Annotated in this window: 50 protein-coding genes and 1 pseudogene (1 of these 51 running past the window's edge); 17 read left to right on the top strand and 34 right to left on the bottom strand. The window is 36.3% G+C overall.

The window, feature by feature from the left end; genetic code table 11:
* From ACIQ7T_RS22080 to ACIQ7T_RS22065, 4 genes are all read left to right on the top strand, one after another.
* Positions 1-51 carry the 3' portion of an energy-coupling factor ABC transporter substrate-binding protein gene (locus tag ACIQ7T_RS22080; RefSeq protein ID WP_370081271.1) on the top strand. 222 nt of this gene lie to the left of the window's left edge, so the window shows 51 of its 273 coding nt (coding positions 223-273); its start codon lies beyond the left edge, outside the window; it ends in the stop codon at positions 49-51.
* A 5-nt stretch (positions 52-56) separates the two neighbouring features.
* A complete protein-coding gene (gene cbiQ, locus ACIQ7T_RS22075; RefSeq protein ID WP_370081273.1) occupies positions 57-827 on the top strand; it encodes a cobalt ECF transporter T component CbiQ in 771 nt (256 codons plus the stop codon).
* Positions 827-1,663, top strand: coding sequence for an energy-coupling factor ABC transporter ATP-binding protein (locus ACIQ7T_RS22070; protein ID WP_370081275.1), 837 nt, complete (start codon positions 827-829; stop codon positions 1,661-1,663). Before cbiQ ends, ACIQ7T_RS22070 begins: the two co-directional genes overlap by 1 nt.
* 260 nt (positions 1,664-1,923) lie before the next feature.
* Entirely contained in the window at positions 1,924-5,421 is a 3,498-nt protein-coding gene (locus ACIQ7T_RS22065) for a S8 family peptidase (RefSeq protein ID WP_370081277.1), read from the top strand.
* 320 nt (positions 5,422-5,741) lie between these two features.
* On the opposite strand, the gene ACIQ7T_RS22060 is transcribed toward ACIQ7T_RS22065, so the two are convergent.
* The gene (locus ACIQ7T_RS22060; protein ID WP_402873535.1) at positions 5,742-6,845 is read right to left on the bottom strand and encodes a glycosyltransferase; all 1,104 of its coding nucleotides are present in this window, start codon (positions 6,843-6,845) and stop codon (positions 5,742-5,744) included.
* A 289-nt stretch (positions 6,846-7,134) separates the two neighbouring features.
* Between ACIQ7T_RS22060 and ACIQ7T_RS22055 the strand changes: the two genes are divergently transcribed.
* Genes ACIQ7T_RS22055 through ACIQ7T_RS22040 form a run of 4 tightly spaced genes read left to right on the top strand, consistent with a single transcriptional unit; the run spans position 7,135 to position 10,148 of the window.
* A complete protein-coding gene (locus ACIQ7T_RS22055) occupies positions 7,135-7,734 on the top strand; it encodes a glycosyltransferase family 2 protein (RefSeq protein ID WP_370081281.1) in 600 nt (199 codons plus the stop codon).
* Positions 7,735-7,773: 39 nt separating this feature from the next.
* Entirely contained in the window at positions 7,774-8,802 is a 1,029-nt protein-coding gene (locus tag ACIQ7T_RS22050) for a polysaccharide biosynthesis protein (RefSeq protein WP_402873532.1), read from the top strand.
* Positions 8,799-9,653 (top strand): SDR family oxidoreductase, encoded by an 855-nt coding sequence (locus tag ACIQ7T_RS22045; protein WP_370081285.1) that lies wholly within the window; start codon positions 8,799-8,801, stop codon positions 9,651-9,653. Before ACIQ7T_RS22050 ends, ACIQ7T_RS22045 begins: the two co-directional genes overlap by 4 nt.
* A gap of 15 nt (positions 9,654-9,668) precedes the next feature.
* Positions 9,669-10,148, top strand: a complete 480-nt coding sequence (locus ACIQ7T_RS22040) for a ribonuclease FAU-1 family protein (protein WP_402873529.1) — start codon at positions 9,669-9,671, stop codon at positions 10,146-10,148.
* A gap of 404 nt (positions 10,149-10,552) precedes the next feature.
* On the opposite strand, the gene ACIQ7T_RS22035 is transcribed toward ACIQ7T_RS22040, so the two are convergent.
* The 4 genes from ACIQ7T_RS22035 to ACIQ7T_RS22020 form a co-directional block, all read right to left on the bottom strand.
* Positions 10,553-11,929 (bottom strand): MFS transporter, encoded by a 1,377-nt coding sequence (locus ACIQ7T_RS22035; RefSeq protein WP_402873526.1) that lies wholly within the window; start codon positions 11,927-11,929, stop codon positions 10,553-10,555.
* A gap of 64 nt (positions 11,930-11,993) precedes the next feature.
* Entirely contained in the window at positions 11,994-13,277 is a 1,284-nt protein-coding gene (locus ACIQ7T_RS22030) for a (Fe-S)-binding protein (protein WP_370081291.1), read from the bottom strand.
* Positions 13,270-14,682: an FAD-binding oxidoreductase gene (locus tag ACIQ7T_RS22025; RefSeq protein ID WP_370081293.1), complete on the bottom strand. Its 1,413-nt coding sequence runs from the start codon at positions 14,680-14,682 to the stop codon at positions 13,270-13,272. Before ACIQ7T_RS22025 ends, ACIQ7T_RS22030 begins: the two co-directional genes overlap by 8 nt.
* 381 nt (positions 14,683-15,063) lie before the next feature.
* Positions 15,064-15,759, bottom strand: coding sequence for a FadR/GntR family transcriptional regulator (locus ACIQ7T_RS22020; protein WP_370081295.1), 696 nt, complete (start codon positions 15,757-15,759; stop codon positions 15,064-15,066).
* 435 nt (positions 15,760-16,194) lie between these two features.
* On the opposite strand from ACIQ7T_RS22020, the gene ACIQ7T_RS22015 reads away from it, so the two are divergent.
* Positions 16,195-17,328: a DUF4261 domain-containing protein gene (locus ACIQ7T_RS22015; protein WP_402873522.1), complete on the top strand. Its 1,134-nt coding sequence runs from the start codon at positions 16,195-16,197 to the stop codon at positions 17,326-17,328.
* Positions 17,329-17,456: 128 nt separating this feature from the next.
* Here the strand turns inward: ACIQ7T_RS22015 and ACIQ7T_RS22010 are convergent, their stop codons facing one another.
* The 5 genes from ACIQ7T_RS22010 to ACIQ7T_RS21990 all read right to left on the bottom strand — a co-directional run bounded on the left by ACIQ7T_RS22010 (position 17,457) and on the right by ACIQ7T_RS21990 (position 22,980).
* Positions 17,457-17,906, bottom strand: coding sequence for a YfmQ family protein (locus ACIQ7T_RS22010; RefSeq protein WP_402873519.1), 450 nt, complete (start codon positions 17,904-17,906; stop codon positions 17,457-17,459).
* Positions 17,907-18,061: 155 nt separating this feature from the next.
* Positions 18,062-19,501 (bottom strand): MocR-like pyridoxine biosynthesis transcription factor PdxR, encoded by a 1,440-nt coding sequence (pdxR, locus tag ACIQ7T_RS22005; protein WP_370081301.1) that lies wholly within the window; start codon positions 19,499-19,501, stop codon positions 18,062-18,064.
* A 599-nt stretch (positions 19,502-20,100) separates the two neighbouring features.
* Entirely contained in the window at positions 20,101-20,892 is a 792-nt protein-coding gene (locus tag ACIQ7T_RS22000) for a putative hydro-lyase (RefSeq protein WP_402873516.1), read from the bottom strand.
* 65 nt (positions 20,893-20,957) lie between these two features.
* Positions 20,958-22,175: an NRAMP family divalent metal transporter gene (locus tag ACIQ7T_RS21995; RefSeq protein WP_370081351.1), complete on the bottom strand. Its 1,218-nt coding sequence runs from the start codon at positions 22,173-22,175 to the stop codon at positions 20,958-20,960.
* Positions 22,176-22,215: 40 nt separating this feature from the next.
* Entirely contained in the window at positions 22,216-22,980 is a 765-nt protein-coding gene (locus tag ACIQ7T_RS21990) for a LamB/YcsF family protein (RefSeq protein WP_402873513.1), read from the bottom strand.
* Positions 22,981-23,258: 278 nt separating this feature from the next.
* On the opposite strand from ACIQ7T_RS21990, the gene pxpB reads away from it, so the two are divergent.
* Positions 23,259-23,999, top strand: a complete 741-nt coding sequence (gene pxpB, locus ACIQ7T_RS21985; RefSeq protein WP_370081305.1) for a 5-oxoprolinase subunit PxpB — start codon at positions 23,259-23,261, stop codon at positions 23,997-23,999.
* Positions 23,990-25,021, top strand: a complete 1,032-nt coding sequence (locus tag ACIQ7T_RS21980; protein WP_402873510.1) for a 5-oxoprolinase subunit C family protein — start codon at positions 23,990-23,992, stop codon at positions 25,019-25,021. The genes pxpB and ACIQ7T_RS21980 overlap by 10 nt, the downstream gene beginning before the upstream one ends.
* A gap of 79 nt (positions 25,022-25,100) precedes the next feature.
* On the opposite strand, the gene ACIQ7T_RS21975 is transcribed toward ACIQ7T_RS21980, so the two are convergent.
* A complete protein-coding gene (locus ACIQ7T_RS21975; RefSeq protein WP_370081309.1) occupies positions 25,101-25,856 on the bottom strand; it encodes an IclR family transcriptional regulator in 756 nt (251 codons plus the stop codon).
* Between the two features lie 232 nt (positions 25,857-26,088).
* On the opposite strand from ACIQ7T_RS21975, the gene ACIQ7T_RS21970 reads away from it, so the two are divergent.
* The gene (locus ACIQ7T_RS21970; RefSeq protein WP_370081311.1) at positions 26,089-26,286 is read left to right on the top strand and encodes a hypothetical protein; all 198 of its coding nucleotides are present in this window, start codon (positions 26,089-26,091) and stop codon (positions 26,284-26,286) included.
* 124 nt (positions 26,287-26,410) lie between these two features.
* On the opposite strand, the gene ACIQ7T_RS21965 is transcribed toward ACIQ7T_RS21970, so the two are convergent.
* From ACIQ7T_RS21965 to ACIQ7T_RS21935, 7 genes and pseudogenes are all read right to left on the bottom strand, one after another.
* Positions 26,411-27,691 carry an MFS transporter gene (locus ACIQ7T_RS21965; protein WP_370081313.1) on the bottom strand — a complete coding sequence of 427 codons (1,281 nt, stop codon included), beginning with the start codon at positions 27,689-27,691 and terminating at the stop codon, positions 26,411-26,413.
* 295 nt (positions 27,692-27,986) lie between these two features.
* A complete protein-coding gene (locus tag ACIQ7T_RS21960) occupies positions 27,987-28,403 on the bottom strand; it encodes a His/Gly/Thr/Pro-type tRNA ligase C-terminal domain-containing protein (RefSeq protein ID WP_370081315.1) in 417 nt (138 codons plus the stop codon).
* A 61-nt stretch (positions 28,404-28,464) separates the two neighbouring features.
* Positions 28,465-28,713 (bottom strand): annotated as a pseudogene (locus ACIQ7T_RS21955) (IS66 family transposase); the annotation flags it as partial.
* Positions 28,714-28,799: 86 nt separating this feature from the next.
* Positions 28,800-29,519, bottom strand: a complete 720-nt coding sequence (locus ACIQ7T_RS21950; protein ID WP_370081317.1) for a Fic/DOC family protein — start codon at positions 29,517-29,519, stop codon at positions 28,800-28,802.
* Between the two features lie 3 nt (positions 29,520-29,522).
* Complete coding sequence (locus ACIQ7T_RS21945) at positions 29,523-29,708, bottom strand: antitoxin VbhA family protein (RefSeq protein WP_053483775.1); 186 nt, start codon at positions 29,706-29,708, stop codon at positions 29,523-29,525.
* A 261-nt stretch (positions 29,709-29,969) separates the two neighbouring features.
* Positions 29,970-30,086 carry a helix-turn-helix domain-containing protein gene (locus tag ACIQ7T_RS21940; RefSeq protein WP_402873504.1) on the bottom strand — a complete coding sequence of 39 codons (117 nt, stop codon included), beginning with the start codon at positions 30,084-30,086 and terminating at the stop codon, positions 29,970-29,972.
* Between the two features lie 23 nt (positions 30,087-30,109).
* Positions 30,110-30,556 (bottom strand): recombinase family protein, encoded by a 447-nt coding sequence (locus ACIQ7T_RS21935; protein ID WP_370081319.1) that lies wholly within the window; start codon positions 30,554-30,556, stop codon positions 30,110-30,112.
* A gap of 266 nt (positions 30,557-30,822) precedes the next feature.
* Here ACIQ7T_RS21935 and ACIQ7T_RS21930 point away from each other — a divergent pair, with 266 nt between their 5' ends.
* On the top strand, positions 30,823-31,047 hold the full coding sequence (locus ACIQ7T_RS21930; RefSeq protein WP_370081321.1) for a DUF2188 domain-containing protein: 225 nt from the start codon (positions 30,823-30,825) through the stop codon (positions 31,045-31,047).
* A 131-nt stretch (positions 31,048-31,178) separates the two neighbouring features.
* Here the strand turns inward: ACIQ7T_RS21930 and ald are convergent, their stop codons facing one another.
* The 10 genes from ald to ACIQ7T_RS21880 all read right to left on the bottom strand — a co-directional run bounded on the left by ald (position 31,179) and on the right by ACIQ7T_RS21880 (position 45,460).
* A complete protein-coding gene (ald, locus tag ACIQ7T_RS21925) occupies positions 31,179-32,324 on the bottom strand; it encodes an alanine dehydrogenase (protein ID WP_370081323.1) in 1,146 nt (381 codons plus the stop codon).
* A 25-nt stretch (positions 32,325-32,349) separates the two neighbouring features.
* Complete coding sequence (locus ACIQ7T_RS21920; protein ID WP_402873500.1) at positions 32,350-33,771, bottom strand: aldehyde dehydrogenase family protein; 1,422 nt, start codon at positions 33,769-33,771, stop codon at positions 32,350-32,352.
* Between the two features lie 22 nt (positions 33,772-33,793).
* A complete protein-coding gene (locus ACIQ7T_RS21915) occupies positions 33,794-35,104 on the bottom strand; it encodes an aminotransferase family protein (protein ID WP_402873497.1) in 1,311 nt (436 codons plus the stop codon).
* Positions 35,105-35,631: 527 nt separating this feature from the next.
* Positions 35,632-36,885, bottom strand: coding sequence for an ArgE/DapE family deacylase (locus ACIQ7T_RS21910; protein WP_370081329.1), 1,254 nt, complete (start codon positions 36,883-36,885; stop codon positions 35,632-35,634).
* Positions 36,886-36,962: 77 nt separating this feature from the next.
* Positions 36,963-38,351, bottom strand: a complete 1,389-nt coding sequence (locus ACIQ7T_RS21905) for an APC family permease (protein ID WP_402873494.1) — start codon at positions 38,349-38,351, stop codon at positions 36,963-36,965.
* A gap of 54 nt (positions 38,352-38,405) precedes the next feature.
* Positions 38,406-39,677 carry an APC family permease gene (locus tag ACIQ7T_RS21900; RefSeq protein WP_402873491.1) on the bottom strand — a complete coding sequence of 424 codons (1,272 nt, stop codon included), beginning with the start codon at positions 39,675-39,677 and terminating at the stop codon, positions 38,406-38,408.
* A 308-nt stretch (positions 39,678-39,985) separates the two neighbouring features.
* On the bottom strand, positions 39,986-41,620 hold the full coding sequence (locus tag ACIQ7T_RS21895; protein ID WP_402873488.1) for an amidohydrolase: 1,635 nt from the start codon (positions 41,618-41,620) through the stop codon (positions 39,986-39,988).
* Between the two features lie 155 nt (positions 41,621-41,775).
* The gene (locus tag ACIQ7T_RS21890) at positions 41,776-42,432 is read right to left on the bottom strand and encodes a GNAT family N-acetyltransferase (protein ID WP_285395967.1); all 657 of its coding nucleotides are present in this window, start codon (positions 42,430-42,432) and stop codon (positions 41,776-41,778) included.
* Between the two features lie 167 nt (positions 42,433-42,599).
* Positions 42,600-44,021, bottom strand: coding sequence for an NAD-dependent succinate-semialdehyde dehydrogenase (locus ACIQ7T_RS21885; RefSeq protein WP_402873485.1), 1,422 nt, complete (start codon positions 44,019-44,021; stop codon positions 42,600-42,602).
* A gap of 62 nt (positions 44,022-44,083) precedes the next feature.
* Entirely contained in the window at positions 44,084-45,460 is a 1,377-nt protein-coding gene (locus ACIQ7T_RS21880) for an aminotransferase family protein (RefSeq protein ID WP_370048016.1), read from the bottom strand.
* Positions 45,461-45,664: 204 nt separating this feature from the next.
* Between ACIQ7T_RS21880 and ACIQ7T_RS21875 the strand changes: the two genes are divergently transcribed.
* Positions 45,665-46,576 carry a LysR family transcriptional regulator gene (locus ACIQ7T_RS21875; protein ID WP_370081339.1) on the top strand — a complete coding sequence of 304 codons (912 nt, stop codon included), beginning with the start codon at positions 45,665-45,667 and terminating at the stop codon, positions 46,574-46,576.
* A 297-nt stretch (positions 46,577-46,873) separates the two neighbouring features.
* Here ACIQ7T_RS21875 and ACIQ7T_RS21870 read toward each other — a convergent pair whose 3' ends face one another.
* The 3 genes from ACIQ7T_RS21870 to ACIQ7T_RS21860 all read right to left on the bottom strand — a co-directional run bounded on the left by ACIQ7T_RS21870 (position 46,874) and on the right by ACIQ7T_RS21860 (position 48,590).
* Positions 46,874-47,086, bottom strand: coding sequence for a hypothetical protein (locus ACIQ7T_RS21870; protein ID WP_402873609.1), 213 nt, complete (start codon positions 47,084-47,086; stop codon positions 46,874-46,876).
* Between the two features lie 273 nt (positions 47,087-47,359).
* Positions 47,360-47,737, bottom strand: coding sequence for a VOC family protein (locus ACIQ7T_RS21865; protein WP_370081341.1), 378 nt, complete (start codon positions 47,735-47,737; stop codon positions 47,360-47,362).
* A gap of 205 nt (positions 47,738-47,942) precedes the next feature.
* A complete protein-coding gene (locus ACIQ7T_RS21860) occupies positions 47,943-48,590 on the bottom strand; it encodes an alpha/beta fold hydrolase (protein WP_402873480.1) in 648 nt (215 codons plus the stop codon).
* A 220-nt stretch (positions 48,591-48,810) separates the two neighbouring features.
* On the opposite strand from ACIQ7T_RS21860, the gene ACIQ7T_RS21855 reads away from it, so the two are divergent.
* Positions 48,811-50,910 carry a hypothetical protein gene (locus tag ACIQ7T_RS21855; RefSeq protein WP_402873477.1) on the top strand — a complete coding sequence of 700 codons (2,100 nt, stop codon included), beginning with the start codon at positions 48,811-48,813 and terminating at the stop codon, positions 50,908-50,910.
* Positions 50,911-51,255: 345 nt separating this feature from the next.
* Complete coding sequence (locus ACIQ7T_RS21850; RefSeq protein ID WP_402873474.1) at positions 51,256-51,993, top strand: hypothetical protein; 738 nt, start codon at positions 51,256-51,258, stop codon at positions 51,991-51,993.
* A gap of 158 nt (positions 51,994-52,151) precedes the next feature.
* Here the strand turns inward: ACIQ7T_RS21850 and ACIQ7T_RS21845 are convergent, their stop codons facing one another.
* The 3 genes from ACIQ7T_RS21845 to ACIQ7T_RS21835 all read right to left on the bottom strand — a co-directional run bounded on the left by ACIQ7T_RS21845 (position 52,152) and on the right by ACIQ7T_RS21835 (position 56,265).
* The gene (locus ACIQ7T_RS21845; protein WP_402873471.1) at positions 52,152-53,387 is read right to left on the bottom strand and encodes a DNA polymerase IV; all 1,236 of its coding nucleotides are present in this window, start codon (positions 53,385-53,387) and stop codon (positions 52,152-52,154) included.
* Positions 53,388-53,731: 344 nt separating this feature from the next.
* Positions 53,732-54,544, bottom strand: a complete 813-nt coding sequence (locus tag ACIQ7T_RS21840) for a COG4705 family protein (RefSeq protein ID WP_370081742.1) — start codon at positions 54,542-54,544, stop codon at positions 53,732-53,734.
* Between the two features lie 323 nt (positions 54,545-54,867).
* Positions 54,868-56,265: an aminotransferase-like domain-containing protein gene (locus ACIQ7T_RS21835; protein ID WP_402873468.1), complete on the bottom strand. Its 1,398-nt coding sequence runs from the start codon at positions 56,263-56,265 to the stop codon at positions 54,868-54,870.
* A 133-nt stretch (positions 56,266-56,398) separates the two neighbouring features.
* Between ACIQ7T_RS21835 and ACIQ7T_RS21830 the strand changes: the two genes are divergently transcribed.
* Entirely contained in the window at positions 56,399-57,562 is a 1,164-nt protein-coding gene (locus tag ACIQ7T_RS21830) for an aminotransferase-like domain-containing protein (RefSeq protein ID WP_370081738.1), read from the top strand.
* Positions 57,563-57,671: the final 109 nt, after the last annotated feature.

The following is a 57,671-nucleotide window of genomic DNA, read 5'->3' as shown; positions in this document are numbered from 1 at the left end:
TTCATCGGGTATTTCATCGGCTTAATGCGCGGCAAACATAAAGAAGGTTAAACGCTATGTTACTCATTGATAAGTATGCTTATTTGAATAAACTAGCGTCTGTTCATCCGCTAGAAAAAATGACGTTATCCCTTGGACTGCTTTTATTGTCGCTTATCATGAGAGATGAACGAATTTCACTCATTACATTTATTGTGATGAGTGCTTTTATCATTTTAGGCGCAAAAATCCCTGCTAAATATTACGCAAAGTTATTGTTGCTACCTGGATTTTTTTTACTATCAAGTTTAGTATCCATTTTAATTTCTATCGCGCCAGCGACAAACAGGCTTCCTTCAAACATTTGGTCATTTTCTCTTCATAATTGGACAATTTTTGTCAGCAGTGCAAGCCTAGTAACAGCGCAGCAGCTTTTTTTCATCGTCCTTGGCAGCATTAGCTGTTTGTATTTTTTAATTCTCACAACATCAGTCCAATCTATTTGTTACGTCTTACGACAATGGCGACTCCCAACTCTATTTGTAGAGTTAGTAGAGCTAACGTATCGTTTTATTTTTATCTTTTTAGACAGTATGCAAAAAATTCATCTTGCCCAACAGGCTCGTCTGGGATACAGCTCCCCTATGCAGTGGCTTCGATCGGTATCAATGCTAATTGCAGCTTTATTTGTCGAGATGTTCCAACGCAGTCGTGAGCTAAACAATGCAATGGAAGCACGTGGTGGCGAAATGGTCTATTGGCAGGATGATGTTCCCTGTAACACGAAAAATTGGATAGGTATTGCTGCTATTTTTATACTCCTCATCATTTATGGAGGTTTTTTCTGATGACAGATTTATACTTTGATTTAACACATTTATCCTACGCTTATGCAGATGGAACTCATGCCTTAACAGATATTACACTTCAAATTCCAAAGGGAAAAAAAATCGCTTTACTTGGTCATAATGGAGCCGGGAAATCAACGTTATTTCAGCATTTAAATGGTATTTTGAAGCCTACCGCTGGAAGTATCTCCTTTTGTGGCAATGAACTGAACTATAGTAGAAAAGCATTAAAAGAATTACGCCAACAGGTTGGTATTGTTTTTCAGGATGCAGACAACCAGCTTTTTTCCGGCACAGTTAAGCAAGATATTGCATTTGGTCCTTTGAATCTTGGCTGGACAACTGAAAAAATCGAGGAAAAAATTGCGTGGGCTGTCGCTCAAACCGAAGTCGAAGCATTGCTAGATAAACCGATCCATTTTTTAAGTGTTGGTCAGAAAAAACGTGTCGCAATGGCAGGCGTACTTGCAATGGAACCTTCCGTTTTATTATTAGATGAACCGACAGCTGGACTAGATAATTATTATAGTGCACAAGTTTTACAGTATTTAGCTATGTTAGAAAACGGGGAACGAACAATATTATTGGCAACGCATGATATCCCCTTAGCCTATGAATGGGCAGATCAAATCATCGTGATGGAAGCTGGGAGAATTATTTACAATGGAGATCCAGTAGCAATGTTCTTCCAAGAGGATTTGCTTGAAAGAGCCCATCTTGAACGCCCATGGGTCTTTGAAATGGCCGTTGCCTTACAAAAGAAAAAGTTATTTGAGAAAAACATAAAAATGCCTCGTTCGAAGAAAGATTTACACAGACTTATTGAGCGGCTTTAAGATAATTTGTCCATATTTGGTACTTTTCAATTGTAGTAGAATCCACGCTACTACTCCAAACGCACAAATCGAGTAGGATGTACCCTATGGTCCTTTGAGGATTTTTGACTTCCCTTCTACATATTTTTATAACGAGGAACGTGGTAAAATATAGAATGGTACTTTTGGAAAAATATATACTTATTACGAAACTTTTCTATCGTTCATTCGTAATAGTATAGATGTCACAAATATTTGGAACACCCAAGGAGGGAATACAGTTGAAAAACTGGAAGAAAAAATCAGTAGCTTTAGTTGCATCCGCAGCACTAATGGTTCCTGCTACTTCTGCCTTTGCTGAAGCACCACAAAAAACAGCAAAGAACCAAGAGTTAGTGAAAATAGCTAGCAATAAGGAACAATCATCTAAGAATCAAAAAGAATGGATTAGTCAGGATACTATTATCGTCAAACATTCCGGTCTTGATAAGAATGCACACAAAAAAATTGGCGCAAAAGTGATCCGCTCTATTCCTTCATTAGGATACGATGTTATCCAACTTAACAAAGGAACAAATTTAGAAAAAGCAGTTTCATATTATACTAAGCAAAAAGGGGTTAAACGTGTATCCCCAAGCTACGTGTATCATTCCTTTGGCACTGAAGTAGATCCAAAGAAACAGGATATGTATCATTTGAATCTTCTTCAAATTGATAAAGCACTAGAATTAGCAGGTAACAACGAGGTAAAAGTAGCAGTTATCGATGGTGGCGTGGATTTTAAACATCCTGATTTAAAATCTCAAGTGCTACCACCATATAATGCTGCAGCACCTGCCAATACTTCTTATCCTAGTGAGCATGGAACACATGTAGCAGGCATTGTTGGAGCGGCAAAAGATAATGGGATTGGAGGCCATGGGATTAATCCAAATGCCAAGCTTCTTCCAATTGATGTATTCAACGGAAAAGATGGTGCTAGTGATTTCGCCATTGCACAAGGAATCCTTTACGCTATTGAGCAAGGCGCCGATGTTATCAATATGAGTCTTGGCGGCTATGGTGAATCTCCATTAATGGAGGAAGCCGTTCAGAAAGCGATTGATAAAGGAATTACCGTTGTAGCTGCTGCTGGAAATGAATCGACAGATAATTACTCCTTCCCTGCTTCATTCGAAGGCGTTATAAGTGTAGGTTCTACGAATGATAGAAACAAACTATCAAGCTATTCAAACTACGGCCCATCGGTTGATCTAGTAGCTCCAGGCGAAGATATATATAGTTCAGTTTATGATGAGAAAAAAGGATCCTCCTTTGTAAAATTTAGCGGAACATCGATGGCCTCTCCTGTTGTTGCAGGTGTGGCATCCCTACTAAAATCAAAATATCCAGATTTAAAGCCTTATGAAATAGAAGCTATTCTCGAAATGACTGCAAAGGATTTAGGTGACAAGGGCTATGATCTTACATATGGACATGGCCTAGTAGATCCTGTGAAAGCATTACAGTTTAATATTAACAATCTACCAAAACAGTATTCTGAAACAAAAGAAGAGCGCTTGAAAAACGCAAAAGTTCTTAAAAAAGATACCTTAAATACCGAAAAAGGAGAATTCAAGTTACCGGACGAAAAGAAATGGTACAAGGTTGATCTAGACGCAAATGAGTATGCTCAACTGACATTAAAAGGTGCAAACAAATACGATTATGCATTTGATTTATACTTCTACCCTGAAGGTCAAAAAGAAGAAGTAGAACCAATTAACGTCAATGATGTTCGCGTAGGCAAGCAAGAAGGATACCTATATAATGCAGATCAAAAAGGAACCCTTCTTATTGGAGTTAAAGATCAAAATGGTAGCTATAGCTCAAAGGGTGATTCTAACTACGTCTTCACGGCTCAAACGACTAAAAAATTACCAATTGATGCATTAGATATGGAACATATGGAGAAGATTGAAAAATTCCCATTCAGTACAGCCGGGAAAAACTATACCCTACTTTCTGAAGATCATCTAGGTGACAAAGATTATTTTACATTTTCAGTGAATGAACCAACGACACTGAAATTTGATTTAACTGGGATTCCAGGTGTTACTGCATCCATGGAGCTTTTTCTAAAAGAAGACTTAGTTAATGTTCCGACAGAGGAAGACGATGTTGAAGGATTAAATGAGGCCTATCCAATTCGAGCAACTTACGGCGCGGATAAAGGCGATGGAGTAAACTTAGTTGTCGATGCTATACCTGAGGAAGAGTATGTAATAAGCGTATCTAATGAAACCGGTAGTAATTTTTCACTTGATATGTTCTTTAGCGGCGGTATTGATACTGAGCAAACTGTTAGTGAATCAATCATCCCTTACACATTAAAAGGTGAAGTCGTTACTTATCCTATAGATGAAGATGGCCTTCAATTAAATGCGATGATGCTAGAAGACAACGTACAAGAGAGTCTTTTACCTTTAACTGAATATAAAACAAAAAAACGTAAGCAACAAAATGATTTCATGAATATATTCATGAATCCATATGCTATGGATAAACCAGAAAACGTTGACCAAATCATGGACCAAGCAATTCGCTTTGATATCAGCAAAGATCAAAAAGCATACTTCCAAACAGAAGATGATGAAGATTACTTCGCATTTACTGCTAAAGAAGATGCCGTATATGGTTTCCAAATTCAAAAAGGTATGAACCAATCACCAGCTGGGACTATATTTGAATACGATGAGAAGACAAATGAATTAAATCCAGTTACTTCATTAACGAATGATATGGGACTACTAGGGCTACTTCTAGGACAAACAAGTGATCCAAACGATGCTAAGGCAATTGCATTGGAAAAGGACAAAACATATGTTGTAAAAGTTATGAATCTTGGTGACCGTTCTGCTGAACCATATACACTTAAAACTAGTAAAATGGCAGCAATTCCAGAAGACGATAATAGAAATAATAATTCACCAGGAGCTGCTAACACGATTCAACCTGGTATCACTTACAAAGATCATCTCATTTATCAAGATGATACTGATTTCTACTACTACAAACAAAAAGGTAACGATGAAGTCATGAGTCTTCTTATTTCTTCTGTACCATTTACAAAAGAACAACTAAATCAATTACCTAAAGAACTTCAAAATGACTTAAAGTTTTCAGGCGTCATTATTGAAGATACAAATGGTAACATGGAAATCGATCCAGAAGAAATGGCAACACAAATTCCATTTGGACAAGGTGAAGACCTCCTTCAAATGTTACTCGGTCTTGGAGGAACAACAGATGTAAATACTTCCTTTAAAGCAAAAAAAGATCACGGTTATTTTATTGTTCTTAACGGAAGCAATGTTGGACAAGTATCAATCCAGCCATATACTTTAACTTTGTTTGATCATAAAAAACCAGATGAAGATGCAGATTCTAAGTTAGTTAACGGTATACCGACAAAACCAACTGTACTTTCGAAAAAAGATGATAAATGGGTAGCCACTCAATATCTAAATGCTGGTGTTCCATTTGGTGATAAGGACTATTTTGAGTTTAATAACGACAGCAAACGCAATGTGTCATTCTCTCTTCAAACAGAAAAAGCACTAGATGGCGTCATCCGAATTATTGATGCAAAAGGAAAAACAGTAGAAACTTTAGATCTTTACGGAGCTGGAGATGCTGAAGTAGGTACAGTCGAACTAGATAAAGGCACTTACTATATTGAAGTAAGTGAATATTACGGCAAAGCTAGTACTCAACCGTATACACTTGAAATAAAATAAGATATAGCCTTGGGCTGAAAAACGAACTTTGTAGAAGAATAGACTTTTCAGTTGAAGGTAGTGTAATAGCTGCACGATTTAAGTTTTCAAAAAAATGAAAGATTATCCCCTAGACAATGGAAAATCTAGGGGATTTTTTTATACATTTATGTTTTATTCACCATAACGAAGATTTTATTTCCGTTCATCAAGAAGGCTTAGGATGCTTTTAACCTTGTTCCCCTACTGGCTCTAAAATCTCCAAGGAGGTGCCCTGTCTTCACGCCAATCACCTTATAATAATGACATGTTAGAGATATCTACCCTTCCTCTTATTCTACCTAATTTAAACTTGGCTTTTCCCCTAAATATTCAGCCACTTTTTGCACAATATTTCTCCAATTTAACTCCGCTCTTGCGAATGCTTGGAGGTGTTCGCATGTATCAGCCAATAAAACTTCTTGATTCGTAACTTGCTGCAATGTCCGTCCAACACTTTGCCAATCATGTGTCGGATGAATTGACCCGTAGCGTTGATTATGAGTAATATCCGCAGCCCCATCTACATCAGTCGTAACGATATAACAACCATTCTTTGCGGCCTCAGCAAAGACATGAGCATAGCATTCTACTAAAGAGGTAAGGCAAAAAATTTTAGCCTTCCTATACTCCTCCTCCAATTGCACCTTATCATAAATCGGTCCCAAAATAGTGACCTGTGCCGCAAATGGGTTTCCATCAAGCACGTTCAACAGCTCCTGTCTAAACGCCTCTGACATTGGACCTACTAACCGAAATTCCCAATCTGAAAGTTGTGCTGCTAAAAATGCTTTGACTGCTAAAAGAATTTGTTTTTCAGGAGCATCTAAACGACCAACCGCTAATATTCTATTTTCTTTCTCGTTAAATGAAACAGGCTCCGTGTGAAACAGCTCATAAAAGCCATTAGGAATACGTTTAATATCTATATTCGAAAATTCATGAATAGCGTTTTGAATGGATTCACATTCAGAGGACAGCACATCACAAAGCTGGAGTAACTCCGTAAAATAAGGATAGGTTTTCAATCGATTTAACCAAAACCGATTAACATCTAGTTTCATATAAATTTTTCCGTTCGGATTATATTTTTTATAGGTTTTTAATATCGAAAAATACGATGGATACGGCCCTATTGCAAATGCAATATCGATGTCCCTCGCATGCTCTATTAAATAGGTATTCATATTCGCAACATAGTCATCCCCAAACGGAATATGTTGAAAAGTAACAGTAGGAAAATTTTGCTTCAATAATGCCTCATTCATTTCCGTCGTCAAAATACTAACATCATAGCCTAAATATTCACCTAACAAAATCGGAACAAGGCACAAATCTTTGAAAATATGTGCGTCGGAAAGCTTATACGATTCCACGCTACATATGAAGGCTATCTTTTTTGACATAACATCCCCCTTATTAAAATGAAATGCTTTCATTAAATTATGATTTCTCGTTTAATAACGTGAAAAGAATAGTATAAGCACCGTGAATACACTAGTAAAATCACCTTATTTTCAATATGCTTTCTCTCTTTTAAATAACAACGAATATAAACAATTGCCTATAGAACAGCTCTTGCAACGCATATTGTAATAAAGAATCCTTTATGTCAATCAAAGTAAACAGCATTAGACTTTATAAAACTCCTACTTACACCTATTTCAACTAACTATAAAAGAATCGAGGTTTTTCATGAATATTAGCTTTTTATCACCTGCCTATAATAGTGAAGAGTGGATATTGACCATGTTGGAAAGTATCCCGAAAGAATATGCCTATGAAATTATCGTCTGCGATGACGGCTCAACTGACAATACTGTAGCCCTATTAAAGGACTATCAAAAAAACTGTCCTGCCTTAAAAATAATTAACCATCCAACTAATTTAGGTGCTAGTGTAGCCTATAATCGATGTATCGCAGAAGCTACAGGTGATTATATAGCTATCATTGATAGTGATGATCACTATTTACCCGCTATACGAAACGTCTTAGCCCAAGTAGATGGTCAGTTTGATATTTACTACTACAACATGCTAACAAAGGCTGGCTATGCATTTATAAAAGATGAATCTAATCGATACACTTTACCTGGACAATTTAAAATTATTCGAAGAAGTTTTTTAGGTGATGCAACCTTTACCATAAGAAAAGATATTGCTGGGGATTGGGATTTTAACTGTGCCTTAATGGATAAAAACCCGACGAGCAAATATACAAATGAATTGGCATATTGGTATAACTTCCCGAGGGAGAATTCTGAATATGATTTACATCGAAGAGGATTAAAATAAATTGGTACTCCATGCATGTAAGAGGTGTGAAACAATACAATGTTTAAAGATAAAGTTCTTCTCATAACAGGGGGCACAGGCTCTTTTGGTAATGCTGTATTAAGGAGATTTTTGAATACAGACATTAAAGAAATACGCATCTTTTCAAGAGATGAAAAAAAGCAAGATGATATGCGTAAACTCTATCAACATCCGAAAATCAAATTTTTTATCGGTGATGTACGTGACATCCAAAGCATTTACAATGCGATGTATGATGTCGATTTTGTTTTTCATGCTGCCGCTCTTAAGCAAGTCCCCTCTTGCGAATTTTTCCCACTAGAAGCAGTTAAGACGAACATCCTCGGTACCGATAATGTTTTAACTGCTGCTATTCAAACAGGTGTTAAAAAAATTATTTGCCTATCTACTGATAAGGCTGCTTATCCAGTAAATGCAATGGGAATATCAAAGGCCATGATGGAAAAAACGTTTATTGCTAAGTCAAGAATGGTTCATCCAGATCAAACATTGATTTGCGGTACACGATACGGCAATGTGATGGCCTCTCGAGGCTCTGTTATCCCTTTATTTATCGAACAAATTAAAGCTGGCAAGCCTTTAACTATTACAGATCCAAAAATGACACGCTTTATGATGAGTCTTGACGAGGCAGTAGAACTAGTTTTATACGCCTTCTCACACGCTGGTAACGGGGACATTATGGTTCAAAAATCACCAGCTGCTTATATTGAGGATTTAGCAAAAGCTTTACTAGAAATATTTCAGGCTCAAAATAAGATACAAATTATCGGAACACGGCATGGTGAAAAGATTTATGAAGTGTTATTAACAAAGGAAGAAGCTGCAAAGGCCATCGATATGGGGAATTTTTATAGAATCCCTGCAGATAATCGGGATTTAAATTATGGGAAATATCTTGATGAGGGCTCTCCTAAAATTACGTTAACCGATGAATATAACTCTACTAATACGAAAATACTGTCCGTCGCTGAAATCAAAGAAAAATTATTAAAGCTCCCTCTTGTTCAAGAAGAATTACATAATTGGATGGGAGGAAAACCTTGAAATTTTTAGTTCTTGGCGCTACTGGAATGGCTGGCCACACGATTTCACTCTATTTGTGCTCTCAAGGGCATGATGTAACTACCTATTCACGAACAGCCTTTTCATACGGAAATAATATTACGGGAGATATTTCAGATACAAATTTTTTAAGGTCACTATTACTAGACCACGACTACGATGTTGTAGTCAATTGTATCGGAGTTTTAAATGATGCCTGTGAAACCGACCGTGAGAAAAGCATATATCTCAATAGTTATTTGCCTCATGCCATCGTATCTTTATTAAAAAACAAGAAAACAAAGCTTATTCATTTGAGTACGGATTGTGTATTCTCTGGAAAAGTAGCCCCCTATCATGAAAAAAGCCTTCTCGACGGAGAAACCTTTTATGATCGTACGAAGGGCTTAGGGGAAATTGAAAGCACTCCACACCTAACGTTTCGTAACTCTATCATCGGCCCTGATATGAAAGTAGATGGCATAGGCCTCTTTCATTGGTTTATGAAGCAGCAAGATACTATTAACGGCTATACTGGAGCAATATGGACGGGAGTTACTACCCTAACATTAGCAAAAGCCATTGAACGTGCAGCAATTGAAGGGACAACAGGCCTCTACCACCTCGTCAACAATAGCAGTATTTCAAAATTTGAGCTGCTGCAATTATTCAATAAGCACTTCAAGGAAAATAAAATTACCATCCGCCCATACCAATTGGTAAACATTGATAAAACACTAGTCAACACACGAAAAGATTTTTCATTTACTGTACCTAGCTATGAGGAAATGATCCTTGAGATGAAAAAATGGATATGGCAGCATAAAGAATTGTATCCTCATTATTTTCAATGAGTTTGGAGGTTCAGTATGCTAAAAAGAAAGTACGGAGACCGTGCAGAATGGCAACGAGTTATAGAAAGAAAGTACAGTCAGTCATATCTTGATACGAGAGAATTTAAGGGTTTTATAACATTATTAAAAGCAACCCGAGTTACTGAACCTTTATTCGTGAATTATAGAGAGAAAAAGCTATGTATTGTTGATAACGGCTATTTATGGTTACAACAATTTCCTCTTAAAAAAAACCATTCTGTAACAACAATGTTTGATGCTAACGGAGAAATAATTCAATGGTATATCGATATTTGCCATAAAAATTCAATAGAAGAAAATGTACCTTATATGGATGATCTATTTTTAGATCTTATCTTGTTACCATCGGGAGAAGTGATTGAAAAAGATGCTGATGAATTAGAAGAAGCTTATTTGAATGGCATCATTGATAAATCTCTTTATGATTTGGCTTGGAACGAGCTAAACAGCATAAAGAGATATATGCAAAGGTGAATTTAAGTTGGTTAACCTTTCTAAAGATCATAAAGATTTTTTAATAAATGAATCAATTTCATAAATCATATTTTTCAAGAGCTTAGACTAGTTCTTTTGTAAAGACATATGTGGTTTCTTTTCTTAAGAAAAGCACCTCCTTTAATTGATACGTCTATCGTACATGGAGATGCTGATCATTTATATGAGTTATTTGATTATGGTCTTACAAAGATTTATGGTGGCATTAGACCCCAAATCATTCGACACATTTCAGTCAGTATAAGTTATAGATGATTGTAACCTTATAGAGAGCATATTATAGAACATAATTCACTGTAAGCTAAACGTAAATTAAATAAAGGCTTGTCGAAAAAGATTATTCGCGACAAGCTTTTTATTGCTAATTTGTGATAAACAGTTATTTATATGAAAATATTAGCACTATCTTCTTTTACATTTTCTTTATTTGCTTTTTCTGTTTCTTTTACTTTTTTAATATCCTCTTTTTTCTCAACGTCTTTTAAGAAGAATATCATTATAGAACTAATTAATAATAATGTACTTAAGAAATATAATCCGACAGTAGATGTATTAAATGTATCTTTTAAATACCCCATCATATATGGCCCAACAAAACCACCTAAGTTACCAAATGAGTTAATCATTGCAATACTTACCGCAAGTAATGACGGCGCCAACAACAACTGTGGATAAGTCCAGAATGGTCCTTTGAAACTATACATTCCTGTTAAAGCAAATGTAATCAATATCATAGATAAAACAGGATGTGCATTAAATGCCCCTGCACCAGCTAACGTAATAGCAGCTACAAATAAAGGGAATGCCGAGTGGAACTTTCTTTCTTTCGTGCGATCTGAGTTACGTGACCATAAAATCATCACAATTGTCGCTACGATATAAGGCACCATAGCAATAAATCCAACTTGTGTATTTGATAAGTCATCTGAAAATCCTTTAATAATTTGTGGCATCCAATAACCTACACCTAAACTTCCTGTCAAATAAACAAAGTAAATAATTGATAAATACCATACACGCCCATTTTTAAATGCTGCAAAATGACCATCTTGTTTTACAGCTTTACTCTGCTTTACAGTTTTTTCATTTTCAATTGTCTTCGTTAACCAAAGCTTTTCATCATCATTTAACCATTTTGCATCCACTGGCTTATCTGTTAATAATTTAAATGCAATAAATCCACAAAGAATAGCTGGAAATGCCTCTAAAATAAACATCCAACGCCATCCTTCAAAACCTAAGAAATTGAAATTATCCATAATAAGAGTTGATAACGGTGCTCCTATAATATATGAAACTGGAATGGCCATTGAGAAAATAGCAATTGCAGATGCTTGTTCCTTACCTCTGAACCAATATGTTAAATACAAAATAATACCTGGGAAAAATCCTGCTTCTGCAACCCCTAGTAGGAATCGAATAATATATAGTTGCACTTCATTGTGAGCAAAAGCCGTACAACCTGAAATGATACCCCATGTAATCAAAATACGTGCAATCCAAATACGTGCACCAAACTTCTCCATTAAAATATTACTTGGAATTTCAAACACAAAATATCCAATGAAGAAAATCCCTGTTGCTAAACCGAAAACCTGGCTTGTTAAACCTAAATCTGCATTCATTTCTAATGCAGCATAGCCTATATTTGCACGATCTAAGTACGCTAATATGTAACATAAAATCAAGAATGGCAAAATACGTATAGATACTTTTCTCATTAATTTACGCTCGTCAACTTGCGGTAAATTATTTTTCATAAACTATATCCCCCATTTAACTATTTTCTATATTTAAGCCCCTTTGTGAGAAGCAAAATACCAATTATATATGGATATCACATGCATCAGCTAAAACTTCTACTAGATGATATACTTCAACACTTTCATCCATTTTTTCACGATCAATACCAAGTTTCATTTGCAAATGACACCCCGGATTTGATGTAATAATCCATGCTTTTTCTTGATGTAGTGTATTTTTTACATGAAGCATCTTTTCATCTAAAATTTTCATTGAAGCTTCATAATTTATAAAATTATAAATTCCAGCTGAGCCACAGCACATATCTTTTTCTAGTAATGGTACATATGAAATACCCGGAATTTTCTGAATTAAATTAACAGGCGGTGCTACACATTTTTGAACATTTGTCATATGACAAGAAGGCTGATATGTGACGAGCTGTGAAATGGATTTTTTAAATGGCAAATCTACTTGATTTAAAAGGACACTTATATCAACAACTTTTTCAGCAAAGGCTTTTGCACGTTCGGCCCACTTACTATCATTTTTTAATAAAACATCATATTCAATGAGCATTGCTCCACAACCACCAATACTATTAACAATATAATCAAATTGATGTTTTTCAAAAATTTCAATATTATGCTTCGCTAACTTTATTGTTAAATCATGTTCTCCGCTATGATTATGTAATGCTCCACAACAGCCTTGTTTTGGAACTACACTTACATTACAGTGAGCCACTTGCAATAATTTAATACTTAACGTATTAATTTTTTTGAACATCGTATCCATTACACAACCTGTAAAAAATCCTACATTAAACTTTTTTATTTGCTTTGATGCATAAAATGATTGCCTTTTGTGACGGTCTACTTCTGGTAATATGTTTTCAAACGCTTTCATTTTTTCTGGGAATACATTTAATATATTTGATTTACGGACTACTTTTTGCACCCCTGTTTTTTGATAAAGACTTAACCCTACTTCACCAATATTTAGTACTTTTTTATTTGGAATTGTATGTTCAAACAACATATACTTAATAAGTTTGTGACGTTTTTTCATTCTTTCTTTATTATAAGTCGCTAAACTCGCAACAGCCGATTCTAAAATGGTGCCATAAGGAACGTTTGAAGGACAGGCAGTTTCACAAGCTCTACATCCAAGACAAAGCTCAATACCTTGCTCCATATCTTCATAAGAAATTTTTCCTTCAGCAGCCATTTTCACTAAATTAATACGGCCACGTGGTGAGTGTTTCTCCTTTTTAAAAGTAATATAGGTTGGGCAAGCAGGTAGACAATAGCCGCATTGTACACAGCTAAGCGTTTCTTTATAAGCAAGTTCTTGTTTAATCATTTGTTAACGAAAATTTCTGCCCTTTTTCAGCAAAAATCTTTCCTGGATTTAAAATATTATTTGGATCCCATGCTTGTTTAATTCGTTTCATCATATCTACCCCTACCTCACCTAGTTCCATTTCTAAAAATGGTGCCTTTAATGTGCCTATTCCATGCTCACCTGAAAGTGTTCCACCAAGTTCGATTGCTGCTTCAAAAATTTCTGTTACAGCTTTTTCCACTCGTTTCATTTCCTCCAAATCATTTGCATCTGCAATAATATTTGGATGTAAATTTCCATCACCTGCATGACCGAAAATAACTAGCTCAACATCGTATTTTTGACGAATTTCTTTTAATCGTGAAAACATCTCTGGAATTTTACTTCTCGGAACAGTTGCATCTTCTGAAATTTTTGTCGGTTTATTACGAACAATTGCTGGTGACACTAGCTTACGTGCTTTCCATAAAGCTAGAGCTTTCTCTTCTGTTTTAGCAATTTCTACTTTTCGAGCGTTATACTTTGTACATACATTTCTAACAACTTCAATTTCTTGTTCAATTGCTACCGGATGCCCATCTAGTTCAATTAAAATCATTGCCTCTACATCTATCGGTAGACCTGTCGGTTGATATTCTTCAACAGCTTGAATAGACGCTTGATCCATAATTTCTAATTTAGCAGGTATAATACCTGCACTTAAAATATTAGAAATACTGTGGCCGGAATCTATCAAATTATCAAATAAAGCCATTAATGTAACTGTAGCCTGTGGTTTCGGATAAAGTCGTAGCGTTGCTTCTGTTATGACAGCAAGTGTACCTTCTGAACCAACAATCAAATTCGTCACATCGTAACCGGTTACATTTTTAATAGTTTTTCCACCTGTACGCATTATATCTCCCTCAGGCGTCACGACTTCTAGACCTACTACATAGTCTTTCGTCACTCCATATTTCAACCCTTTAGGTCCCCCTGAATTTTCTGCTAGATTACCACCAATCGTAGCAATATTCATACTACTTGGATCTGGTGGATAAATTAAGCCATGTTTGAGTGCGGCATCATTAATTTGCTTCGCTGTAACACCTGGTGAAACTACCACAAGCATATCCTCTGGAAAAACTTCTAATTTCGATGTCCATTGAGAACAATCTAAAACAATACCGCCTTGTACAGGTAAAGGTCCGCCACTCAAACTCGTTGACTGCCCTCTCGGATACACTGGCACTTTATAGTGATTCGCTATTTTCATAATATTTACTACTTCTTCAGTTGTTATAGCTTGTACAGCAATATCAGGCATATACGAACCAAAAGAGGCATCATACGAATAACTCACTAAATCTGCTGGATCTCTCATAACTCGTTCTGTGTCTGAAATAATTTTTCTAATTTCACTTTCTACTTTTTGTAGCTCCATACAATCCCTCTTTCTTTAATTAATAATAAGAGCTCTTTTCAATTAAGCCTGAAAACTGCGAATTCTTTATATTTCTAATAGAAAATAGTCACCGATTTGCTTACTCGCTCTTATTTTAATGGTTCACCTAATTGAAATTGTTTTTTCAGAAATCAAAAAAGAGAATCATTTTTTTAAAATTTTTTAGTTTCCACTAAGAAACATCTTTCCTAGTTATTAATACAACAAAAGAGTGACTTGATTGCGAATTTTCTTCAGAAGATCACAGCATCCGGTTGACTCCTTGTAAATAAAGAAATTGATTACATCGTGAAAGCCGTGAAAGACTTCAAAAATAACCTTTGCATGTTATAGGGTTTCTAACTACCATTCAATACTGTGTTATTTCAAGGATTCCAATTTATTTCGTGCATTTGTTAAATGTAAAATCATCGCACTACTTGCCGCACGTGCATCTTTTCTCTCAATCGCTTCTACAATTTTTCTATGCTCTTCTAGTACTTCATTACGCTTCTTTTCTAACCCCAAATTTTTTGATAAAGAAAATTGTAACGCTTTTATATAAAGTTCCGAGAGATTATTTTGTGTATCTATAAAAAATTGATTGTGCGATGCTTGCATAATTAATTTATGAAAAGCAAAATCAATTTGTTGCCCTGTATCATAATCACATTTATAGACCTCTTCAAATTGTTGAACTGCTTCTTTTAAAGCTTCCAATTCTTCTTCTGTACGGCGTTCAGCTGCCAAACTTGCTGCACTCGACTCAATATGGATACGAAACTCTAATAAATCAAGAATTTCCTCTAAAGAAATGACTTCAAAGCGAATTGGCGCTAACATATCTGATAAATTGATCGAATTAATACGACTTCTTCCACCCTGTTTACTGGAAATAATACCCGACACTTCGAGAACTTTTAAAGCTTCTCGAATAGGTGCCCTACTAACACCAAAATGCGTAACTAAATCATGTTCACTTGGCATTAAAGACCCAACTGATAATTCATCATTTTTTATCATTTCTAATATTTCTTCTAAAACCTGATTTGAAATACTTTTACGTTCAATCATCATTTATAAAACCCACTTTCTAATATATCTTTACCCTCAAGTTGTCGACTTATAATACAAGTATACAAGTTAATTTCTTAATTTTCTATATTTTTCATAAATTTTCTTTGCATAATAACTTTAATCGTTTGTCAAAAGTATCGAATTCCTTTTTTTACATCTATCTTAATTTTATAAACAATACACTTTTCAGTTTTTGAAAAAAGGTCAGAGCGGCTTTTAAACGGTAGCCCCCATTCACATTTTGTCGAAATTAATGGGATGGGTTTGGAAATGGTGAATTGCTTGATGAGGATAAAGATTTGAAGGAAAATATAATGTTTTGTTTTCGCCTAGAAGTGATCTGCCATCAGAGGTAAAATTCTTGATTTACTATTCAATTCCCCAAAAGTTGGTAGTATAATGGTAGAATCATACATTTGTAAAGGAGAGAAATTAATGTCAGCTCAACAACAAGCAGCGATGCAATCTATGATTGATTGGCTAGCAGATGAACGAGAACTCGGGAAACAACCTAGTAAAATAGAAATTGCGGGAGAGTTTGATTTACATGATATGCACTACTATATATTCAAGTATAAAAAAACAATGCTTGGAAAATGGCTCCTTGGTGTATGCGGAGGCTATGAGGACCCTTCTTACACTGAGCATTGTGGCCATATATTCAGCGAGATGCAACCCTATAACCCTGCGACTGCAGAGCAAGAAGCTGTAAAGATGGTAGAATTAATCCGAGAATACTGGATGCAGCAGGCTGCAGCATATGAAGCTACCCAATCCATGGAGGACGAGACGGAAACACAAGACAGTGGATCTGGTATTTTTAACGGATTCGTTCTGCTTAACTCTGCAGAATGTGATATTGATCAGATAAAAGCCAACCTTTTGAATGATTGGAACCTCTCCTGCTCGTCAGTAGAGGTAGAGGATGAGGATAACGCCGAAGAAACAAACGAAGGAACCCTGGTCTTTGAAGTGGACGACTGCATGTTAGCGGTAAGTTTTGTCGATGCTCCCGTACCAGATGGTGAGGCTGAGTATTATGCACAGGGAAACTACATGTGGAAAGAAGCCGTGGAGGTTACTCAAACGCATGTTGCTCAAATCATCCTGGCTGTATTTACTCGTTCCGGCTCCCCGCTGGACAGCGGCAGACTATACACTAAGCTGGCGGCCAGTTGTCTAAAGCTTCCTAACGCAATCGGGATCTATACATCTGGCACAGTATTCCAGCCTGAACTTTTTCAGGATATGGCAGAAGTCATGAAGAATGACGATATGTATCCTTTACTGAATCTGGTTTATTTCGGACTGGTAGGAACGGAAACCGGGGTAGATGGATATACTTATGGGCTAAAGTCCTTTGGCAAGGATGAAATTGAAATCCTGGACAGTCAGGCATCGCCTGCCGAGCTGCGTGATTTTTTGATTACTATTTCCGGATATATTGTAGAAGAGGATGTTACTTTAAGGGATGGAGAAACGATCGGCTTCTCAGCAGAGCAAAAGCTGCCGATTTCCCGTTCCGAGGGAGTTTATGTCGATGGGGATACTCTCAAAATCAAATACTAGGACATCGTAGAGTTGTAGTAAACTCTAGTTAGACTTTAACCAGAATGGATTTCTCCATTCTGGTTTATGTTTTATGCAACCAATCTTTTACGATAGGCTGAACTCCTAATTTTTTCGAAAACCTTTTTTCAATGGTTTGCATTTGTAGTTAAAATAGAGAAATTTTGTAGATATTCAGAACTAATACTATATGAAACAACCTTCTCCTTGCACTTCTTGACTACATCAACGTGATTGTCGTAACTAAAAACAAAGAAATTAACGTCTTCTTTTTTGCCTCTTTTTACGTTGATGACAAATGGAGTAACATTAGTCTCTGGCTGTAGAAATAATTTTTCATTGCCTGGAAATATATAATATTTTTTTAAAAAGGAAGCTTTATTAAAATAGTCTGTAAATCTATTTTTTTCTTCCTCTTCTAAATTCGTTCCGTTAAATGTTACCGTTACATCTTTAGAATCAAGTTTTTTATGAAGTTCAAATTTACTTACTCCCCATGCCACAGCTATACTGGGAGGGCTCATTAACAATTTAATAATAGATCCAATTACTAGTGTAATAATCAAACCCGATGTCATATCATATCAACTCTTTCAGTAGGCTATATCGATGATTTATCATCCACCTCTCAATGATAAGGGATTTATATTTTTTATAACCATCCAATTTGATACTTTTTTGACCATCCATTTATCTTAGGGATAAATATATAAGCTAACACATTTTTAGTCATTCAATTGGCTATTAAACTATTAAGAGCTTCTGCAAACCTTTTGATTCCTTCATCTATTGAATCTTCATCTTCCCTGGCGAAAGTAAATCGAACAAAACCATCTTTGGATCCCAGTGTAGAACCAGGAACATAAATGACACCTCTTTTAATAGATTCTTCAAGCAATTGAGTTTCATTATAATTTTTAAGTATTTTACACCATATATGAATACCACCTTGAGGAATAGAATATTCCACCAGATCTTTTAAATAAGTATCAAGGCTTTTTATTATTTTATCTCTCCTTTTTTCTAATTCCTTAATTAAACTTTTTATATGAATATGAAAATTTTCTGATTCTAAAAAATCATTCGCTATCCATTGAGTATAGCTAGAATGACCGAAGTCGATTTGTTGTTTCGCATCGGATAATCTTTCAATCACAGATGTTGGGCCTATAATCCACCCTATTCTTAATCCTGATGCAACAATTTTGGACAAAGAACTAATGTATAATACGTTTCCATTCCTATCCATTGATTTAAGGGTAGAGATTTTTTCTCCTGAAAAAGCTGTTAAACTATAAGGATCATCTTCTACTACTGGAATCCCAAGCTTTGAGGATATGTCTAAAATCGCTTCTTTTTTCTTATTATTCAATAAGGAGCCCGTTGGATTTTGAAAATATGGATTTAAAAAAATCATTTTAATTCGGTGTTTTTTATATAATAACTGCAAATCTTCTGGGTTCATTCCATCCTTATCGACAGGTAGATAATGTACTTGTATACCTACCGATTTAAAAATTGGAAGATTATAATTGTAAGAAGGATCTTCTATTGCTATTGCATCTCCAGGCTTTAACAAACATTGTACAACTAAATGTAATGCTTGTTGCGCTCCTGATGTTATAAGTATTGAAGAAGGATTAGTTTCGATTCCCCGACTTTTTTTTACGTGTTTAGTAATGGTATTTCTAAGGGTTTCATTCCCCTGTGGATGATCGTATCCTAGGCTTCCAATAAAAGAACGTGTTGAAGTTATCTCGCTTAAAAAGCTTTTCGGGAAAAGTTCTTCAGATAATTCACCGGAAGCTAAATTTATTAGTTTATGTTCAACAGCTTCTTTTCTTATTTTTTGCGTTACAGGTTGACTAGGTAAAAAAGAACCCGCCTCAATATACCTATTCCAGCTAGGAATCCGTTTTTTTGTCATACCCCATATATCTTTACTTATTGTAGTACCACTGCCTCTATTTCTTTCAATTAGCCCCATCGATTCTAATTCGTCATATGCATTAACGACAGTACTTCTATTTAAATGTAAAGCACTAGCTAAATATCTCTCTGATGGCAATGGTTTATCAGGTGGAAATGTACCATCTGCAATTCCCTTTTCCATATATTCTGCGAGTTGTTTATAGATCGCTTTTTTCGCTTGTCTATCAGGTTTCCAATCCAAATATACTCACCTCATTAGTTCCTTAAAACTTACTTAAAATCTTGCTTTCTTCTTTCATCAGTGTTATTCCTGGTAAAAGATTATATATTAATATTATTTCAATTGTAATGAACCATCCACTTCTTTTTATTTTAGCCATCCACTTAAATAATCAATCCTCATTTTTTCAACTGCTAAATCATCTCGTTTTTCTTCATGTTTTCTAACTTGCAATAACGGTTGTACTATTTGAATTTCAAATATCCCCTTCTTTTAGGGCAAAGAAAAAAGCACCTCCACGCACAATCCATTAATACAGAAACTCGATTGACCGAGTACTGTAAAATTGAATCATAAGCGAAAATGCTTATTTTTTCTCTAAGTATAACGTTATAAACTGTACGTCCCCAGGGTAATGCGGCAATCTAGTCACGTTTTGTCACGACAGGATTTCTTTACCCTTAAGGTCCATGAATCGAACGACACCGTGGTACTTTTTCGTTTGTTTTTGTAGTGTCCCAAGTAAGTCCTTCCAGCTTTTAGATTTCAGAAATAGGTTTTGTCCCAATCTCTTGACTCTTACTTATGCAGAAAAATAAATAGATGTCCTCGAACATACCTTAAAGTATGCTCAAGCTTGTTTCCTTTATATCAGTGATTAGCATATGACCCGGAGCATGGGTAATTATAATAGAAGGTTTACTTTCCATTGCTACTGCCTGAGGGGTTACGCCACAAGCCCAAAATACTGGTATTTCCCCTGGCTTAATGGACACGGCATCACCGAAATCTGGTTTTGAAATATCCGTAATACCTATTTGTTCTGGACTACCAATATGAATTGGTGCACCGTGTACATTTGGAAAACGCGAAGTAATTTGGATTGCACGAATCGCATCCTCTGGTGTCATAGGGCGCATACTGACAACAGTTGGTCCTTCAAACACACCTGCTTTTTCACAAGCGATATTTGTTTTATACATTGGCACATTACAGTTTTCTTGAATATGTCTTATTGGAATACCTGCTTCAAGAAGAGGTGTTTCAAATGTAAAGCTACATCCTATTAAAAAACCTACCATATCCTCTTCCCAATACTCTGTAATATCTAATACTTCTTCAGTTAAAATACCATCCCGATAAATACGATATTTCGGAATGTCCTTGCGAATATCTGCATTTTTAGCAATTTTTGAAGGGATAAATGATCCAGGTTCTGTCACGTCTAATAACGGGCATGGCTTTGGATTTCGCTGACAAAATAGTAGAAAGTCAAAGGCATGCTCCTTCTTCAAAATCACTAAATTTGCTTGTGTAAACCCAATCGACATGCCAGAAGTTGGTTCAGAAATTTCTTGATTGCGAATAAGTTTACGGATTTCATTCGGCTCTAAAGCACTATATGTTGTCATCATCAATTCACTCCTTATAAATTAACCATCCATGAAAAGATGCTCATGGATGGATGGTTGTTAGTTTAACTAAAAATTTTTGGAATTTCTTCAATAAATGTATTGATGCTGAGATATCCCATAAGAACAACTACAATTGCTCCAGTTACAGTTAACCAACGTGGATGCTTATATGTACCAACGATTTCTTTTTTGTGTGCAGCAACTAATATAATGCCAAGTGATAATGGTAAAATCAGTGCATTTAATGCACCTACCAAAATTAACACATTAACAGGCTTTCCAACTAAGGCAAAAGTTGTTGTTGAAATGACGATAAATGCTATAATCACCCAATTATGATATTTCTCTATGTTAGGGTGGAATGAACGAATAAATGAAACGGATGTATAAGCTGCACCTACAACAGAAGTAATCGCTGCAGCCCACATAATCATACCAAACATACGATAACCAATATTACCCGCAGCTAGTTGGAAAACAGATGCAGGTGGATTGGCAGGGTCAATGACTAAACCTTTTGAAACAACACCAAGAACCGCTAAAAATAAAGCAATACGCATTACGCCAGTAATCAAAATACCTGTCACAGAGCTTTTTGTTACTTCTGGTAAGGATTCTTGTCCTTTGATGCCAGCGTCCAAAAGGCGGTGACCACCAGCAAAAGTAATATAACCTCCAACTGATCCACCAACCAATGTTACAATCGCAAACCAGCTAATTTCTTTAGGCCAAACGGTGCTCACAATCGCTTCTCCTACAGGTGGTGAAGTCTTAAAAGCAACAAATAGCATGAGTAGAATCATAACACCGCCAGCAATTTGCGCAACCCTGTCCATTGCCTTCCCAGCTTCTTTATAGATAAATATAAAAATAGCAAAAAGTGCACTTACAATGGCACCCATAATTGGATCTACGCCAAGCATTGCATTTAGCCCTAATCCAGCTCCAGCAACGTTACCAATATTGAATGCTAAACCGCCTATAACAATCATTATTGCAAGGAGAACACCTAATCCAGGTAACACCTTATTGGCAATTTCTTGCCCTCGCAAGCCAGAAACAGCAATGATTCGCCAAACGTTTACCTGTGCGACAATATCTAGAATTAATGAAATTAAAATGACAAATCCAAAACTAGCCGCTAATTGCTGTGTAAATACTGTCGTTTGTGTTAAAAAACCTGGTCCGATAGATGAGGTAGCCATTAAAAAGGCTGCTCCTATTAACACACTTTTACTTGCTGTTTTCTTAACAAATTTACCTTTTTTCTCTTGCTCGATCCCAGCTTCACTAACTTCCGCTTTTTTTGTTACCATTGGTCTACCCCTCCTTGATTGCACGTACTGATATTTGATGTTCTGCTAATCTTGAATGAATATATTTTGCAAACTCTACAGCATGTTCCCCGTCCCCATGAATACAAATAGTATTTGCCTGTAATGGAATTTCGATTTGCTGTTGTGACAGCACAAGTCCCTCTTTCACCATTCTCACAACCTGATTCACAGCTTGTTCCTTATCGGTAATCAATGCATCAGGTTGTTGACGAGATGTTAAAGAACCATCCTTCTGATAGGTACGATCTGCAAACACTTCATGGGCTGTTTGAAGCCCTACTTTTTCTCCGGCTTTTGTTAATTCACTACCTGAGAGACCGAATAACACAAGTGAAGGTGAAATATCATAAATAGCTTGTGCGATTGCCTCAGCAATCGCTGGATTTTTAGCAGCCATATTATAAAGTGCTCCATGTGGCTTAACATGCTGCATCGTTTCATTGTAAGTCGTTAGAAAACCTTGCAATGCACCAACTTGATAAATAACCATATCATAGGCTTCCTGTGGTGTGATGTTCATCTCACGTCGTCCAAAACCATTTAAATCCGGTAATCCTGGATGTGCTCCGATTTTCACACCATTAGCAATGGCTAGCTTAACTGTCTCTCGCATGACTGTTGGATCTCCAGCATGGAATCCACAAGCAATATTAGCAGAGGTTACATATTTTAAGATTTCTTCTTGCTCTCCAAGTCGATAACGACCAAAACTTTCCCCTAAATCACAGTTTAAATCAACTCGAAACATCTTCTTCTCCCCGTTTTCTTCCCACTTAAGTAGTTATAATGAATACGTTTACAAATATTTTGTACCGATATTCGGAACTTAAGTTTTGAAATTTAAAAAAATCTTAACATATTTTATAATTTCTGAAAAGTATAAATTTAAAATTTTGAGAAAGAATATTTTTTTTAAAATTTTCATTTAAATTAAACTTGTTTTTGTTTATTCTTTAAATATACTATTTAATAATCCGTTATTTAAAACTGATATACCGAATTACGAAACTTCAGGAGTTGGTTTTTATGCTGAATTTAAAAGAGAATGTACAAATAAGACCTTTGAGCGATTCTGCACTAGTTATACATGTAGGTGAAGGAATCAGTGAGGCAATTCACTACAAAGTTAAAAATATATTGAATTTATTAGAGAGAAATCCATTTGAAGGATTCATCGAGGTTGTACCTGCCTATAATAATGTGACAGTTTATTACAATCCGATTGAAGTATACTTTTCAACTATAGAAAAAGGAGCTCAAATGCCTTACGAAAAGGTGAAAGCAACAATTCTTTCTTTAATGAACCAATCTCATATAGTTGAAACAACGAAGGAACGTGTCGTAAAAATCCCTGTAGTATATGGTGGTGAAATGGGACCAGATCTAGAATTTGTAGCCACTTATCATGGTTTAACACCTAATGAAGTCATTAAAATTCATTCTTCTGTAGAATATCTTGTTTACATGATAGGCTTTGCTCCAGGTTTTCCTTTTATGGGAGGAATGGACAGACAAATTGCAACACCTCGTAAAGAAACTCCACGGTTATCGATTACTCCGGGATCTGTTGGAATTGCGGGAAATCAAACAGGGATTTACCCATTAGAAACACCAGGTGGATGGCAAATCATCGGACGAACACCTTCTCGTTTGTTTCTACCTGAACAATCTCCTCCAACCTTATTACAACCGGGTGATCGAATTCAGTTTGTACCAATTTCGTTGGATGAATATAAGAGCGATTGGGAGATGAGAACATGGGCATAAAGGTATTACAGCCAGGTATGCTGGCAACCATTCAAGACCTAGGAAGATATGGACTACAAAAGTTTGGTGTTATCGTCGGAGGAGCAATGGATTCAATTTCCTTACGAATTGCGAATTTACTCGTTGGAAATTCGGAAGGAGAAGGCGTTCTTGAGGTAACACTTTATGGAACAACCCTTTTATTTGAAACTGATGAACTGATCGCAATTACAGGTGGCAATTTACAACCTACAATAGACGGAATAGAAGCACCAATGTGGCGGCCACTTTTTATTCAAAAAGGCTCTGTTTTAAAATTTAATACTGCGATTAGTGGTTGCCGAGCCTATGTATCGTTTAGTGGAGGAATTCAAGTACCCAAAGTGATGAGCAGTAAAAGTACCTACATACGTGCTGGAATTGGAGGATTTCAAGGAAGAAAATTGCTGAAGAATGATGTTTTTGAATTAGATAGACGATCAGATTTAGGAGAGGATCTTTTTAAACAATTAAAAAAAGAACCAACGTATCTTTCTTGGTCAGCTGATTACACACCCTTTGTTACATTTAAAAAAACGCAAACAATCCGTTTCATAAGAGGCTCTGAATATCAGCATTTCGATGAGGGGAGTTTAAAAAAATTCCTTTCAACGCCTTACACCATCACAACACAGTCAGACCGAATGGGCTATCGATTAGAAGGAGAGGCTATTCAATTAAAAGAGCCATTTGAATTATTATCCGAAGGGGTTACATTTGGAACGATTCAAGTGCCCTCCAATGGGCAACCTATTATTTTAATGGCAGATCGTCAAACAACTGGTGGATATCCGAAAATAGCTCAAGTGATTTCTGCCGATTTACCATCATTAGCACAAATGCAAGCAAATGGTCGAGTCTATTTTAAAGAGGTCACTCTTGAAGAAGCTCAATTGGCGTTAATACAGCAAGAAAGAAAACGAAATGAATTAGCATTTGGGCTTCGTTTAAAAGGTTATAGAAGCGATAGAGGCTATTCAATCGTCCAAAATTCGATTATTTAGATAGTAATATTTTCCGAAAAAACTAGCGATTTCAGCGCAAAATGGGTAATCTCAAATGACTTTTGAGACTACCCATTTTTTAAAGCTGTTCATACCCTAATTGTTTAGAAATCGCTGCGGTAGCCTTCTTAAGTTTATCGACGAAGATTTCAACGTTTTCCCCTCGATAATTGGTTTCTAGTCCCGCAATACTCATTGCTGCAACGACTTCTCCTTTATGATCGTAAATCGGTGCTGCAACAGCAGAAGTATAATTTTCTAATTCTGAATGGCTGATTGTATAACCAAGTTCTCTAGCCTGCACAATCGTTTCAAAAAGCTTTTCCTTTTCTGTAATTGTCCCCATTGCAAATGATGTAAGTTCTACCGATTCAAGATATTCCTTAATGTCTGCATCCGGTAAAAAGGATAATACAGCACGAGGGCATGCCCCTGCATAAAGAGGACTTTTTCTACCAATTGCTGTGTAGAGTCGAACTTTTTGCTGCGTATCAATTTTCTCGATATAAACAGCATCGTCACCATCACGAACGATTAAATTAATCGCTTCTTTTACATCATTATGTAGCTCATTCATAATTGGATCTGCAATTTTCCGCACATCTAGGCGCATTGATACTAAATGTCCAAATTTAAGGAAGAGAATGCCTAACCTATATTTTGCATCAGCCCCCTTTTCTAAAAACTCCATTTCCTCGAAAGATTTCAACATGCGGAAAGCAGAGGTTTTAGGGATTCCTGATAACTCAATTACTTCTTGGAATGACAGTTCAGTATGATCGATAAATAGATTTAAAATATCCATTGAACGGACAACCGTTTTATTATTTGTCAATTTAAGTTTTCTTCCCCTTCTATACTAGATTTAATCTAATCATAATTTTTCTTAATTAATAATTATACCTAACATCTTACTGTTTTTATATACCCTGGATCTTCACCAAAACGTGTGATTGATTTCCGTTCCGACTGGGCGCTTTGTTGTTGCTGTCGCTACGCTTACGCACAGATAAAACAATTGCTGACGCTTCGCTTTCGCACAGAGCAAAGCTTCCTGGGGGCGTCCGATGAGCCGCTTCACTCGCGATGCTCGTTCCAGGGTCTCGGGCCAACACGATGTTGGTCACGAAGGCGTTATCACAGGACGTGATGGTTTTAGCCTTCGTTCCTCTATTGCTGATCCCCAAGGAGTCGCCCAGCCTCCACTCCAATCAACTTATATACAAGGTATACGTTTAACAAATGTCATCCACAACTTTTGGTGATGAGCCTATACCCTGTAAATCAGGTTGATAAAGGAATAAAAAACAGGAGTAGAGAATGGTTGCTCTCCTTCCATGCTCTTTACCCCTGCTTGTTATTCTTATTTTGATTCCCTCGATTACGATGCTAGTTAAAAATGCGGCTATTCTTTTTTTGTCCTACGCTCTGACGTTTTTCCTTAAATAAAATCACTCCAATCAAACCAACGATGGAGAAGATAACTGGCGTGATGAAACCATAGTAATATCCATCAAATAGATTTCCTGAAGTTGATTGAAAATGATCTAATATATATCCAAAAATGATGGGTAGCAATACAGCACTTAGAAAGCCGCCCGTATTCGCAATCCCTGAAACAATTCCTGATTCTTCAAGTTTAAAAGATTGACGTACAGCTGCAAAGGTTAATGCACTCGCCCCATATCCAAAGCCAATGATAAAGAAAATAATAATCAGAAAGAAAAAGGAAGGATGCCCATTACATAAAAGGAAAGAAAACCACCCTAATAAAACAATGATATGAACGACAATATACGGTTTTTTAATTGTTTCTAACCGACTTGAAATCCAACTAGCTAAAGGTGCTCCAATAAGGGCCCCGATAAGACCGATCATAATCAGCTGGCTGGCATCTGAGCGAGTCATTTCATACATATTCATCCCATATGGTACTGCCCATGAACTGATAAAGCCTACATAACCGCCGACTACCCCAAAATGGCAAAAGAATAGAGCCCATGCTTGCGGATTTGAAAATATTCTTCGTAGTAAAACTGATGTTTTTTCACGTTGCACTTCTGCTGTATCAATTACTTGCTCATCCCCCAAAATTTGTTTTGTTTTTTTTACAAGTACAAAATAAAGGAGAATGCCACAGAAACATAATAGTAGTCCTACTGAGAAAAATGTTACCCTCCAACCAAATAAAAGTATCCACGTGGAGTAAGGTACTGTCGCCAATAAAAAACCAAGACTTCCTGTCATGCCAGCCATGCCAATTAATCGAACAAATTCCTTTGGTTGAAACCATTGGGCTAAAATTAGCACCATGTTAACCCATATGGTCGCATCCCCTACCCCAGTTAGTATTCTGGCAAAAAACAGGACGAATTCATGTGTACTCAGACTATAAATAATTGTTCCTAAACCTGTAAGAGTAGCACCAATAATTAGAAAAAAATTTGGCCCAAATCGATCAGCCAAAATCCCCATCGGAATTTGCAAACTCGTGTAGACAAAAAATTGTATACTTGTCAATAACCCAATCGTTGATGCTGTTACATTAAAATCTCGCATCAATTGGTCTGTAATCAGTCCAGGGGCGGTTCGTTGACTCGCCATTAACAAATAAGTAAATAGTACAGAAACAAATACTACCCATCTATATCTACTATTTTGTTTGTCCATTGATTTCTACTCCTATTAGCTTTTACTCTATATATATGAATTATAGGTAACGTTAAAACCTGTTTTTCAAAGTAGTTTTATGGTTTGAATTTGGTTGAAAATGCTTTTAGTTCTCTAGTTATTACGACGAGTTCGGAGGAATATTTCGAGCTTGAAATCTTTTAACTGTCTTGTATATGCTAACCCATCTATCTCATTAATTGTTGTTTGTACAATTGCTTTAAATCTTGAACACATATTATTGCTGGGTAGTCTTAACGCTGGCCCTCTATTAAATAGAAAGCCTGGCATTTCATTATTTATCAAACACAAAATTAAATAGCTGTTCTTCTCCACTATTCATATCTTTCATTTTATAACGATTCGCAGTTACTTCATTCTCGCCAAGTACAATTGTCTTTTGGATATCCTCTCGATTGGCTTTATCCATTGCTTTTCGGACTTTTTTGCCACTTAGCTCAACCTCTACTCGATTGCCCTCGTTACGTAGTGCTGTAGCCAAAACAAGTGCCTCTTTTTCTGCTCTAATTGGAATGATGTAAATATCGATATCTGATTCTCGCTTCTCTGCTTTCCCTGTTAGCTCAAATGCTGTATAAATCACATCTAACCCAAATGAAATCCCCACCGTTGCAAATGAATCATTTGTACCAAGTAGTCCCCCAATCGCATTATCATAGCGACCACCGCTGCCGATGCTTGATTTAATCATGCCATCCGCTAAAAAAATTTCGTAAATCGTGCCTGTGTAAATTTCGAGCCCACGTGCTAAAAACGGATTTTTGAAAAAGAACGATGATCGGTCCTTGACTTGGCACGCTTCGGAACACCCAATTATAGGCGTTCGATTGACCGGATTTTCCGTCTGAACGTTTGATTATTTGCGCATAGGTTTCATCCACATGTAGAACAGATTTTGCTGTTAATGTCTGCTTCATCTGTTCATAAACCGGTAGAAGCCAATCTTCAGCTGAACGGATCACCCAGTTTGATAAGTCCTTATCATTCGTAAGCAGGCCATATCACGAAAAGGATGATGATTCAATTACAAATCACCATCCTTTTTAGTGTATTAAATAACCAGAACCTACTTAATCGGTAAATAAAATTATTCCTTATCAAAATCCGTTTCAAAGGGTTTTTCTTCATACTTGGAAACATCATATTGCCCAATTACTTGATAATTACTAGACGCTTCATCGTCAGGCTTGAATTTATTGAAATCAACTACATCTAGTGCATCTGTCATCATATTCAATAAATATTGTGGTTCCGGAGCTTCTTCTACTGCGGCAAGAACTAGTGCATTTCGTAAATATCCTGCATGTTGTGAGAGCAATTGAGCATTGAAGTCTAGCCTATTTGCTTCAGCAAAAAGCTTCATGAAAATCGAAACCGCTCGTGTATTTCCTTCTCGGTAAGGATGAACACGCCAAAGTTTTGTCATAAATGTAGAAAAGTCCTCTACAAGACGAGGATTAGAATATTTCCATTGCTTAGATTTAGACCAACTGAAAACAGTTTTCAAATCAGATACAATGTGATCTTTATCGCTATAAGCAACAGATAATCCATTTAAAACATGTTCACTTTTAAAAATATTGACTGTGCGGAATTCCCCTGCCCATGAATATAGCTCATGAAAAAGAAAGTGATGAATCATTTGAAGACTTTCATATTTTTGAAAGTCAATCTCATGGGTGATAGAAGAAATATCTACAATCCCCGCGATTAACAGCTGTGCTTCAACGTCAATTAATTGTTGTTTATCTCGAATATTTAATTTGTTGATTAAGGTATTTGTATTAGGATAAATATATGGGTCCATAAATTACTGTGAAGCCCTTGTATATTTTTCAACAATCGCTTGTTTCAATTGGCTGGATGATACTTGACCATTTTCATATTGGTTTAAGAGGTTTTGTGTAAATGCACTCGGTTTTCCACCGTCAATGGCAGCCATACCAACTGCGAATTGCACTTGCTTTTTACGTTCTAGGCGTGAATTTTCTTTCATAAATAATATAACACCCCTCACTTTATTGGTATATTTCTATTATATCAGTTTTTACGCATCAGATGATAGTTAGATCACTACACGATTCCCACAGGTTTTGTTCAACCTTTGTCATTAGCGTTTACAGTTTGAGTGAAAAAATTCATTAGGTGCCAGTGGAAAAATTTAGAGCTAGGCAATCATATCCACTTGAATTGTGGTTAGATTTCGAACAAAAAAATTGTTTCGCACAAAGCGTACCGCAATTATAGAAAAGGTCCTTCACTTTAGGATTGCATCCTTTTTGTTCTCATTCAAGATTTTATAAATCGTGCTACGTCCAATTCCATACTCTTTTGCAATATCCATGGCACTTTCTCCACTTTCAAACAACTTCACAATCCGACGCTTCGTATAGGTATCTATGGCAGGGCGTCCCCGATTCTGCCACGTTTACGGGCAGCCTCAAGCCCAGCTTTTGTACGCTGCTGGATAATATCGCGTTCAATTTCGGCGAATACGGCAAGCATCCCAAACATGACGCGTCCAGTCGGTCTAGTAGTGTCGAAGCTATCACGAATACTAACGAAATCAACCTGTCGCTTTACCATTTCGTCTGTTAATTGATAAAGCTCCTTTGTGCTGCGAGCAAGTCGGTCTAGTTTATATACAACGAAACGATCACAAGGAGCAGCTGCTTTAAGGGCATGAATTAATTCAGTGCGCTCAGATTTTCTCGTTGAAATTTTCTCGACATATAAGAGGAGATCCATTCCTTGCTCCTTGGCATATTTTTCAATGGCGATTTTCTGTAGAGCCAAATTTTGATCCTCGTTACTGACACGCGCATAACCAATGATTCTACTCATAAAATCCCTCACTTTGTCTATTACCATACGTTTTATATAATAAATATTATAGATGAGTAAATAGACAAATGCTGATTTGAGTAGGCTGTTTAGAATGTCTATAAAACGATAGTTTTACAGACAAAATGTAATTTGATTACTATTAATCTATGGATACCAATATTTTGAAATTCACTTAAATAGTAAATAATAATACAAAATGGAGTGAATAAACAGAGGATAATATGTTCCCCTTCCACAATAACCGAAACAAAGGAGATAATGTAATGGGGAAAAATCAACATATTACACCGCATCCAAATGGCGGTTATCAGGTTAAAGGAGCAGGCAATCCGAAAGCTACCAAAATATTCAACACACAATATGAAGCTATTCAATATGGTCGAGATATCGCCATAAACCAAAAATCTGAATTGCTTGTACACAATAAACAAGGTCGAATCCGTGAAAAAAATAGTTATGGAAACGACCCTTATCCACCAAGAGGCTAATATTAATATCTATTCACCACTATATTAATAGGTCGAAATTTAAAAATAGTAAAGAAGGTGAAAGCTTGGTAGATTACGTTCCCTACCAATTTTCACCTTCTTTCATTTCAAATAACATTATTTCTCTTATTCTATTTAACTGCTAACGCCGAAGTTGAATCTGCTGCTAATTCTACTTGTAGATCCGTATATGGTAATCCATGTGCATCAGCTACCGCTTTATATACTATTTTTCCATTTACTACGTTTATCCCCTTCGCTAAAACAGGATTATCTAAAGCAGCTTGGAGATAGCCTTTATTAGCTATTTGCAAACCGTATGGAACAGTTACATTTGACAAGCCCATTGTTGAGGTACGCGCGCAAGCACCTGGCATATTCGCAACTGCGTAATGCACAACTCCGTATACTTCATAAGTAGGATTACTATGAGTAGTAATTCGATCAATTGTTTCAATAGAACCCCCTTGATCTACCGCTACATCCACTACAACAGACCCCTTTTGCATCGTTTGAATCATTTCTTTTGAAACTAATTGTGGTGCACGTGAACCTGGAATTAGCACAGCACCAATTAACAAATCTGCTGTTTTCACTGCTTCAGCGATATTGTAGGTATTTGATGCAAGTGTACGAACACGTCCTTGGAACATATCATCTATTTGACTTAAGCGTGTAATATTAACGTCTAAAATTGTTACGTTTGCACCTAATCCTACTGCCATTTTCGCAGCATTCGTCCCGACAACTCCAGCACCTACAATCACTACATTTCCAGGTGCAACACCAGGAATACCACCTAAGAGAACTCCTTTTCCTCCTTTGGAATTTTCTAAAAACTGTGCACCAATTTGTACAGACATTCGGCCTGCAACTTCACTCATTGGCGTTAACAACGGTAATGCACCTGAATCTAATTGAATTGTTTCATAAGCAATTCCAGTAACTTTACTTTCAAGCAAAGCTTTCGTTAATTCTGGCTCTGGAGCTAAATGTAGGTATGTGTAGAGAATTAAATTCTCTTTAAAATATTTGTACTCCTCCTGAATCGGCTCCTTCACTTTAATCACCATATCAACATCCCAAGCTTCCTTAGTCGATTTAGTAATTTGAGCGCCTACATCTAAATAATCTTGGTCTGTAAATCCACTACCTAGCCCTGCACTCGATTCAATTATTACTTCATGACCACCTTTTTTGTAAGCCACAACACCTGCTGGAGTAATTCCTACTCGATTTTCATTATTTTTTATTTCTTTAGGTACACCAATTATCATTATATTTCCTCCTACCCATTTTTTATTAGTTTTGGTTTATAACTACAAGTTTCATTTCTGTCATTTCCTCAATTGCATACTTCAGCCCTTCTCTTCCCATACCACTTTCCTTTACGCCACCATATGGTAGATGATCTAAACGGAATGTAGGAATATCATTTATAATGACACCACCTACATGGAGTTTTTGCGTTGCCTGTAAAGCAACATGGATATTATCTGTATAAATACCAGCTTGCAAACCATATTTGGAGTCATTTACTTGATCAAATGCCTCTTGAATAGATGTAAACTTCATAATAGATACGATTGGTGCGAATACCTCCTGACAGGAAACCTTCTGCTCCGGTTTTACATTTAATAGTACGGTAGGTTGTAAGATATTCCCTTCAGATTCTCCACCAGTTGCAATAATTGCCCCTTGCTCCTTTGCTTCTTCAATCCAACTTAATGTTCGTTTTACATCTTGTGGACTAATTAAGGCTGAAACATCTGTTGTAGGATCTAGGGGATCACCAAGTTTCAACTCTTTTGTAGCTGCTACAAATTTATCTACAAACAAATCATACATTTTTTCGTGAACATAGATTCGTTGAACTGAAATACATACCTGCCCTTGGAATGCAAATGCACCGGAAACGACACGTGGAATTAATTTATCAATATTAACATTTTCATCGATAATAACAGCCGCATTAGAACCCAGTTCAAGCGTTACTTTCTTAAGACCTGCTTGATTGCGTATGCCAATACCTACAGCGGGGCTACCTGTAAAAGAAATCTTTTTCACGCGATTATCCGTGACTAATTTGTTACCAATTAAAGAACCTGCACCAGTAACGATATTTAACGCACCCTTCGGTAATCCTGCCTCTACTAATAATTCACCAATAAAATAGGAAGTTAATGGTGTTTGACTTGCAGGTTTTAATACAACCGTGTTACCTGATGCTATTGCTGGCCCTACTTTATGAGCAACTAGATTCATTGGGAAATTAAAAGGTGTAATAGCTGCCACGATACCTAATGGTTCACGAACCGTATAGGCAATGCGCCCGTCTCCACCAGGGGCAGCATCCACAGGAATTGTTTCTCCGTGTATTCGCTTTGCTTCTTCAGCAGCAAATTTATACGTTTGAATTGTACGCTGAACTTCCGCTTTGGCGGTTGAAATAGGCTTGGCTGCTTCTAGTGCTATTAGCTCTGCTGCTTCTTCAGCACGTGCTTCTAATAAAGAAGCTAATTTTTCAAGAATAATCGCACGCTTATACAAAGGCATATTCGCCATCGTTTTACGTGCAGCATCGGCAGCTACTAAAGCTGCTTCTACTTCCTCGACATTTGCCTTCGGTATTTCTGCAATGACCTCGCTACTATATGGAGAGCATAATTCTGTATACTCTGCTGCTTCCACCCAATCCCCATTGATAAATAAATTTTTCCTCATTATAATTACCTCACCTTTCATATTACAACTTATTTGCCAATACCTGATTCTCTACTTCTTGAATCGCTTTTTCTAGAATATCTAATAAATCTCTTAACTCCTTTTGGCTTATTGATAATGGTGGTGAAAATACAACAATATCTTGAGCATCTAGTACAACAGAGCGACATATTAATCCCAACTTTGCTGCCTCTGTCACTATTTGCGGAGCGAGGAGTCTTCTTTCATAAGAGATTTCTATACCTGCCATTAAACCTAAACCTCTTGCATCTACAATAAATGGATACTTCGCTTGTAATACTTTTAACCCTGCTAATAGCTCTTGACCACGAATTTCTGCATTTGCTACTAAATTATCCTTCTCTATAATTTCAATGTTTTTCAACCCAACTGCACAGGCCATTGGATGACCACTATAAGTGTATCCATGCAATATAGTTCCTTCTGATAACTCAGAAAATTCTTGGTGTATTTTCTCTGAGATCATTACACCACCTAATTGTGCATATCCACTAGTAACACCTTTTGCAAAGCACATCATATCCGGTACCACATTAAAATGTTCCATCGCAAAGAACTTACCCGTCCTACCAAATCCTGTGATAACTTCATCAGTTATCATCAAAATACCGTACTCATTGCAAATTTCACGAATTTCTTTGAAATAATTATCCGGTGCAACATGCACCCCTCCTGCACCTTGTACTGGCTCGGTGATGAAAGCAGCTATTGTTTCTGGACCTTCAGTTTCAATCAAATCACGTAAAGCCTGTATGGAGAAATGATCTACGAATAGAAAATCCGGTGCATTAGAATTTGTAAAATCACGAAATCCTTTTAAACCCGTCGCACTTGTAGCACCGATTGCCACCCCGTGATAAGATCTCGATCTTGAGATAATTTTTTTTCGAGAAGTTTCCCCTTTTAATATCCAATAATGACGAGCCAATTTATAGGCGCTATCATTGGATTCGGAACCACCGGACGTAAAAAATGTAGTATTTAAATCACCAGGTGCTAATTCTGCTAACTTTTTTGCTAATAGAATAGCAGGCTCATTACTAAATGTTGCAAAACAAGAACTGAAGGCTAATTTATCCATTTGTTCCTTCGCTACTTCACCAAGTTCTGTTCTACCATGTCCGATATTCACATTCCAAAGTGAAGACATACCATCAATAACTTTTTTACCTGTAATATCATACAGATAAACACCTTTTCCTTCTGTAAAAATAAATGCCGGTCCATTTTCCGTCTTTACTGGCGAAGTAGGGTGTAGAAAATGCTTTTGGTCTAACACTTTAAGTTCTTCAACAGAATAATTTCTTTTCATAAAAATACATCCTCTCTATTAAATGTTTTTAAACAATACACTCACAATTAATAAACAATAAGCTTGCCAACTACTAAAATGTGATTTACTTACATTTCGGAAATAAATTAATTTAATTTTCCATTAATTTTGAATACAGGAATTGTTTCGTCGATTAAATTGTTAAGAGAGATTTGTTTTATCAAATAATTTTCCACACTAATAATTTCCCGATTAAAAGTTTTTTTAGTGTACAAATAATCCTCACTTATTAAGTGCCATCTTCTCATTAGTTATTAAATGGTTTTTGATCGCCTTGTCCGATAAATAGTCATGCGATTCAAAAGACGACATTTATAGAAGTTGCAAAGATTGTTGCATTTCTTGTGTCATTTTTAATGCTAGATTTTGTTTTAAATCTAATACCAATTGTATTAAGCCTACCCCCTTTTTCCATAACATTCCTAATCATTCAGCTACCCAAGCTAGCAGCATTATGAGAGACACTATATTAGTTTGAAATGGATATTCCCAAAAGTTAACGATGATTAACTCTCGCTCCACTTAATAATATAATTTGCCAAAACATTAGTTACTTCTACTACGCTATCTAAATGAACACATTCATCTGGTCCATGCATATTTTCTCCAATTGGCCCAAAGCACAATCCTTGTTTTCCGTAATACTGAGTAAATCGTGCATCATTTCCTCCAGCTCTTCCAACCATTACTACTTTATGTCCCATAACACCTTCTGCATTTTCGATGAATAATTTTACAAAAGGGTTCTCAGGATCTTGGTACCATGGCTCCGTTGACCATCCAAACCACTCTATAACAGGTGGATTTTTATCCATCCACTCATCGCCTAAGACAGATTTCATAATCGTGTCTTGTACTAGTTGCTTAATTTCTTCGCGAGTTTCCCCTGGGATAAAACCAATTCTTCCTTCGAGGATCGCTTCCCCTGGAACTGTCGATACCCAGTCCCCAGCTTTTAGTACACCTAAGTTTAAGTGAACGGACTGTCCAGACCCCTTTTCAAATAAATCAAACTTAACATTTTTAGCACGCCATTCACTTAATTCATCCAGCGCACTTAGGATTTTCATCATTTTTGAAATAGCATTTATGCCTTCATGCGCTAAACCAGCATGCGCTGTTCTTCCCTTTACGTACACTCGGAAATACATAATCCCCCCATGACTTATTGTCATATTCAAATTATGTGGCTCTGTCGAAATGTACCCATCTGTTACGAAGCCTTCCTCCAAACATGCTAAAGCTCCGCCTCCACCACCAGCTTCTTCTTCTATTACTGAATGTAGCTGAACATCTCCAGCAATTGGATAACCTAAATCAATTAATGTTTTCAATGCGAACCAATTTGAAATAAGTCCTGCTTTCATATCGGCAGAGCCTCGACCGTATAACTTGTTTCCAATAATATCTCCACTCCATGGGTCCATCGTCCAGTTTGAAAATGGTTCTGGAGAAACAACATCTACATGTCCATGAATCGTTAATGACTTACCATCGGAGACTCCTTTATGTATTCCGATAATATTTTTTCGGTCTTCAAACGGAATACCTGAATCAATAAACGCTTCATGAGCTGAAACCTTCTCATATTTTGGTTCAATCTCATGCAAAATCAAGTTAAGTTCTTCATATTTTTTTTTCATGTATAATTGCATTTCTTGTTCATTACCAACAACGCTTTTTATACGTACGACATCTTGAATTGTTTTAAATAATTCTTCTTTATTTTCTTCTATATACAGTCGAATTTTTTCTTTCAAAGCAATCACTCCTTTATTTACTTCTTGTGTCATTAAAAAGAGGAAGATTATCTAAGAGATTCTCATCCTCTAAATAGTTAATTCAAGACTTTAATCTTTTCTTCATCAAAAATCTCTTTATCTAATGACTCCAAGTCATCAATAGAGTCCATGCTTCCAAGTTCTTTTTTAAAGAATCTTGTTATAAACAGCATGTAAATGATTCCGATTATAAGCCAAACGATTCCACCTATAAATGCATCAGCGTGTAAATGATACCAAAGAACTCCAGTAGCTAATGCTCCGAAAGAAGGCATAATTAAGTACTTAAAGGTTTCACTGCCTGATCTCCTTTTCTGACGTATATAGAAATGAACAATAACAGATAGGTTAACGAATGTGAATGCAATTAATGCCCCAAAGTTAATGACTGAAGCAATTAATTCTAAATTTGGTCCTATTGCAAATAATGATACGATTCCCGTCAAAACAATCGTAAAAACAGGCGTTCTAAATTTAGGGTGTAAGTATCCGAAAGTTTTTTTAGGAAGTACACCATTTCTGCCCATAACAAACAGCAAACGAGATGCACTTGCATGAGATGCAAGTCCTGAAGCTACAGTAGCAGCGAAAGCTCCTGCAATGAAAATCAGCTGGAATAACTTCCCTCCTACATATAAACCTATTTCCGGCAATGTATCATCTACATTTTCGAACACAGAAACATCCGGGAATAATGCTTGTGTAAAATAAGAAGCAATAAAGAAAATACCCCCACCGATTAAAACAGTTAGAAGGATTGCTCTAGGAACTGTTGATGTATCCTTTGCTTCTTCCGTATACATTGTTATTGCGTCGAAACCGATAAACGAGAAAGCTACTACTGTTGCCCCAGTTAAAACGGCTATTAATTTCACATTTTCATGTGATAGTGGATGAATCGTGAATAAAGTACCATTTCCCATACCGTGATAAAGTTGTACAGAAGCAAGTATTATGAAGATACCTATTAAACAAATCGTGAAAACAACGAGTATAAAGTTTAAGCTGGATGTTGATTCCATACTATAAGCATTAATTGCAGTAACTACAATGACATAAGCAAAAACCCAAATCCAAACAGGTACATTCGGAAACAGAGATTCCATATATATTCGAATAATTAATGCATTAACTAAAGGTAATAATAAATAATCTAATAACGATGCCCACCCTACGAGGAATCCTAGGTGAGACCCCATTGTTTCCCGGGTGTATGTATATGCTGAACCAGCTGCCGGGAATACCTGTACCATCTTTCCATAACTAATCGCTGTCAATACCATTACTAACAAGGCGACAAAATACGCCATTGGTACTACACCATTTGTTAATTTTGATACAATTCCAAACGTATCAAAGACCACTGTAGGCGTCATATATCCTAATCCCAGTGCAACAATTGACCAAACACCTAATGACCTTTTGAGCGTAGTTTTATCTGTCATTCATCCATCCCCTTTACATATTTTTAGCTGCTTCATTAATGTTTTAAACTGCGACTAATCAATCTGATCTGTATTGAGCACTGGTGGTTTATGCTTAAGACCTTTTGTCATAAATAATAAATAAATAACACCAATTCCTAACCAAACACTACCAAGAGCAATCGAATAAACATCTAGGTTGAAAAGCAAACAAGTTGTAAGTACTGCTCCGATTAATGGAAAAATCAAATAGAAGATAATCCCCTTTAAGGAGCGTTCTATTCGCTTACCGTAATATAAAAAAACAACGGATAGATTCACAGCAGTAAATGCAAGTAGGGCGCCAAAGTTAATGAAAGACGCGACAAAGTTTAGACTTAAAAATAATGCAGATAATGATAAAAGACCAATTAATAAAATGTTGTTAACCGGGGTTCTCGTTCTTTTATTTAGTTTTCCAAAAAAATTTTTAGGTAATTGTCCATCTCTTCCCATTGCGTATAATACACGTGCAGCACTTGCTTGAGATGCGGACGCGGAACCAAATACAACCACTGCAGTTTTTGCTAGGAATGCTGCTTGTAAGGCATTCCCGCCTACTAGGAAAATAATTTCATAGGAAGCAGAATCAGCATCTTTAAAACTCGTATAATCTGGCCAAACATTATGTGCCAAATAAGATACGACTACAAAACATAATCCACCAATTATTGTTACTAAAGATATTGCACGCGGTATGTTTTTCTCCGGATTTTTTACTTCTTCTGAAAAAGTAGAAACTGCATCAAAACCGAGGAAAGAGAAACATAATAGTGCAGCACCAGCAACTATATACTTAAATGACTCCTCGGTATTAATAAAGGGATCAAGGTTAAATAAAATACCAGTCCCGGTTCCAGTTACTATTGATTTAACTGATAAGATGCAAAAGACAACTATAAATAATACCGATAAGCCTGTTACAATCATGTTGATATTTGCGCTTAACTTTACACCTCTAACATTTACAAACGTCACAAGAACGACTAATGTAAATATCCAAACATACTGTGGAACTTCAGGTATAGCAGCTGAGAAGAAAATACCAAAGAGTAAAAAGTTAACCATTGGGATCAAGAGATAATCCATTAAAATTGCCCATCCCACTAAGAAACCAACATGAGAATTAATAGCTTTTTGCGCATAGGTATAGGCAGATCCCGCAATGGGGTACGCTTTTGCCATTTGACCATAACTATGAGCCGTAAACATCATCACAATTAATGCAAGTACATACGATCCAGCGACCATACCATGAGATATTTTAGAGGCTATGCCGTATGTGCTAAACACTGTAGTTAAAGCCATAAAGGCCGTCCCAGTAACAACAACAGACGTTAAAGAAAGCGATCTAGACAAATTAACTGGATGTTTTATTTTTCTCACTCCTCGAATAGTAATAAAAAAATCTTCCCGGTAAAATGATCAATTAACTAAAATAGTAGGATAGTAGACTGATTCACTATCAATTACGCCTTGGCGTAATTGCGTCCGGATTTTGAATTGTGCCCGCACAATTCATTCCTTTGAAAATCCGTGACATCCGCCGGAGGCTTTTATCTTTATTCAGTAGGTGTTTGGACACCCACTGAAAAGGTACCAAAATCGCATTCATCTCAGCACCTATAGAGGTGGGAGTCTTCTGCTGAATAAAGATAAACAACTTCACCATCCATAATTGTTAACAAAACTTTCGTTTGAAGAATTTCTTTATTTTCTACTTCAAAGAGGTTTTTATCTAGTACAATAATATCTGCTAATTTTCCAACTTCTAATGTACCCAAATCTTTTTCTCTGAATGTGCTGTATGCTGAACCTTTTGTATACGCTTTCAACGCTTCTGCGAGTGTTATCTGCTCTTGACTATTCCACTCATAATCACCAGTAAAGTCTAGTCTCGTAATCGCATGAAAAATTTCTTTAAAAGGATCTAATGTTGCTATTGGATAGTCTGTACCAAGAGCAATATACTCAACTGCGTCGTATAACGTTTTACATAAATACGTATAAGGGTCTTTCTCTTTACCGACACGCAAAGTATGACTTTCTTTTGGCATCAATGCTAGATGAGAAGGCTGTACAGATGGAACAACCCCCAATTCTTTAAATCTCTTAATATCTGTCGGATGAATCACTTCAATATGCTCTAGCGCATGTCGTGAATCTCTCACACCATTATCCATCCTTGCTGCTTCAAATATATCTAGAGCAAGCCTAACTGCGCCATCACCAATTGTATGAAAGCGAATTTGAAATCCTTCTTTGTCCGCTTTTGTCACCCAGTTTTTGATCGTTTCTACAGGAAAAGCAGTACTCCCTCGTGTTATAGGTTTGTCTAAGTAAGGATCTAACATGTATGCGGTATGTCCAGTTACAACACCATCAATAAACTGCTTAAGTCCTGCAAGCTGTAATTTTTCGGAATTGTACTTTTCACGCAAGTTTATCGCTCTATCTATATCATCATTTAACTCAGGGTAAAGATGAATTCGAGTCGTAAGTTTTCCAGCTTCATCATATGCCTTATACATATCGAAACTATTTAACTTATCAAAACTACTTGCAAACAAATCATTTACTGATGTAATGCCTAATTGAGCTGATTTTTTTAAGAACTCTTCAAACAATTCTTCTTTCCGTTTATCCGGAAATGCGAGAGCAATATCCACAACTAAATTCATTGCTGTTTCAAGAAGAATTCCTGTGATTTCATTATTTTCATCTTTTTGAATCGTACCATTAGGAGGGTCTTCAGTTTCATTTGTAACCCTAGCATTTTCAAGTGCTAAACTATTAACCCACGAATAATGACCTTCTGCGTGGAAAAGAATAATCGGGCGATTAGGAACTACTTTGTCTAAAGAAAAACGTGTCGGCAAGCATTTCTCTGCCCAATTTGTATGATCCCATCCATAGCCTATAATCCACTCATCAGCATGCACGTTTTCCGAAAATTGCTTTACTAAACTAGCAACTTCTTCTTCCGAATGAGCATCCGATAAATTGATACTTGCATGCGAGAAAAGACTACCAAACATGAGATGAAGGTGCGCATCATGAAATCCTGGCATAATGAGTTGGTTGCCATAATGATATTCCTTCGTGTCTAAACCTATAAATGGTTTTATTTCCTCCATCGAACCTACTGCAATGATTTTGTTACCTTTAATCGCAATAGCAGCTGGCTTTGCTTCATTTTCTAAACCTGTAAATACTGCTTCACTCGAAATAACTTTATCAGCTATAACCATTTATAACTCCTCTCTTTACCTAAGATTTACTTCTAATGGAACTCATAACAATATATTGAAAGCGCTTACATAACTAAAGAAGTTACATAATCGCAATAAACAATGGGCATCCACTGTTCGCCTATTAAAATAGGCGAACATAACGGACAAAAGACTCATACTAATTTAAGCTTGTAAACTGGATTTTTCCATTCCAAAAGTGTTGCATATTCTAATGACTCAACATCCCCAGGTAAATAACCTGGCATTACTTTATTTAATACGTATCCGTTTTTCATTTGGAATGTTAATACAGGATCATATATTTTCCCTTTCATTACCTCTAGTGCATATTCATCTGCACTCATCTGCTCAGCATATTTATAGTAAAAAGGTATACGACCACCTACTAAGATACTTTCTAAGTTAAGTTTCTCACATATTCTTTTTCGGCCATCATACAAATGACGTCCCAATTGTAACCCTCTAAAATCTTCGTGTACTCCAATTTCAATACCATATAGGTTTCTACCATTAGGGTTATGATTTCGAATAAATCCTAAATCACAGATTTGAAAATATGAGTGACTATCTCCGTAATCTTCAAAATTTACAATTAGACTTAAAGCGGTTCCTACAATTTTACCGTTATATTCTAGACAAATTTGACCTTCTGGGAACAACTCAATCTGACTTTCAAAATGCTCATATTTTAATGCCATATCAGGTCCAAAACACTTCATAGAAAGTGCAGCAACTTCAGCAAGATCCTCTTTTAAAATATTGCGGACAACTATTTCTTGTCCATTATTTTTTAAATTTACTTGAGACATAATAAATTCACCCTCTTATTTTATTGGAATTAAATTAAAGTTTATTACTTTATTAATTGTGTAGACTGTCTCCCATACATTCTTTAGAAACTATGTATGAGAGACATGGAGAATGTAGATAAGTCTACTACAATATATTTAGTTACCTAGATTAGTAACATTTTTTATTATTTTAAATAAATCGATACAAACTTCTTCTCCAAGTACTCCTCAAGTCCGTACCAACCGCCTTCTTTCCCCATTCCACTTTCCTTCATACCACCAAACGGAGCTTGTACAACCACTGGAGCTGGATCATTAATACCAACAATTCCAAACTCTAAAGCACGCATCATTCGTAAGCCTCGACCAATGTCTCGCGTATAACAATAAGCTGCAAGACCATATTCAGGATGGTTTGCTCTTTCAACTACCTCTTCTTCCGTCTTAAATGTATAAATTGGTGCAACTGGTCCAAATGTTTCTTCTGTTGTAATCTTCATATTATCGCTTGCATATTGAATAACTGTGGGCTCAAAGAAGTAACCGCTTCCATTATTTAATGTAAATACATTACCACCCGCAATTACTTTACCATCATGTTTCACAGCGTCTTCTACTTGACTTTTCACTTTTTCAAGAGCTACTTTATTAATTACTGGACCGACATTTACGCCATCTTCTAATCCATTTCCTACAACTAATTTAGATACCTTTTCAGCTAACTTTCCTGAGAATTCATCAGCTACAGTTTCTGCTACGTAAATCCGGTTGGTGCTGATGCAAGTTTGACCTGAGTTAATAAACTTAGACACTAATATACCATTAACTGCTGCGTCAATATCAGCATCCTCAAACACAATATACGGTGCGTGTCCACCAAGCTCCATTGATATTTTCTTCACTGTATCAGACGAATCACGGATAAGTTTTTTCCCCACACGCGTCGAGCCAGTAAATGTGATTTTACGAACGTCTGGGTTACTCGTCATCTCTTTCCCAATTTCTTCAGCTGGGCCAATTACCAGGTTTGCAACTCCAGCAGGTAGTCCAACTTCATGAAAGCATTCGAATACTTTTATCGCCGAAAGAGGAGTTAAGTCAGCCGGTTTTAAAACAATCGTACAACCTGCAGCAAGTGCAGGTGCAATTTTTCTTGTAATCATCGATAACGGGAAATTCCATGGTGTAATAGCTGCACATACCCCAACAGGTTCGCGAATTACCATTAAGTGTTTATCAGCTGCAGATGCAGGAATTGTTTCCCCATAAATTCTCTTAGCTTCCTCTGCATACCATTCTAGATAGCTGATCGCACCTGCTACTTCACGAGTAGCATCTGGTAAAGGCTTACCATTTTCAAGTGTAATTGTTTCAGCTAATTCTTTTGTTTTTTCTTTCATCAATTGAACCACTTGAAACAGGTAGTTGCTGCGCTCATTTCCAGTTGTCTTACCCCAGAATTCAAATGCTCTCTTCGCACTTTCGATTGCTTCTTTAGTTTCAGTTTTACCACCTGTAGCAACAGTTCTAATTATTTCTCCTGTCGCAGGATTTGTTACATCTAATTTATTTCCTGTATCTCGCCATTCACCATTTATATAAAGCACTAGAGAACCTCCCCTTTTTTAACAATAAACCACCACTACTCAACTTACTTTATAGGAATAGTTTAGTTGCGTGTATTTTTAAAAGCAGTAATCGAATCGTCTATAATTTGAATCATTTTTTCAATTTCTTCTTTGTTAATAATAAGCGGTGGCGCAATTGCCACAATTTGGTTATACGCTCCAAGCGCTCTTAATATTAATTGGCGATTGAAACATGCGTCAACTACCGCATTTGCTGGGAAAACAGTTGGATCAAACAATTTTCCACTTGTTGGATCTTCATAAAGTTCAAATGCAGCCAACAGACCAATTACTCTGCAATTTGTTACAATACTATGTTTTTCTGCTAAGTAATCTAAACCTTTTTTAAGTTCTTTCTCCATTTCGTTTACGTGGTCAATAATATTATCACGCTCTAGTATTTCAATGTTTTTCAGTCCAATCGCACAAGCAGTCGGATGGCCACTATATGTGAAACCATGTGGGATAACAGCATCGAAGTTAGCAATTGTTTCTCTAATTTCATCATTCATCATGACCCCGCCAAGTTGCGAATAACCACTCGTAATTCCTTTTGCAATTGACATCATATCAGGGACAACATTCCAGTTGTTTACACCAAACATTTTCCCCGTACGACCAAATCCACAAATAACTTCATCTGCCATGAAAAGGATATTGTGCTCGTCACAGATTTTACGAACTGCTTCTAAGTAACCTTCTGGTGGAATATTAACTCCGCCCGCACCTTGCACAGGTTCAATAATAATTCCGGCAATCGTCTCCGCACCTTCTCTTTCAATTGTTCCACGGATAGAATCTGCATAGTTCGGGTCACTTTTATCACCTAACTCGCTGTTTAATAGGTGGGCTGTTGCACGAACAACTCCGTCTATATTTGATGATGCGAACTTGTGGTATGCTGCAAGACCAGTAGCTGTTTGCGCTCCTATTGTTACACCGTGATAAGCATTCGTTAGCGCAATAATCTTTCTTTTTTCTGATTTCCCTTTAAGCTCCCAGTAGAAACGAGCTAATTTAATTGCTGTATCATTTGATTCTGACCCACCAGAAGTGTAGAATACACTATTTAAATCTCCTGGTGCTAACTCAGCTAATTTTTCAGCAAGTAGAATGGATGGTTCATTTGAGAATCCTTTAAATGATGATGCATACGCGAGGGTAGATAATTGACTATTACCAGCATCTGCAAGTTCTTGATTCCCATGTCCTAAGTTCACGTTCCAAAGCATTGACATCCCGTCGATGTATTCCACATCATCCGTACTTGTAACTGTAACTCCTTTACCTTTAACAAAGATAATAGGCGGTCCATTGTCAATTAAAGCCTTCGGATTTGTAGCTGGATGTAGCAAGTGCTTTTTGTCCAGTTTAGCTAACTCTACAGTTTTTGATTGTTGAGTAATTTTAGTTGTCATTGATAAAACCTCCATTTATAAATTAATAATTTGCGATTGGATGGACACACTCTGGTATCAACTAAACTGAAATACAGTTTAGATCCAATTTTTGAACTATTCTTAATTATGAAAATAGTATATCTTTACATTTTTATAATGTAAATTATAATATTTATATGACTTCCATATATTTTATGAATACTAAAAGGAGGAGTTATCAAAATGAACCTTCATCGTTTACATTGTTTTATTACAGTAGTTGAGGAAGGTAGCATCACAAAAGCTGCTACTGCACTGCAAATGACTCAACCCCCCTTAAGTATTTTAATTAGAAAATTTGAACAAGAATTAAATGTCACTTTGTTTAATCGTTTAGGTAGATCTCTTGAATTAACACCAAGTGGAGTATTTTTATATGAAAAAGGAAAAGAATTACTTGATATATCTGAGAATACGGAGAAGAAATTAGTCGAGTTTCATGAAGGAATTAGAGGTACTGTGAAATTGGGTTGTACTACTTCAGCAAATCTATTTATTTTGCCAAATGTCTTTAAAAAAATTCAAAAGGAAACTCCTAACATAGTTACACATGTTCGCGAGGGTAATACATCATATATTTTAGAAGAACTAAGAAGTCATAAAATAGATATTGGAATTGTCCGAACTTCAGTGAGAGCGGAGGACATCCATACTTCAACACTACTAACAGAACCTTTACTTTTAGCTCTTCCACCCAACCATCATCTATGTGAAAAAGATTCTATTGATATTGCAGACTTGAAAAACGAACGATTTCTTTTAAATACAACATCTTATGGATCAGGTGTTGCTGATGATGTGATCGAGGCATGCCAAAAAAGTGGATTTACGCCTAATGTCGTTTACTGGGGGACAGAAACATTACCAACACTTATGATGGTAATGAAAGGCGCAGGAATTTGTTTTGTACCTAGCTGTTTCAAGCTACTTAATTCTCCTGATTTACCGGTACTTAGACCACTAGCAAATCCAGTGTTACAAACAAAACTTAATATAATTACACTTAAGGATCGTTACATGACATCAATTTCCAAACGATTTCTTGCGATTACCGAAGAGGTTGCAGAGAAAATGACAAGCATTTTCAATGATTAATCTGATTTAAGTAATGGCGTTCATGTTAAAATATTCGGTAGATAATGCATAATAAGTCAAAATAAGCACTCTTACTTTAACATCAGTTAAGATAAGAGTGCCTTAAAAGTTTAAATGCTACAACATTTCCGTCAATGCCCTACTTCTGGGAAGTATAATTGTTCTTTCTCCATTAATAGGTATGGGAGCAGTTTTATTTCCTGCTCTATGGGCTACGAGACAAGATGTGATGAAGGGATTACGCTAGAATGTATAGCTTTTAAATTCTTTTTATAACAATTGTATCTAAGCTTAAATTCAAATAACTCTATCATCAATTGAAAAAGAACTTCGAATAAGAAAAACATAGGGAGATTTTAGTCTTCCTATGTTTTCATTCATATTATTTATCTGTTTGTTCTTTCTTAAATACTCCGCACGTATTCTTTCAAGTTGCTGCTTTTTATCAAATTTGGCAGGCTTGTGTTTTTTATGATACTTTGTCACAGCTACCTTACCTTTAGTATCCAATTGATATTTCCCCACTTTGTTCACCTACTTTTCTTGACTTGTCTTTTAAAGAGAATTTATTCAACAAATATAATATACCTTATTTTACTGATTATTTTAAATTCCTTCCCATTACCCTAACGCTGTCAATGGGATAATTATTCATATACTTTCTACCTATTTTTTCATACTTTGATTATTTAACAATTTGTTGAACAAGAAAAAGATGGGATCTTTGTGGAATCCCATCTTGAGGTAAAGCCCCAGTTCATTTAATAAAGAAGATATTACGAATTAAACTTGTACTTCGCTCATTAAAGCATGTGTATTTCCTTCAGTATCTTTAAAGAAAGCCATCCACGTTTCTGTATTTCCCATTTTTGCAACAACATGTGGCTGATCGATAAAGGACACTCCTTTTTCAAGCAATTCTTCGAAGGTTTTTTTTATATCTTCGACCTGAAAATAGATAACTGAACTTGAATTTGCAAATTCATTTTTTTCAGGAAGTGAAAGAAGAAGTCGTTGCCCATTGCACTCAAAAAATGCCATTCTTTCTGTACAAAAAAGAAGGGATAACCCTAATACCTCTTTATAAAATTCAATTGCATTTTCTACATTTTTCACTGGTACTCCAATTTGTCCAATCTTTTGAATTACATTAGTTTCCATTATTATTCCTCCATTGAACACTCGATTTGTATGCCAAATTATAAGAGCCACAATCCTATCTATTCTATTTAATCCGAACATTCTCCTTCTTCTTCAACTATTCTCCCCCGTTAAATGCGTCGGATGTAAATTCTGGGGACATCCAATATTCTCTGATTCTCAAGGAGAAATCTTATCTCCACCCTAATCACCTTAAAAATTTGCACTATGTACTATTTAATAATCTTACAAGATGGAGCGCAGATTTTTTCATGTTGCCCTTCTCTTTTTCACCGACCGTTACTAAAATGTTACATTGGGCTTTCGAAAAATCATGTGGGATGGCAAACGACATATTCTCTTGCAATATTTTAATAAGGGTATCTAATTTTATCTTTGAACTATCTTCATAATATTGCTCAAAATAGTCTTGATCTACATATAACGTTTTAGCTTGAAGCTTAGCGAATGATTTATTTTTTATTAAGGGAAAAGTTAATTTTATCAATGGTCGAATCCATTTTTCTGCAATTGGGGAAGGTGTCACTAAAGCACTGTTGATGATGGCCGAATCTATTAATTGCGGCTTTAAATTAACCATTTGAATAGCAATTTGTGCTCCTAGTGAAAATCCGACTACTATGACACGTTTATTTTTTGCTTTTTCTTCTACTATAGATAGAAGCTTTTTTGCACTATCTTCAATTGAAAAATCAGAGGTATTATTAGCCTCGTTATCTATTAATTCTGGTACAACGCAATGATAATCGGAAAAGTATTGGACTTGTTTATCCCACATCCAACCTCCAACACCACCCCCATGAATCAACAATATGAGTGGCTTATGTAGATCACCGTACTCCTTATAATGCATTACCACACCTCCTTTCTTCGTTCTTGTATTTCTCGGGAAATAATTAGATTATTTTTATATTTTATACACTGTATTTATTTTACTATTTTTAGTGTCATATTTATAGTTTCTGCTGCATATATAATACTTGAAACACATTTTGAATTTTTTTAACGTAGCATTGTGGCTCTTGGGATTGAGGAAGAAAGACAAAAAAATAATAAACATGGAGGTAATACAGATGGATCAAAATAAGACTAACGAACCAAAGAAATTAGTAAAAGCCATTACCCCTTCCAGTTTAGGAGAATTTCCCCTCGCACCAATTAGTGGCTTATATGCATGGAGTGAACAGCAAATTCGTGAGGAACTTCGCCTCGACGTAGACGGATATTACTCACAAATGGTAGCAAGTGGAACTATTATTTCAAACCAGTCTTCTACTATTCATTGGATTGCTAAGTTAACAGCTAATGGTCCAAATACTTGGACAGGCAATATTCGAAATAAATTCCTAGACGAAATACAATCATTTCCTTATACAAATGTAAAAATACAAGTAACACGCGGTTCATTACCTGAACAGCATACAGCAGAAGTTATTTTTCTTATCGGAGGAGAGACAGACAGAACTAGAACCTTCCAGTTTCAATCTCCTTACTTCCACCCTGTGGAATTTGAATTTGATGCTGAAGAAGGTACTACGCCAGTTACAACTTATCAAACGCACGCCCATCCAGACATGCCAACATCTTTGCCGGATGAAACTCTATCAATCGCAGAGGTTTTTAAACGCACTGGGTTTGATGTAAAAATATCGGAAGGTAATAATACTGTTTCTAAAGACTATACAGGGACTGATAAAAAGTGGAACACTCAAGAGATGCATGATGCCATGCAAGTATATTGGTCACACTTTGATAATAAGCCCCAATGGTCCATGTGGACATTCTTTGCAAATTCGGAAGCTGAAGAAGGCCATGGTCTGGGCGGTATTATGTTTGATAGCGTAGGTCCAAATCAGCGTCGAGGGACGGCAATTTTTAATAATTCATTTATTTCAGATCCACCTAAAGGTGACCCCTCCCCAGCAGCTTGGGTACAGCGCTATCGTTTTTGGTGTGCTTGCCATGAAATGGGACATGCCTTTAATCTTCTGCATTCTTGGCAAAAACACCTAGGTCATCCTTGGGAACCTTTGGAGCGTCCTCTTATCCCAGAACCAAAGGCTCTAAGCTTTATGAATTATCCTTACAATTTTGATAGTAAAACTAATGGCAAGGAGTTCTTTAAAAACTTTGAGTATCGTTTTAGTGATCAAGAACTGTTGTTTATGCGACACGCACCTGAGCGTTTCGTACAAATGGGTAATGCCGACTGGGCTGTAGATCATGGTTTTGAGCAACCAATCATTTCTATTCACCCTTCTTTTAATCTTGAATTGAGGGTTAACCGTAAATCACCTATATTCCAATGGTTAGAACCTACAGTTATTGAAATCAAACTAACGAATACTTCGAATCAACCTCAGTCAATCAATAAACATTTATTGTCCGATTTATACGGAATGTCTGTAATGGTTAAAAAAGATGGAAAACAAGGACGTCGGTTACTACCTCATGTTCAGTATTTATGGAACATAGAGAACAAAGTAATGATGCCTAGTGAATCACTGTACGAAACCATTTTCGTTTCCGTTGGGAAAAATGGCTGGTTAATTGATGACCCAGGATTTTATAACATTCAAGTAGCTATGCAAATAAACGGTCATAACATCGTATCAAATAACTTAAGACTTCGAGTTTTACCACCTACCGGATACGATCAGGAATTCCTTGCACAAGACTTTTTCTCTGAAGAAGTCGGCCGTGTACTTGCACTCGATGGCAGTCGTTATCTTGAAAAAGGGAACGATATCCTTCGTGAGGTAACTGAAAAACTTAGTGACCATGCTGTTGCTCTTCACGCTCATATCGCTCTTGCTAAACCATTGGCATTCGATTATCAATTCCTTGATTTCACAGGAGACTCCGATACAAGAGGTAAAATCAAAATAATACCTGCCCAACCAGATGAGGCACGTAAACAGTTTACTTCTGCTTTAACTAAGCACAACCAAATTGCTGCTAAGACACTTTCTAATATTGATTATCACGAATATATGGAAACATACAGTGAATTTCTAAGTAACCAAGAAGAAAACAAGGAAGCCGCAGAGGTACAAAATATCCTTTATCAAACGCTGTCTGAACGGAATGTTCTTGACAGTGTATTACAAAACATCAAAAATCGCCGTGAAAACTATGAACAAAAGGAAAATGAACACTTTACAAATATATAAAATCTATACCTGAATAAACATCTCATCTAAATACAAATAGAAAACCGTCATTTCGAAAAAAGATTGATCGAAATAACGGTTTTCTGTTTGATTTAAAGTTTGTTCTGTTCTTTTTAACTAAAGGCCATTTAATATAAACTTTTTTACAAATCTACTTTAAAATAATTCAAAAGAAATAAAGGCTCGCCGATAAATACTAGTAAGTGGTTTTTACATTTATTTTATTTATTGTATAAATACACATTAAATGTAAATTATTGTTTAACAAATATTCATAGTGCCAAAAACTGAAAAAACTATAGAACACTTCAAATGCTTATAATTTGAAAGGGATGTAATAAAGTTATGAAAGTCACTAATTTATCGCAAATACAATCTACTCCTTTATATTCAACGAATAAAAATAATCCTATAAAAAGTGATCAATCTCATTTAACAAAAGCGTATGAATATTCTAAGGAAAGTGTTCAGACTTCCGAACTACTATACAACTATACGCCAAATGAAGTAGCAATGAAGGCGAATGTCAATCTGATTGCAAGTCGTTCATTAAATACACCCAATTGGGACATCATCCCAACAAAAGGCATGAAAGTTCCTCCGCAGGATGTATTAATCAGCAAACTTAAAGCATTAGTTGAAAAATCAGTGCGGGATACAAATCGAGACGCCATAGAAGGCTTTCATTACGAGAAAAGTAAATTACACGCACAATATATTTCTTCTGTATCCCCTGACCGAAAAACGCTTCACAAGCAAGCGATGCAAGCAATTAAAAAATTTGAATCAGAGGAAACAACACTGATCCGTGAAATGACGCTTGTGGATTATTTGATTAAACACGACAATATACAAACGGAAACAAATAAAAGTCTTGCAGCAGGTGGTGGCATGGTGCGTCCTAGCATCAATTCTTTAGGTGGTTATGACTACGATGTTGTAGTTGGGGGGATTACGGTATTAGGAAGCACAAATGGTCAATGGCATTACGGAACGACTCCAGCAGAAGAACTGAAATCAAAAGAGTTTTATCAGCTCTATTGGGCATTTGTAGACGAGGCTAAAAATAATTTAAAAATATGAAGTTAGTTAAAAGTTAAACTAGAATAGCTGAAGATATATTAATGAAAAGAAATTTTCAATTCAGAAGCGCCAAATATCAAAGCCACCAATGAATTTATGGCTTTGATATTGTATTGTTAATAATATTCCTAAGAAACTAACTCTCCATTTGTTCCTTTTTACTTATGTTCATCCCAAAAGTCTTTACTAAAACTCGTATTTGCTTGATATTTCCCTACTGGTTTGGCAATATCTGCCCCTCGCAAAATTGTTCCTTTTCCAAACTTTTGCTCGATTTGATCAACCAGTTTAATGATTGGTTCATCTTTTACATGCTCTTCAAAATTAAATAACGTTAGTTGCTGTGTAGTTTCTTTAATATCACTGACATTTGATACGGTAACGCCCAGTAACCGTACAGGTTCCTCGTCCCAATGCTTATTAAATAGATACCAGGCATGCTCAACTATATCCTCTTTTGAATGAATCGCGTTATTGATGGACTTACTTCGTGTACATGTTTCCCAATCAGCTGAACGGATCATGATACTTACAGTAACTCCAGCAAGTTTCTTGGCCTTTAATCTGTCCGCTACCTTTTCAGAAAGTGTTGCTATTACTTTATATAGTTCATCTCTATCTGTCGTATCATGAGAAAGTGTTGTAGAATTCCCTACACTTTTCGTATCGTATATCGCTTCTGGATCAACTGGTCTATCATCTTCACCATTTGCTTTTTGTTTCATCCTTAGACCATTAATGCCGAAGTTTTGCTTTAATACATATTCATCAGCTACAGCTAGTTCTCCAATTGTTTTGATACCTAATTTCCCTAATTTCTCCGCTGTACTTTTGCCAACCCCATGCATCTCAATGACATTCAACGGCCACAATATGGCGGAAACATCGCGCTTTCGGAGTACGGTAATTCCCATTGGCTTTTTCATATCACTTGCCATTTTCGCCAAAAATTTATTCGGTGCAATACCGATTGAACATGGGAGTTGAAGTTCGTTCCAGATTCTATCTTGCATATTTTGTACGTGTTGCAAGACATTTTGGCCTTCCACTATAGGAAGTTGCAAATATCCTTCATCGATCGAAACTGGTTGGAGAATTTCACTATACTCTTTTAACAAATTAAAAAATGACTTGGACGCAGCTCTATACCGTTCAAAATTAGGAGGTAGTACAATTAGCTCTGGGCACTTTCGCCGCGCCTCTCCGACATTCATAGTTGTATATACACCACTTGCTCTTGCTTCGTAGCTACACGTAATAATGATACCTCTACGCTCTTTAGGATTACCTGCGATGGCTACGGGTTTCCCTATTAATGAGGGATCATAAATTTGTTCAACAGAGGCATAAAAGCAATTAAGGTCGATATGTAAAATGATTCTTCCTTTATTCATATTTTATCACCTCATTTTACTAACCAAAGTTTCTTTAGAATTCTTAGCAGTCCTTTGACTAACATGGACTCCACCTCAATACAAGAACATTTGTTTCTATCTTATCACAATGTCATCGTTTTTGGCTATCGCCAACCGACATGACATTCACCTCCCATTACTATTAGCTGTGAATCGAGCGTCTTCTGTCGGAAATGATCAAATCCTAAAACTATCAAATTTTATTTTTGACTTACTATATTTTTAGTCAATAAAAGTTAAAAAACTGAGAGTATTCAATTTAATGAAAACTCTCAGCTCTTTGGTTATATTATTCTAGTTTATTAATCATTCGATGTTCTTTTTTACTTCTCCTTTATGTTTGATAACAAGATTTTATCTCTATTTGTTTTAGTCAGATAAATGATCAAACTAAAAATTATAATTAGAAAGATTGCGCTCGTTCCGATAGTACCTAGACCTAGACCACCATCTGCACGAGACTGTGACAAGTAGTCACCGAAAGATGCTCCAAGTGGACGCGTTAGGATATAAGCAACCCAGAAAGCCAATACGGCATTCAATTTGAAACCGTAATGAGCAATCATAACTGCAACAATCAAGCCAGCGAATATGAGACCAGACTTCCAGTACCCTAAGTCCATACCCTCTGAAATAAGATCACCAGCTGCCGTACCTAAAGCAAAGGTAAAGAGGATGGTTAACCAGTAGAAAGCTTCACGCTTGCTTGTATAGATGGAATGAATAGACAATGTTTTTTCACTCATATACCAAACTACAAATGTCACGAATAACGCAATAGAAAAGAAAATAGTAGTCGTCTCTAGAGCGACCCCGAAATTGTCTACGAGGTTGTCTGTGATTAAAGTTCCGACAATGCTAATTAGTACAACCACAAGCCAATAGATCCACGGCACGTATTTTTTCGATTTGAACTGGATGAACAAAGAAATAATCAACAGTCCACTCATTAGAAAGGTCGTATTGGACAAACCCCAGTGTAAGTTAAAATTCAGGAAATCTGCAGCCGTCTCACCTACCGTAGTAGCCATTATCTTGATGATCCAGAAGAAGATTGTGACTTCTGGAACCTTGCTCAATATTTGTTGTAATGAAGGGACCACTGATTCTTCAGATAAAAACGAATTTTTAATCATTTAATCCATCTCCTTATTATTCATATCAACTAGTCATACATACACTTCCATGATGACTGTTACATGCAAACTAAAACTACATGAACCATTAACAAATACCACTGAATAATCGAATCATTTGGCCATTGAATCATGTAGTATCTTTAGGAACTTATTTACAGCCTCCACTTTAACAGGTCGTAATGAGAAGTTAACGAATCTTTTATAAGAAGTTGATTAAAGATTTATGAGTAATTTCTCATTTTTTAACTTTGGAGATTTCTATCACTACCCAGTTCCAAAGTACAAAAAAATACACCTCCTTTTGAAGGTGTATCTTTACTTTAATCAACAAATGTATAGTCACCATCACTTTCAAGTAAATCCTTCAAAATGATTAGCGCTTGTTCAAGCTGATTTTCAGGTGCAGTGATTGCTAAACGAACTGCATTTACCAGCTTCGCATTTCCTACGGCAAAACGTTCAGCAGCATACACTTGCACACCAGCTTTTGCTGCTAGCAATTCAAACTGAACGCTGGTGAATTTTTCGGGGAGTATTAGCCATCTGAAAATGCATTCTTCTTCTCCTAAAATGTTATATTCCCCTAAATATTGATCGACAAGGGCATTTTGTTGCTTTGCATACAACCGGTGCTTCTCTAAAATTGTTTGTGCAACGCCATCGTGAATCATCCTTGCTGTAAGCTCCACCATCATGAGAGATACTGAAATATTGATATTATACAGTGTTTCCATTATTTTTTTTCGTAACGCTGGCGGTGTAACGATATAGGATAGTCGTAAGCCAGGTGAGATGGTTTTTGATACACTAGCAATATAAATTACCTGTTCAGGAGCATAGGCCGCTATTGGTGCAAGCGGCTTCTCCTTAAGAAAGCTATAAATCGCATCCTCAAAGACGATTAAGCCATTCCGCCTCGCAACTTCCGCAATCATTTTTCTTGTTTCCATCGACATTGTGTGGGTAGTAGGATTATGAAAATCAGGAATAACATAAAGACCTTTTATATGCTCATTCTTACAAGCATATAATAACCCCTCTCTTGTCATTTCACCGTTACTTTGTTGGATTGCCACTAGTTGGATACCAAGCATATTAGCAGCTGTTTTTATACCTGCATATGTAATGGGATCTGTACCGATTCGATCTCCTGGTTGAAACAACGCAGCTAACGTTCCAACAATGGCATTTTGTCCCCCCGCCCCAAGCAATACAGGTTGATCCGTTTGAAAATTGACCTTTTCCAAAAGCTTCATTGCCGCTTCCGTTTGCCACGCATTTCCCTCCGGTCGTCCGTACTGAAATAATTTACTAAAATTAGGATCATTCATCATCTTTTTCATATAACGTGTAATATCCTCATTAGCATGATTTTCTGGCAGTACAGGACCCATTTCGATCATCTGAGAAGATTTATTTGTTGGTAATAACATTTTATTTGTCGCTGCATCAGATGAAACGAATGTACCATTTCCGATAGAAGCATAAATAAGCCCCTTCTGGCCACAAAGTTTAAAAGCCCTCGTAATCGTGCTTAAATTAACATCTAAAAAATCAGCTAACTCACGCTGAGGAGGTAGCTTGGTGCCTGGCGATAATTTTCCATCCTTGATATCTTGTTCCAGCTGTTCAGCTATTGCTATATATAATGGAGTCGGACTTTTACTAATGTCCGGTTTCCAACTCATTGGATATTCTTCAAACGAATTAACTGGCATATTCTAAGCTAAGCTCCTTCTCTCTATTTTTTTGCATACAATATTTAATTGTCTTGCATACAATGATAATATTGTATGCATATGATGGCAATGATATAATTTTTAAAAAATCAGAAAAAAGGAATGAAAAATTATGCAATTTTCAGAAAAGATTTTAAATACCCCGTCCTCATTCATCCGAAATATTTTGAGAGTAACTGAATCTGAGGATGTCATTTCTTTTGCAGGGGGACTTCCAAACCCAATCTCTTTCCCAATCGAAGCGTTAAAGGCATCTGCGAACCATGCCATTACGGAAAATGGTAGTCGACTATTCCAATACTCTTCTACACAAGGGTATGCGCCTTTACGTGAGTACATTGCCGCAAAATACCAACGTGTACATGGACTAGATATCCATGCTGATGATGTATTTATTACAACAGGATCACAGCAGGCTCTTGAATTAATCGGGAAAGTATTGATTAACAAAGGTGATGGTATCGTCATCGAGGAGCCTGGTTACTTAGGTGCCATTCAAGCCTTCACATTAAGTGAGCCGACTTTCTATGGTGTAACACTTGAAAATGATGGATTAAACTTAGAAGAGTTAGAGAATGCGCTACAACAACCAAATGTAAAATTCGTATATACAGTTCCGAATTTCCAAAACCCAACAGGTCTTACGTATTCTAAAGAAAAACGTCAACAAATTTGCGAAATCATGGCAAAATATGATGTAGCGTTAATCGAGGATGATCCATATGGAGAATTACGCTTCCAAGGTGAGCCACTACCATACATTGGTGCTGGTAAATTAGAAAATAGTATTTTGCTAGGTTCTTTCTCTAAAACAGTTACACCAGGTATGCGTCTTGGCTTTATCATTACAAAGAATAAAGAATTATTGCAGCATATCGAAACAGCGAAACAAGCAACTGACTTACACACAAATATTTTCTCTCAATATGTTATTTATGATTATCTAGCAAACAATGACTATATGGAGCACGTTCAGAAAATTATAGCGTTATATAAAAATCAAGCAGATGCCATGCTTAATGCAATGGAGGAGTTTTTCCCAGCACATGTGGATTACACACGACCTGAAGGCGGAATGTTCATTTGGGCTACAATGAACAACGGTGCTTCGGCAGTAGATGTCTTCGAAAAAGCGATGGACCAAAAAGTAGCCTTCGTACCTGGCGATCCATTCTATACATCAAAAACTGATGTTAATACAATGCGCCTAAATTATACGAATGCAACACCAGAAGTCATCCGCGAAGGAATTAAACGCTTAGGAAGCATTTTATAAAAACAAAGTTATTAAAAAAAAGAGGCTGGGACAAAACCCATCTCTAAACTAAAAAGCCGGCGAAATTTTACGATCAGTAAAATTTCACCGGCTTTCAATTTTTTTCATA

Source organism: Lysinibacillus sp. NPDC096212 (genome assembly GCF_044763105.1).
In the GTDB taxonomy this organism is placed as follows: domain Bacteria; phylum Bacillota; class Bacilli; order Bacillales_A; family Planococcaceae; genus Lysinibacillus.
This window is presented reverse-complemented; position numbering and strand designations above follow the sequence as displayed.

Bases quoted from the DNA above. Each gene is read 5' to 3' on its own strand.
- ACIQ7T_RS21990 (WP_402873513.1), bottom strand. From the start codon at position 22,980: ATGTTTCGAGTTGATTTAAACTGTGATTTAGGGGAAAGTTTTGGTCGT.
- ald (WP_370081323.1), bottom strand. From the start codon at position 32,324: ATGATAATTGGTGTACCTAAAGAAATAAAAAATAATGAAAATCGAGTA.
- ACIQ7T_RS22015 (WP_402873522.1), top strand. From the start codon at position 16,195: ATGTCAGCTCAACAACAAGCAGCGATGCAATCTATGATTGATTGGCTA.
- ACIQ7T_RS21945 (WP_053483775.1), bottom strand. From the start codon at position 29,708: ATGAAAGAAAATTCACGCCTAGAACGTAAAAAGCAAGTGCAATTCGCA.
- ACIQ7T_RS21915 (WP_402873497.1), bottom strand. From the start codon at position 35,104: ATGAAAAGAAATTATTCTGTTGAAGAACTTAAAGTGTTAGACCAAAAG.
- ACIQ7T_RS21970 (WP_370081311.1), top strand. From the start codon at position 26,089: ATGAGCCGCTTCACTCGCGATGCTCGTTCCAGGGTCTCGGGCCAACAC.
- pxpB (WP_370081305.1), top strand. From the start codon at position 23,259: ATGCTGAATTTAAAAGAGAATGTACAAATAAGACCTTTGAGCGATTCT.
- ACIQ7T_RS21880 (WP_370048016.1), bottom strand. From the start codon at position 45,460: ATGACAACTAAAATTACTCAACAATCAAAAACTGTAGAGTTAGCTAAA.
- ACIQ7T_RS22025 (WP_370081293.1), bottom strand. From the start codon at position 14,682: ATGGAGCTACAAAAAGTAGAAAGTGAAATTAGAAAAATTATTTCAGAC.
- ACIQ7T_RS22060 (WP_402873535.1), bottom strand. From the start codon at position 6,845: ATGTCAAAAAAGATAGCCTTCATATGTAGCGTGGAATCGTATAAGCTT.
- ACIQ7T_RS21960 (WP_370081315.1), bottom strand. From the start codon at position 28,403: ATGATTAAATCAAGCATCGGCAGCGGTGGTCGCTATGATAATGCGATT.
- ACIQ7T_RS21855 (WP_402873477.1), top strand. From the start codon at position 48,811: ATGGATCAAAATAAGACTAACGAACCAAAGAAATTAGTAAAAGCCATT.
- ACIQ7T_RS22010 (WP_402873519.1), bottom strand. From the start codon at position 17,906: ATGACATCGGGTTTGATTATTACACTAGTAATTGGATCTATTATTAAA.
- ACIQ7T_RS22000 (WP_402873516.1), bottom strand. From the start codon at position 20,892: ATGACAACATATAGTGCTTTAGAGCCGAATGAAATCCGTAAACTTATT.
- ACIQ7T_RS21875 (WP_370081339.1), top strand. From the start codon at position 45,665: ATGAACCTTCATCGTTTACATTGTTTTATTACAGTAGTTGAGGAAGGT.
- ACIQ7T_RS21890 (WP_285395967.1), bottom strand. From the start codon at position 42,432: ATGTCTCAAGTAAATTTAAAAAATAATGGACAAGAAATAGTTGTCCGC.
- ACIQ7T_RS22020 (WP_370081295.1), bottom strand. From the start codon at position 15,759: ATGATGATTGAACGTAAAAGTATTTCAAATCAGGTTTTAGAAGAAATA.
- ACIQ7T_RS21980 (WP_402873510.1), top strand. From the start codon at position 23,990: ATGGGCATAAAGGTATTACAGCCAGGTATGCTGGCAACCATTCAAGAC.
- ACIQ7T_RS22055 (WP_370081281.1), top strand. From the start codon at position 7,135: ATGAATATTAGCTTTTTATCACCTGCCTATAATAGTGAAGAGTGGATA.
- ACIQ7T_RS22070 (WP_370081275.1), top strand. From the start codon at position 827: ATGACAGATTTATACTTTGATTTAACACATTTATCCTACGCTTATGCA.
- ACIQ7T_RS21895 (WP_402873488.1), bottom strand. From the start codon at position 41,620: ATGGTTATAGCTGATAAAGTTATTTCGAGTGAAGCAGTATTTACAGGT.
- ACIQ7T_RS21930 (WP_370081321.1), top strand. From the start codon at position 30,823: ATGGGGAAAAATCAACATATTACACCGCATCCAAATGGCGGTTATCAG.
- ACIQ7T_RS22030 (WP_370081291.1), bottom strand. From the start codon at position 13,277: ATGATTAAACAAGAACTTGCTTATAAAGAAACGCTTAGCTGTGTACAA.
- ACIQ7T_RS21860 (WP_402873480.1), bottom strand. From the start codon at position 48,590: ATGCATTATAAGGAGTACGGTGATCTACATAAGCCACTCATATTGTTG.
- ACIQ7T_RS21865 (WP_370081341.1), bottom strand. From the start codon at position 47,737: ATGGAAACTAATGTAATTCAAAAGATTGGACAAATTGGAGTACCAGTG.
- ACIQ7T_RS21835 (WP_402873468.1), bottom strand. From the start codon at position 56,265: ATGCCAGTTAATTCGTTTGAAGAATATCCAATGAGTTGGAAACCGGAC.
- ACIQ7T_RS21900 (WP_402873491.1), bottom strand. From the start codon at position 39,677: ATGGCTTTAACTACAGTGTTTAGCACATACGGCATAGCCTCTAAAATA.
- cbiQ (WP_370081273.1), top strand. From the start codon at position 57: ATGTTACTCATTGATAAGTATGCTTATTTGAATAAACTAGCGTCTGTT.
- ACIQ7T_RS21840 (WP_370081742.1), bottom strand. From the start codon at position 54,544: ATGATTAAAAATTCGTTTTTATCTGAAGAATCAGTGGTCCCTTCATTA.
- ACIQ7T_RS21965 (WP_370081313.1), bottom strand. From the start codon at position 27,691: ATGGACAAACAAAATAGTAGATATAGATGGGTAGTATTTGTTTCTGTA.
- ACIQ7T_RS21950 (WP_370081317.1), bottom strand. From the start codon at position 29,519: ATGGACCCATATATTTATCCTAATACAAATACCTTAATCAACAAATTA.
- ACIQ7T_RS22035 (WP_402873526.1), bottom strand. From the start codon at position 11,929: ATGAAAAATAATTTACCGCAAGTTGACGAGCGTAAATTAATGAGAAAA.
- ACIQ7T_RS21920 (WP_402873500.1), bottom strand. From the start codon at position 33,771: ATGAGGAAAAATTTATTTATCAATGGGGATTGGGTGGAAGCAGCAGAG.
- ACIQ7T_RS21905 (WP_402873494.1), bottom strand. From the start codon at position 38,351: ATGACAGATAAAACTACGCTCAAAAGGTCATTAGGTGTTTGGTCAATT.
- ACIQ7T_RS22040 (WP_402873529.1), top strand. From the start codon at position 9,669: ATGCTAAAAAGAAAGTACGGAGACCGTGCAGAATGGCAACGAGTTATA.
- ACIQ7T_RS21830 (WP_370081738.1), top strand. From the start codon at position 56,399: ATGCAATTTTCAGAAAAGATTTTAAATACCCCGTCCTCATTCATCCGA.
- ACIQ7T_RS21935 (WP_370081319.1), bottom strand. From the start codon at position 30,556: ATGAGTAGAATCATTGGTTATGCGCGTGTCAGTAACGAGGATCAAAAT.
- ACIQ7T_RS21845 (WP_402873471.1), bottom strand. From the start codon at position 53,387: ATGAATAAAGGAAGAATCATTTTACATATCGACCTTAATTGCTTTTAT.
- ACIQ7T_RS22050 (WP_402873532.1), top strand. From the start codon at position 7,774: ATGTTTAAAGATAAAGTTCTTCTCATAACAGGGGGCACAGGCTCTTTT.
- ACIQ7T_RS21850 (WP_402873474.1), top strand. From the start codon at position 51,256: ATGAAAGTCACTAATTTATCGCAAATACAATCTACTCCTTTATATTCA.